The sequence below is a fragment of the Mycobacterium sp. genome (genome assembly GCF_035274705.1).
GTDB lineage: Bacteria > Actinomycetota > Actinomycetes > Mycobacteriales > Mycobacteriaceae > Mycobacterium.
The window spans coordinates 1-57131 of sequence record NZ_DATENY010000020.1; the positions used below are offsets into that span (position 1 = coordinate 1).

54 protein-coding genes and 2 pseudogenes (1 of these 56 running past the window's edge) are annotated in these 57131 nt (G+C 66.2%); 34 read left to right on the forward strand and 22 right to left on the reverse strand.

What is annotated here, in order from left to right:
• Nucleotides 1-283 (reverse strand): annotated as a pseudogene (locus VJV41_RS05245) (hypothetical protein); the annotation flags it as partial.
• A gap of 138 nt (nt 284-421) precedes the next feature.
• Between VJV41_RS05245 and VJV41_RS05250 the strand changes: the two are divergent.
• Nucleotides 422-1648, forward strand: coding sequence for a mannosyltransferase (locus tag VJV41_RS05250; RefSeq protein ID WP_325331939.1), 1227 nt, complete (start codon nt 422-424; stop codon nt 1646-1648).
• Here VJV41_RS05250 and VJV41_RS05255 read toward each other — a convergent pair.
• Nucleotides 1593-1877: a 4a-hydroxytetrahydrobiopterin dehydratase gene (locus VJV41_RS05255; protein ID WP_325331813.1), complete on the reverse strand. Its 285-nt coding sequence runs from the start codon at nt 1875-1877 to the stop codon at nt 1593-1595. The two genes, VJV41_RS05250 and VJV41_RS05255, sit on opposite strands and share 56 nt — an antisense overlap.
• Nucleotides 1878-1962: 85 nt before the next feature.
• On the opposite strand from VJV41_RS05255, the gene VJV41_RS05260 reads away from it, so the two are divergent.
• From VJV41_RS05260 to VJV41_RS05285, 6 genes and pseudogenes are all read left to right on the forward strand, one after another.
• Nucleotides 1963-2427 carry a hypothetical protein gene (locus VJV41_RS05260; RefSeq protein WP_325331815.1) on the forward strand — a complete coding sequence of 155 codons (465 nt, stop codon included), beginning with the start codon at nt 1963-1965 and terminating at the stop codon, nt 2425-2427.
• A gap of 23 nt (nt 2428-2450) precedes the next feature.
• Nucleotides 2451-2834 (forward strand): annotated as a pseudogene (locus tag VJV41_RS05265) ((deoxy)nucleoside triphosphate pyrophosphohydrolase); the annotation flags it as partial.
• Nucleotides 2835-2939: 105 nt separating this feature from the next.
• A complete protein-coding gene (locus VJV41_RS05270) occupies nt 2940-3413 on the forward strand; it encodes a GNAT family N-acetyltransferase (protein ID WP_325331941.1) in 474 nt (157 codons plus the stop codon).
• Between the two features lie 65 nt (nt 3414-3478).
• Entirely contained in the window at nt 3479-4555 is a 1077-nt protein-coding gene (locus VJV41_RS05275; RefSeq protein WP_325331817.1) for a hypothetical protein, read from the forward strand.
• 138 nt (nt 4556-4693) lie between these two features.
• Nucleotides 4694-6583, forward strand: a complete 1890-nt coding sequence (gene typA / locus VJV41_RS05280; protein WP_325331819.1) for a translational GTPase TypA — start codon at nt 4694-4696, stop codon at nt 6581-6583.
• 22 nt (nt 6584-6605) lie between these two features.
• Nucleotides 6606-8474: an ABC transporter family substrate-binding protein gene (locus tag VJV41_RS05285; protein WP_325331821.1), complete on the forward strand. Its 1869-nt coding sequence runs from the start codon at nt 6606-6608 to the stop codon at nt 8472-8474.
• Between the two features lie 59 nt (nt 8475-8533).
• Here VJV41_RS05285 and VJV41_RS05290 read toward each other — a convergent pair whose 3' ends face one another.
• Complete coding sequence (locus tag VJV41_RS05290) at nt 8534-9922, reverse strand: hypothetical protein (RefSeq protein ID WP_325331822.1); 1389 nt, start codon at nt 9920-9922, stop codon at nt 8534-8536.
• 338 nt (nt 9923-10260) lie between these two features.
• A complete protein-coding gene (locus VJV41_RS05295; protein ID WP_325331824.1) occupies nt 10261-11502 on the reverse strand; it encodes a chloride channel protein in 1242 nt (413 codons plus the stop codon).
• Between the two features lie 50 nt (nt 11503-11552).
• On the opposite strand from VJV41_RS05295, the gene mshB reads away from it, so the two are divergent.
• The 4 genes from mshB (at nt 11553) to VJV41_RS05315 (ending at nt 16149) form a co-directional block, all read left to right on the forward strand.
• Nucleotides 11553-12428 (forward strand): N-acetyl-1-D-myo-inositol-2-amino-2-deoxy-alpha-D-glucopyranoside deacetylase, encoded by an 876-nt coding sequence (gene mshB / locus VJV41_RS05300; RefSeq protein ID WP_325331826.1) that lies wholly within the window; start codon nt 11553-11555, stop codon nt 12426-12428.
• A 113-nt stretch (nt 12429-12541) separates the two neighbouring features.
• A complete protein-coding gene (locus tag VJV41_RS05305; protein WP_325331828.1) occupies nt 12542-12970 on the forward strand; it encodes a hypothetical protein in 429 nt (142 codons plus the stop codon).
• 92 nt (nt 12971-13062) lie between these two features.
• Nucleotides 13063-15642, forward strand: a complete 2580-nt coding sequence (locus tag VJV41_RS05310) for a bifunctional FO biosynthesis protein CofGH (RefSeq protein WP_325331830.1) — start codon at nt 13063-13065, stop codon at nt 15640-15642.
• Between the two features lie 45 nt (nt 15643-15687).
• The gene (locus VJV41_RS05315) at nt 15688-16149 is read left to right on the forward strand and encodes a DUF2231 domain-containing protein (RefSeq protein WP_325331832.1); all 462 of its coding nucleotides are present in this window, start codon (nt 15688-15690) and stop codon (nt 16147-16149) included.
• 20 nt (nt 16150-16169) lie between these two features.
• Here VJV41_RS05315 and VJV41_RS05320 read toward each other — a convergent pair whose 3' ends face one another.
• Nucleotides 16170-16715, reverse strand: a complete 546-nt coding sequence (locus VJV41_RS05320; RefSeq protein ID WP_325331834.1) for a YceI family protein — start codon at nt 16713-16715, stop codon at nt 16170-16172.
• A 391-nt stretch (nt 16716-17106) separates the two neighbouring features.
• Between VJV41_RS05320 and fdxA the strand changes: the two genes are divergently transcribed.
• Both fdxA and dapC read left to right on the forward strand, forming a co-directional pair.
• Entirely contained in the window at nt 17107-17433 is a 327-nt protein-coding gene (gene fdxA / locus VJV41_RS05325) for a ferredoxin (RefSeq protein ID WP_325331836.1), read from the forward strand.
• Nucleotides 17434-17513: 80 nt separating this feature from the next.
• Nucleotides 17514-18581 carry a succinyldiaminopimelate transaminase gene (gene dapC / locus VJV41_RS05330; RefSeq protein ID WP_325331838.1) on the forward strand — a complete coding sequence of 356 codons (1068 nt, stop codon included), beginning with the start codon at nt 17514-17516 and terminating at the stop codon, nt 18579-18581.
• A gap of 232 nt (nt 18582-18813) precedes the next feature.
• On the opposite strand, the gene VJV41_RS05335 is transcribed toward dapC, so the two are convergent.
• Nucleotides 18814-20403, reverse strand: coding sequence for a PucR family transcriptional regulator (locus VJV41_RS05335; protein WP_325331840.1), 1590 nt, complete (start codon nt 20401-20403; stop codon nt 18814-18816).
• Nucleotides 20404-20496: 93 nt separating this feature from the next.
• On the opposite strand from VJV41_RS05335, the gene pruA reads away from it, so the two are divergent.
• Both pruA and VJV41_RS05345 read left to right on the forward strand, forming a co-directional pair.
• The gene (gene pruA, locus VJV41_RS05340) at nt 20497-22125 is read left to right on the forward strand and encodes an L-glutamate gamma-semialdehyde dehydrogenase (RefSeq protein ID WP_325331842.1); all 1629 of its coding nucleotides are present in this window, start codon (nt 20497-20499) and stop codon (nt 22123-22125) included.
• 2 nt (nt 22126-22127) lie between these two features.
• On the forward strand, nt 22128-23093 hold the full coding sequence (locus VJV41_RS05345; protein WP_325331844.1) for a proline dehydrogenase family protein: 966 nt from the start codon (nt 22128-22130) through the stop codon (nt 23091-23093).
• Here VJV41_RS05345 and VJV41_RS05350 read toward each other — a convergent pair.
• From VJV41_RS05350 to VJV41_RS05360, 3 genes are all read right to left on the reverse strand, one after another.
• Nucleotides 23090-23593 (reverse strand): hypothetical protein, encoded by a 504-nt coding sequence (locus VJV41_RS05350; protein ID WP_325331846.1) that lies wholly within the window; start codon nt 23591-23593, stop codon nt 23090-23092. The two genes, VJV41_RS05345 and VJV41_RS05350, sit on opposite strands and share 4 nt — an antisense overlap.
• Nucleotides 23594-23903: 310 nt before the next feature.
• Nucleotides 23904-24356, reverse strand: coding sequence for a pyridoxamine 5'-phosphate oxidase family protein (locus tag VJV41_RS05355; RefSeq protein WP_325331848.1), 453 nt, complete (start codon nt 24354-24356; stop codon nt 23904-23906).
• A gap of 64 nt (nt 24357-24420) precedes the next feature.
• Nucleotides 24421-24939 carry an NUDIX domain-containing protein gene (locus VJV41_RS05360; protein WP_414684885.1) on the reverse strand — a complete coding sequence of 173 codons (519 nt, stop codon included), beginning with the start codon at nt 24937-24939 and terminating at the stop codon, nt 24421-24423.
• Nucleotides 24940-24990: 51 nt separating this feature from the next.
• Here VJV41_RS05360 and VJV41_RS05365 point away from each other — a divergent pair, with 51 nt between their 5' ends.
• From VJV41_RS05365 to VJV41_RS05375, 3 genes are read left to right on the forward strand one after another with little or no spacing between them, the layout of a single operon-like run.
• On the forward strand, nt 24991-26409 hold the full coding sequence (locus VJV41_RS05365; protein ID WP_325331943.1) for an acyl-CoA synthetase: 1419 nt from the start codon (nt 24991-24993) through the stop codon (nt 26407-26409).
• A gap of 49 nt (nt 26410-26458) precedes the next feature.
• Nucleotides 26459-26809: a VOC family protein gene (locus VJV41_RS05370; RefSeq protein WP_325331852.1), complete on the forward strand. Its 351-nt coding sequence runs from the start codon at nt 26459-26461 to the stop codon at nt 26807-26809.
• 23 nt (nt 26810-26832) lie between these two features.
• The gene (locus VJV41_RS05375) at nt 26833-27459 is read left to right on the forward strand and encodes a M15 family metallopeptidase (RefSeq protein WP_325331854.1); all 627 of its coding nucleotides are present in this window, start codon (nt 26833-26835) and stop codon (nt 27457-27459) included.
• 28 nt (nt 27460-27487) lie between these two features.
• Here the strand turns inward: VJV41_RS05375 and dapD are convergent, their stop codons facing one another.
• Nucleotides 27488-28432 (reverse strand): 2,3,4,5-tetrahydropyridine-2,6-dicarboxylate N-succinyltransferase, encoded by a 945-nt coding sequence (dapD, locus tag VJV41_RS05380; protein ID WP_325331856.1) that lies wholly within the window; start codon nt 28430-28432, stop codon nt 27488-27490.
• A gap of 116 nt (nt 28433-28548) precedes the next feature.
• Between dapD and dapE the strand changes: the two genes are divergently transcribed.
• The 4 genes from dapE (at nt 28549) to VJV41_RS05400 (ending at nt 33226) form a co-directional block, all read left to right on the forward strand.
• Nucleotides 28549-29613 (forward strand): succinyl-diaminopimelate desuccinylase, encoded by a 1065-nt coding sequence (gene dapE / locus VJV41_RS05385; protein ID WP_325331858.1) that lies wholly within the window; start codon nt 28549-28551, stop codon nt 29611-29613.
• 79 nt (nt 29614-29692) lie between these two features.
• Nucleotides 29693-31288 carry an ABC-F family ATP-binding cassette domain-containing protein gene (locus tag VJV41_RS05390; protein WP_325331860.1) on the forward strand — a complete coding sequence of 532 codons (1596 nt, stop codon included), beginning with the start codon at nt 29693-29695 and terminating at the stop codon, nt 31286-31288.
• 66 nt (nt 31289-31354) lie between these two features.
• A complete protein-coding gene (locus VJV41_RS05395; RefSeq protein ID WP_325331862.1) occupies nt 31355-32485 on the forward strand; it encodes a hypothetical protein in 1131 nt (376 codons plus the stop codon).
• A gap of 18 nt (nt 32486-32503) precedes the next feature.
• The gene (locus tag VJV41_RS05400) at nt 32504-33226 is read left to right on the forward strand and encodes a hypothetical protein (protein ID WP_325331864.1); all 723 of its coding nucleotides are present in this window, start codon (nt 32504-32506) and stop codon (nt 33224-33226) included.
• Here the strand turns inward: VJV41_RS05400 and VJV41_RS05405 are convergent, their stop codons facing one another.
• Both VJV41_RS05405 and VJV41_RS05410 read right to left on the reverse strand, forming a co-directional pair.
• Complete coding sequence (locus tag VJV41_RS05405) at nt 33227-34030, reverse strand: ESX-1 secretion-associated protein (protein ID WP_325331866.1); 804 nt, start codon at nt 34028-34030, stop codon at nt 33227-33229.
• A 76-nt stretch (nt 34031-34106) separates the two neighbouring features.
• Complete coding sequence (locus VJV41_RS05410) at nt 34107-36185, reverse strand: AAA family ATPase (RefSeq protein ID WP_325331868.1); 2079 nt, start codon at nt 36183-36185, stop codon at nt 34107-34109.
• A 28-nt stretch (nt 36186-36213) separates the two neighbouring features.
• On the opposite strand from VJV41_RS05410, the gene VJV41_RS05415 reads away from it, so the two are divergent.
• The 7 genes from VJV41_RS05415 (at nt 36214) to VJV41_RS05445 (ending at nt 41784) form a co-directional block, all read left to right on the forward strand.
• The gene (locus VJV41_RS05415; RefSeq protein WP_325331870.1) at nt 36214-36774 is read left to right on the forward strand and encodes a TIGR00730 family Rossman fold protein; all 561 of its coding nucleotides are present in this window, start codon (nt 36214-36216) and stop codon (nt 36772-36774) included.
• Between the two features lie 51 nt (nt 36775-36825).
• Nucleotides 36826-38607 carry a long-chain-acyl-CoA synthetase FadD6 gene (fadD6, locus tag VJV41_RS05420; RefSeq protein WP_325331872.1) on the forward strand — a complete coding sequence of 594 codons (1782 nt, stop codon included), beginning with the start codon at nt 36826-36828 and terminating at the stop codon, nt 38605-38607.
• Nucleotides 38608-38702: 95 nt separating this feature from the next.
• The gene (folP, locus tag VJV41_RS05425; protein ID WP_414684884.1) at nt 38703-39578 is read left to right on the forward strand and encodes a dihydropteroate synthase; all 876 of its coding nucleotides are present in this window, start codon (nt 38703-38705) and stop codon (nt 39576-39578) included.
• Nucleotides 39575-40519 (forward strand): glucosyl-3-phosphoglycerate synthase, encoded by a 945-nt coding sequence (locus VJV41_RS05430; RefSeq protein WP_325331874.1) that lies wholly within the window; start codon nt 39575-39577, stop codon nt 40517-40519. The genes folP and VJV41_RS05430 overlap by 4 nt, the downstream gene beginning before the upstream one ends.
• A 33-nt stretch (nt 40520-40552) precedes the next feature.
• Complete coding sequence (locus VJV41_RS05435; RefSeq protein WP_325331876.1) at nt 40553-40927, forward strand: DivIVA domain-containing protein; 375 nt, start codon at nt 40553-40555, stop codon at nt 40925-40927.
• Nucleotides 40924-41502, forward strand: a complete 579-nt coding sequence (locus VJV41_RS05440) for a DNA-3-methyladenine glycosylase I (protein ID WP_325331878.1) — start codon at nt 40924-40926, stop codon at nt 41500-41502. The genes VJV41_RS05435 and VJV41_RS05440 overlap by 4 nt, the downstream gene beginning before the upstream one ends.
• Before the next feature lie 114 nt (nt 41503-41616).
• Entirely contained in the window at nt 41617-41784 is a 168-nt protein-coding gene (locus VJV41_RS05445; RefSeq protein ID WP_003931055.1) for a DUF3117 domain-containing protein, read from the forward strand.
• Nucleotides 41785-41833: 49 nt separating this feature from the next.
• On the opposite strand, the gene glgA is transcribed toward VJV41_RS05445, so the two are convergent.
• Complete coding sequence (gene glgA / locus VJV41_RS05450; protein WP_325331906.1) at nt 41834-42997, reverse strand: glycogen synthase; 1164 nt, start codon at nt 42995-42997, stop codon at nt 41834-41836.
• 126 nt (nt 42998-43123) lie between these two features.
• On the opposite strand from glgA, the gene glgC reads away from it, so the two are divergent.
• Complete coding sequence (gene glgC, locus VJV41_RS05455) at nt 43124-44338, forward strand: glucose-1-phosphate adenylyltransferase (RefSeq protein ID WP_325331908.1); 1215 nt, start codon at nt 43124-43126, stop codon at nt 44336-44338.
• 194 nt (nt 44339-44532) lie between these two features.
• Here the strand turns inward: glgC and VJV41_RS05460 are convergent, their stop codons facing one another.
• Nucleotides 44533-45444, reverse strand: coding sequence for a LysR family transcriptional regulator (locus VJV41_RS05460; RefSeq protein WP_325331910.1), 912 nt, complete (start codon nt 45442-45444; stop codon nt 44533-44535).
• Nucleotides 45445-45627: 183 nt separating this feature from the next.
• Between VJV41_RS05460 and VJV41_RS05465 the strand changes: the two genes are divergently transcribed.
• Both VJV41_RS05465 and VJV41_RS05470 read left to right on the forward strand, forming a co-directional pair.
• Nucleotides 45628-45870, forward strand: a complete 243-nt coding sequence (locus tag VJV41_RS05465) for a 2OG-Fe dioxygenase family protein (protein WP_325331947.1) — start codon at nt 45628-45630, stop codon at nt 45868-45870.
• 56 nt (nt 45871-45926) lie between these two features.
• Nucleotides 45927-46844 (forward strand): DMT family transporter, encoded by a 918-nt coding sequence (locus VJV41_RS05470; protein ID WP_325331912.1) that lies wholly within the window; start codon nt 45927-45929, stop codon nt 46842-46844.
• Between the two features lie 124 nt (nt 46845-46968).
• Here the strand turns inward: VJV41_RS05470 and VJV41_RS05475 are convergent, their stop codons facing one another.
• Nucleotides 46969-47820, reverse strand: a complete 852-nt coding sequence (locus tag VJV41_RS05475) for a sigma-70 family RNA polymerase sigma factor (protein WP_325331914.1) — start codon at nt 47818-47820, stop codon at nt 46969-46971.
• A gap of 92 nt (nt 47821-47912) precedes the next feature.
• On the opposite strand from VJV41_RS05475, the gene VJV41_RS05480 reads away from it, so the two are divergent.
• A complete protein-coding gene (locus VJV41_RS05480; protein ID WP_325331916.1) occupies nt 47913-48314 on the forward strand; it encodes a hypothetical protein in 402 nt (133 codons plus the stop codon).
• Here the strand turns inward: VJV41_RS05480 and VJV41_RS05485 are convergent.
• From VJV41_RS05485 to VJV41_RS05505, 5 genes are read right to left on the reverse strand one after another with little or no spacing between them, the layout of a single operon-like run.
• Entirely contained in the window at nt 48287-48961 is a 675-nt protein-coding gene (locus VJV41_RS05485; protein ID WP_325331918.1) for an isoprenylcysteine carboxylmethyltransferase family protein, read from the reverse strand. The two genes, VJV41_RS05480 and VJV41_RS05485, sit on opposite strands and share 28 nt — an antisense overlap.
• Before the next feature lie 10 nt (nt 48962-48971).
• Nucleotides 48972-49622: a methyltransferase family protein gene (locus tag VJV41_RS05490; RefSeq protein WP_414684886.1), complete on the reverse strand. Its 651-nt coding sequence runs from the start codon at nt 49620-49622 to the stop codon at nt 48972-48974.
• Nucleotides 49623-49661: 39 nt separating this feature from the next.
• Nucleotides 49662-51284 (reverse strand): ABC transporter, encoded by a 1623-nt coding sequence (locus VJV41_RS05495; RefSeq protein WP_325331922.1) that lies wholly within the window; start codon nt 51282-51284, stop codon nt 49662-49664.
• On the reverse strand, nt 51284-52222 hold the full coding sequence (locus VJV41_RS05500) for an ABC transporter ATP-binding protein (protein ID WP_325331924.1): 939 nt from the start codon (nt 52220-52222) through the stop codon (nt 51284-51286). Before VJV41_RS05500 ends, VJV41_RS05495 begins: the two co-directional genes overlap by 1 nt.
• The gene (locus VJV41_RS05505; RefSeq protein WP_325331926.1) at nt 52185-52877 is read right to left on the reverse strand and encodes a TetR/AcrR family transcriptional regulator; all 693 of its coding nucleotides are present in this window, start codon (nt 52875-52877) and stop codon (nt 52185-52187) included. Before VJV41_RS05505 ends, VJV41_RS05500 begins: the two co-directional genes overlap by 38 nt.
• A 207-nt stretch (nt 52878-53084) precedes the next feature.
• On the opposite strand from VJV41_RS05505, the gene VJV41_RS05510 reads away from it, so the two are divergent.
• Nucleotides 53085-54302, forward strand: coding sequence for an acyl-CoA dehydrogenase family protein (locus VJV41_RS05510; protein WP_325331928.1), 1218 nt, complete (start codon nt 53085-53087; stop codon nt 54300-54302).
• An 81-nt stretch (nt 54303-54383) separates the two neighbouring features.
• Here the strand turns inward: VJV41_RS05510 and VJV41_RS05515 are convergent, their stop codons facing one another.
• On the reverse strand, nt 54384-56867 hold the full coding sequence (locus tag VJV41_RS05515; RefSeq protein ID WP_325331930.1) for an FtsX-like permease family protein: 2484 nt from the start codon (nt 56865-56867) through the stop codon (nt 54384-54386).
• Nucleotides 56864-57131 carry the 3' end of an ABC transporter ATP-binding protein gene (locus tag VJV41_RS05520; protein ID WP_414684887.1) on the reverse strand. It continues 425 nt past the right edge of the window, so 268 of the gene's 693 nt are visible here — the last part of the coding sequence; the start codon falls outside the window, past its right edge; the stop codon is at nt 56864-56866. The genes VJV41_RS05515 and VJV41_RS05520 overlap by 4 nt, the downstream gene beginning before the upstream one ends.

Genomic DNA, 57131 nt, shown 5'->3' on the forward strand with positions numbered 1-57131 from the left:
GTGGCAGGTTGACCGACGCGCTCGCGGCGGGCGGAGCGGTGGCCGGCGCTGCGGCGGCAGGCTGAACCATGCCCAGCACCGAGGTGAGGCCCTGCATGAGCTGCGTCGCGGCAGCCGGATTGGATGCGAGCTGCTGGAGGAACGGCAGGCCCGGCACGGCCGGGGAGGGGGCGGGTGCTGCCACTGGGTCGGCGGCTGCGGTGGCGCTGAGCGCCAAGGCGACACCCGTCGCGCCCGCGGCCGTGATCATGCTGGTGGCAAGCATTTTTCTGGTGAACTGCATGGTTTTTCCAATCCGTTGATGGCACGCCTGAACCCGAAGCTAGCCCTGTTACTGGTGTTACTTCTGTGACACGTGTGGCGGTTATTTAAACGTTACGGAGGTGAAGGCATACGGTGACCGCTCGCTAGAGTCGGACGGATAAACCCCACGGAATCCGCCACAGTCGCCGCCTCGCCGCGGACCCTCGCCCGATGGGCGCCGGCGCTGTTGGCGATCAGCATCGCCGCGCGGCTGGCGTGGACCTACCTCGTGCCTAACGGCGCGAACTTCGTCGACCTCCACGTCTACGTCGGCGGTGCAGGCGCGCTCGATCACCCCGGCACGTTGTATGACTACGTCTACGCCGACCAGACGCCCGACTTCCCGCTGCCCTTCACCTACCCGCCGTTCGCGGCCGTCGTGTTCTACCCACTTCATTTGCTGCCGTTCGGCTTTCTCGCATTCGCCTGGCAGCTGGGCATCATCGCCGCGCTCTACGGCGTGGTGCGCATCAGCCAGCGCCTGCTCGGCAACGGAGACCGACGCGTCGCGATGCTGTGGACCGCCGTCGGGATCTGGATCGAACCGCTGCGCAGCACCTTCGACTACGGGCAGATCAACGTTCTGTTGGTCCTGGCCGTGTTGTACGCGGTCTGCAGCACACGATGGTGGTTGTCCGGGTTACTCGTCGGGCTCGCCGCCGGCGTGAAGTTGACGCCTGCGGTGTCGGGGTTGTACTTCGCCGGTGCGCGACGCTGGGGCGCCGCGGTGTTCTCGGCGGTGGTGTTTTTCGGCACGGTGGCGGTCTCTGCGCTCGTCGTCGGTCGCCAAACCCGTTACTACTTCACCGAATTGCTCGGCGACGCCCACCGGGTGGGGCCGATCGGAACGTCGTTCAACCAGTCGTGGCGTGGCGGTATCTCACGGATTCTCGGGCACGACGCGGGCTACGGGCCGCTCGTGCTGGCGGGGATCGCCGTCACCGCCGTGCTGGCTTTACTGGCGTGGCGCGCGATCGGTGGCGCCGAGGACCGGCTCGGCGCGATCGTGGTCGTGCAACTGTTCGGGCTGCTGCTGTCGCCGATCTCGTGGACCCATCACTGGGTGTGGCTGATCCCGCTGATGATCTGGCTGCTGCACGGGCCGCTGCATGAGCGGTTGGGCGCGCGCCTGCTCGGCTGGGGCTGGCTGGCCCTGACCCTGATCGGGGTGCCGTGGCTGCTGAGCTTCGCGCAGCCGACCATCTGGGTGATTCCCCGGCCGTGGTACCTGGCCTGGGCCGGGCTGATCTACATCGTCGCGACGCTGGCGACGCTGGCGTGGATCGCCTCTACCGGTCGACGATCTGGTTTATCTCCCGCGCCATCCCGAGATCGTTCTCGGTGATGCCGCCGGCGGAGTGGGTGACCAGCGCGAAAGTAACTGTCCGCCAGCGGATATCGATATCGGGATGGTGATCTTTCTCCTCGGCTTTTTCGGCCACGCGGCGCACGGCGTCGATGCCGTCGAGGAATGAGGGAAACTTGATCGAGCGGCGCAGGGCGCCTTCGGCGCGCTCCCAGCCATTGAGGTCGGGCAGTGCGGCGTCTACTTGTTCGTCCGTTAACACAGCCATGACGCCCAACGTACCGCTGCAGGCTCGGTCGGCGGCATGGGTCGCCTAACAGGCACCCGACAGCGTCGTCGCGCAATATTGATGAGTGCGCGCTTCCATAGACGAAGGACCGACGTCGCCGCAGTCCCCAGCGGCGACCGCTTCCGACGCGCGTGCCGCGGCCGGTGCGCTTGGGCCCGCCGGTTTGCGGCCGACCGTCGCGCATCGGCGGTTCTCCGCTCAGGCTGCGGTCGGGGGAGGCGTCTTCGTCGTCCTTCTCATCGCCCTCGCGGTATCGGTCATCTGGGTATCCGATGATTCGAAACACCCACGCACACAAATGAATCCGTCTCAACCGGCGTCGACTTCTGCGCCTGCGCCCAGTCCAACCTTGGCCGGGCCTATGCCGCTACCCTCCACCACGACTCAGCAGCCGCGTCCTGTCGACACCACGGCGGCGCCGACGGAGGCGATGTCGCCCTCGCAGGTGACCGCAGAGACGATGACGCCACCGCCGCCGCGGCACCCACTGCTGCACGAGTTGTTTCCCCATCTGTTTCCCGGCGGATAGCGCGGCGTATACCGTCGGCGGCAGTGTCGAATCAGGTCGTCGTTGCGGGTGCATTGATTTCAGGCTCCTCACTGCTCGTAGCGCAGCGCGACCGGCCACCCGAGCTGGCCGGTCTGTGGGAGCTGCCGGGCGGCAAGGTCGCGGCGGGCGAAACCGACGCGACGGCGTTGGCGCGCGAATTGCGCGAAGAGCTCGGCGTTGATGTCGTGGTCGGTTCGCGCATCGGCGCCGACGTCGCACTCAATGCGACCACGACATTGCGCGCCTACCGCGTCACGCAGACCGGCGGCGCGCTTCACCCCAACGATCACCGCGAGCTGCGGTGGATCACCGCGGGTCAGCTCGCGGACCTACCGTGGGTGCCCGCCGATCGGACCTGGGTTCGCGAACTGACGCGCGCGCTGCGGGCGACGGATGTGACTGTGCGCCCGGCGGTCGAATCCGATCGCGATGCGATCGCAACGGTCATCGCGCACGCCTACCGCCACGAGTTCTCGACGCTGTCGCGCAGTATGCGAAAGATCGCGGCCGCGCTCGCCGACGGCGTCGAGGTCCGCCGGTTCTTCGTCGCCGATCGCGACGGCGACGTCATCGGGGCCATCGCCTGCACGGACCGCACCGGACGTGCGATTTGCATCCGCGCCGCGGACTGGCGTCGCCACCTCGGCATCGTTCGAGGAACGCTGGCCGCCCGAATTCTGGTCCCGCCCTTTATGTCTCGCCTCGATTATCCCAACGGCACCGGGTACGTCGAATTCGTCGCCGTGGCTGAGAGGGTGCGACGTCGGGGCATCGCCACCAAACTCGTCGAGGGCGTCATCGCACAGACCGCCTACACCGAGTACATGCTCGAAGTGACCGACGTCAACACCGCGGCCCGCGACTGCTACCGCAGGATCGGCTTCGTCGACGCCAAGAGCGAAAAGGAACGGTTCGCCAGGTTCAAGGGCTTCGGCGCGCGTATCTACATGCGCTACCCCGGATAGCGACGCGGCGGAGTTCGGCCGGCGTTTGCCCCTCCGGCGATCGGCACACATTATTCCTCCGAGCCATGCGTGTGCTGCGCTTCATCTGGCGGGGTGTACTGGCGTTCGATCGGGTCGGATCGCGGATCCCGCAATTGATCCAGATTTGGCTGATCGAGTTCTTCTTCGCGCTGCCGCTGGCGTTCTTCATCGCCAAGATCATCGACATCCGTGGCGCGTTCGGCGTGCCCGGTACCGGCGAGTCGATTCCGGGAGTGTTCTGGGGCGCGCTGGTGGTCTCGCTGGTGTGCGGTTTCTTCTTTGTTCGCAGCCTTATCCGGCCGAGAGTGGTTGAAGGCACGTGGACGCCGATGGTCGGCGCCCACGTCGGCGACTACACGGTGATGGTGGGCAACCCGCAGTGGACTACGCACTACAAGTATTTGAGCAGCCACCCGTCGTACTCGCTGTTGCTTCTTCTTACCGCCCCGATCCCAGCCGTCATGGTGGCGATGACGACCAATCACGGCGACAGCACGTTCTACTGGCGGGTGGCCGGCACTGCCGGGCTGATCATTCTGGCGCTGATGGCGTTGGCGCGCGTATTGGCTTGGTACGTCTTCCGATTCGGCCGTCGTCAACTCGACACCGAGGCCGAAGCCGAAGGCATGTCGCAACGCAAGCTCGGCTGGGAGATCGCCTGGAAACCCGTGCTGATGCTAATGGTGATGATCTATGCCATCGTCTGTATCCCGCTGGGCTGGATGTGGTTTCAGGAGAAGCGGACCGTCGCCGCGCTGCCGGAGGTCACCGTCGACGACACCAAGCACGCCGGCGAGTACCGGCGCATCGAAGGCACGCTCGGCTCCGAGGTGGTGTACTGGGCGCCGCGCGGCACCGGCCGCGGCGGTAACAACTACGCGGGCGCCGGTGTGGTTGTCGAGCTTCCGTCCGGCGGCGACGCGCTGCTACTCGCCGAGTCGATGTCGGTGCCCGACTTCGTCGGAATGATGAAAGACGTCTGCAACGGCCAACTCAAGGCGCAGGGCAAGGTGATCGATTCGATCACCGAGGACCAGCAGAAGTACTACGGCTTCGATGAAAGCGATTTTCCCGAGGCGCAGTCCGACGGCCGCGTGATGATGCTGTTGTCGTACCCGTAGCTCGACCGGCGAACGTTCCGTACCGCTCGACATTCCGGCGAATATTCGAGTGGTACGGAACGTTCGGCGACTAGGGCTTCAAGTGACGGGCGTCTCTCGTTTTCGTGATTGGTCGACTGCACTGCGACAATCACCGACGTGGAGTTCCGGAATGTCGCCATCGTGGCACACGTCGACCATGGGAAGACGACCCTGGTCGATGCGATGCTGCGGCAATCGGGTGCGCTGACCCATCGCGGCGACGACGTAGTCGAGCGCCTGATGGACTCCGGGGATCTCGAGCGCGAAAAGGGCATCACGATCCTGGCGAAGAACACCGCAGTGCACCGCCAACACCCCGACGGCAGCATGACGGTCATCAACGTCATCGACACCCCCGGCCACGCCGACTTCGGCGGCGAGGTCGAGCGCGGCCTGTCGATGGTCGACGGCGTGCTGCTGCTGGTGGACGCATCCGAGGGGCCACTGCCGCAGACCCGCTTCGTGCTGCGCAAGGCGCTGGCCGCGCATCTGCCGGTCATCCTGGTCGTCAACAAGACGGACCGGCCCGACGCCCGCATCGCTGAGGTCGTCTCGGACAGTCACGACCTGCTGCTCGACGTGGCGTCAGACCTCGACGAGGAGGCCCAGAAGGCCGCCGAGGACGCGCTTGGACTGCCGACGCTGTACGCGTCGGGCCGCGCAGGCATCGCCAGCACCACCGAGCCGGCCAACGGCGAGAATCCCGACGGCGAGAACCTCGACCCACTGTTCGACGTGCTGCTGGAGCACATCCCGCCGCCGCAGGGTGACCCGGAGGCCCCGCTGCAGGCGCTGGTGACCAACCTCGATGCGTCGGCGTTCCTCGGCAGGCTCGCGCTGATCCGCATCTACAAGGGCCGGATACGCAAAGGCCAACAGGTCGCCTGGATGCGCGAGGTCGACGGCCATCCGGTCATCACCAACGCCAAGATCACCGAACTGCTGGTCACCGAAGGCGTGGACCGAACATCCACCGACGAGGCCATCGCCGGCGACATCGTCGCGGTGGCGGGCCTGCCCGAGATCATGATCGGCGACACGCTGGCCGATACCGAGCACGCGCATGCGCTGCCGCGCATCACCGTCGACGAGCCGGCTATCTCGGTGACCATCGGCACCAACACCTCGCCATTGGCGGGCAAGGTGTCAGGGCACAAGCTGACCGCGCGGATGGTGAAGTCGCGGCTTGACACCGAGCTCGTCGGCAACGTGTCGATCAAGGTTGTCGATACCGGCCGTCCCGACGCTTGGGAGGTGCAGGGCCGCGGCGAGCTGGCGTTGGCCGTGCTCGTCGAGCAGATGCGCCGCGAGGGCTTCGAGCTGACCGTCGGAAAGCCGCAGGTGGTCACCAGGACCATCGACGGCAAGCTGCACGAACCGTTCGAGGCGATGACGATCGACTGTCCGGAGGAGTTCGTCGGCGCCATCACCCAGCTGATGGCCGGCCGCAAGGGCCGCATGGAGGAAATGACCAACCACGCCGCCGGCTGGGTTCGGATGGACTTCATCGTGCCCAGCCGTGGGCTGATCGGGTTTCGCACCGACTTCTTGACGCTCACCCGCGGCACCGGCATCGCCAACGCCGTGTTCGACGGCTACCGGCCGTGGGCGGGCGAGATCCGGGCCAGGCACACCGGCTCGCTGGTCTCCGACCGGTCGGGCTCCATCACACCGTTCGCCATGATCCAGCTCGCCGATCGCGGCCAGTTCTTCGTAGAGCCCGGCCAGGACACCTACGAGGGGCAGGTCGTCGGCATCAATCCCCGGGCCGAGGATCTCGACGTCAACGTCACCCGCGAGAAGAAGCTGACGAACATGCGGTCGTCGACGGCCGATGTGATGGAGACGCTGGCCCGTCCCCTCGAGCTGGGCCTCGAGCAGGCGATGGAGTTCTGCGCTGAGGATGAGTGCGTTGAAGTCACTCCCGAGGTGGTCCGGGTGCGCAAGGTCGAACTGGACGCAACCAGCCGGGCCCGCAGCCGCTCAAGGGCCAAGGCCCGCGGATAGCCCTGCCGATACCCTGAACAGCGTGCCGGGCCCCCTACGCATCATCGCCGCGATATCCGCGCTGATCTTGCCGGTCTCCGGCTGCACCGTCAGCCCGCCGCCTGCGCCGCAGAGCACGGACACGACGGAGACGACGACACCGCCACCTCCGCGGGCGACCCAGATCATCATGGCCATCGACTCGATTGGCCCCGGGTTCAACCCGCATCTGCTCTCCGACCAGTCTCCGGTGAACGCGGCGATCAGCTCGCTGGTGTTGCCGAGTTCGTTTCGGCCGGTTCCCGACCCCGCCTCGCCGACCGGTTCGCGCTGGGAACTCGACACCACGCTGCTGGATTCGGCCGAGGTCACCAGCCAGAACCCGTTCACGGTCACCTACAAGATCCGCCCCGAGGCGCAGTGGACGGACAATGCGCCGATCGCTGCCGACGACTTCTGGTACCTGTGGCGGCAGATGGTCGGTCAGCCCGGGGTCGTCGACCCTGCCGGCTACGACCTGATCACCGGCGTGCAGTCCGTCGAGGGCGGCAAAACCGCGGTCGTCACGTTCTCCCAGCCCTATCCCGCATGGCGCGAGCTGTTCAACGACATCCTGCCCGCGCACATCGTCAAGGACGTCCCAGGCGGCTTCGCGGCCGGACTGGCTCGTGCGCTACCGGTCACCGGCGGCCAGTTCCGCGTCGAAACCATCGACCCGCAGCGCGACGAGATCCTGCTGACGCGCAACGACCGCTACTGGAGCGCCCCGGCCAAACCCGACCAGGTGCTGTTCCGTCGCGGCGGAGCGCCAGCCGCGCTGGCCGACTCGATCCGCAACGGCGACACCCAGGTCGCGCAGGTGCACGGTGGCGCGGCCGCGTTCGCGCAACTATCCGCGATTCCTGACGTGCGGACGGCGCGCATCGTCACGCCCCGCGTCATGCAGTTGACGTTGCGAGCCCAGCAGCCGCAGTTGGCGGATTCGCAAGTGCGCAAAGCGATTCTGGGCCTGCTCGACGTCGACCTGCTGGCCTCGGTGGGAGCCGGCGACGACAACACCGTGACGCTCGCGCAGGCCCAAGTGCGCTCGCCGTCCGACCCGGGTTACGTGCCCACCGCGCCTGCGGCGATGGGCCGCGATGCCGCGCTCGGGTTACTCGCCGACGCCGGCTACCAGATTGCGCCCATCGAGACGATGCCACCTCCCACACCGGGTGTGCCGCCGCCGAACAACAACCGCGGCCAGATCACCAAGGACGGAATGCCACTGTCGCTGCGGCTGGGTGTGGCCGCCAACGATCCGACAGCCGTCGCCGTCGCCAATACCGCTGCCGACCAACTGCGCAACGTCGGCATCGCGGCTTCGGTGTCGGCGCTGGATCCGGTGGCGCTGTACGGCGATGCGCTGGTCAACAATCGCGTCGACGCCGTGGTCGGCTGGCATCAAGCGGGCGGCGACCTCGCCACCGCGCTGTCGTCTCGCTACGGCTGCCCGGCGCTCGAGGCGACGGCCGTGTCGACGGCCACGCCCGGAACGCCGCCGCCGTCGCCTTCGCCTTCGCCGACAAGCAATGGGCCGGTGCCGCCACGGCCGACCACGACGGCGACGCCGACGACCCCGAGCCCGGCGCCGGAATCCGGCGCGCTGGTCCAAGCGCCGAGCAATATCACCGGCATCTGCGATCGGAGCATCCAGCCGAAGATCGACGCCGCGCTGGACGGCTCGGAGAACATCGGCGAGGTGATCAACGCCGTCGAACCCCGGCTCTGGAACATGTCGACTGTGCTGCCGATCCTGCAGGACACGACGATCGTGGCCGCCGGGCCCAGCGTGCAGAACGTCAACCTGTCCGGGGCCGTACCGGTCGGCATCGTCGGCGATGCCGGCAAGTGGGTCAAGACGCCGCAATAGTCCGCTACGCAAATCGGCCCCCTCCCGTGTGGAGGGGGGCCGATTCGTTTGATGCTCAGCTACTCGTTGCCCGAATCGCTGGACTTGCTGGCAGTACCGGACTTGCTGTCCGCACCGGTCTTGCTATCGGCACCGGTCTTGCTGTCTGGCTTCGTCGTATCGGGCTTGGTGTCTGTGCCCGTTTTGGTTTCGGTACCCGTCTTGGTGTCGGACCCGGACTTGCCAGTGTTGTTGTCTGCCTTGGCCGCATCGTTGTCGGCCTTGGTTTCGGTTGCACTGGTGCCGGCCGGCTTGGTCGTGGTGTCCGTCGCCTTGGCCTCGTCCGCCTTGGTCGTGGCGGTCTTGACCTCAGCCGTAGTGGTCGCGGCGGCCGATTCCTCGGTGGTAGCCGTCGACGGCGTTGCGGCGGTGGCCTCCGTGCTGCTGACGGTCGTCGCGTCAGCACTCGCAGCAGCCTCAGTGCTGTCCGTAGCCGCGGCCGTCTTTTCCGCGGTGGCGGTTTCATCGGCGGCGGTCTTCGTAGACGGTACGTTCAGCGTCACCATCGTGGTGGCCGCCTTCATCGTCGTCGCGGCGAGCGGCGCCGGCGTGATCGCCTGGACGATCATGTCTCTGATGTTCACCAAGAGGCTGAGCGTGCCGGAGCCCGGCGTGAGCAATCCACCCGTCTGGCTCGGTTGGTAACCGTTGATGAAGCCGTCGAGCATCACTGCGGGCGCGCTGAGAACGGCGTTGACAAGACCGCCCAAATCACCCGCGGAAATGGCGTTGACCATTGATTGGACGGCTGCGCCAGCGGATTGTAGGAGCGCGAGCGGCGGGCTTATCAGCCCGATACCGGCGACAAGTACGATATTCGGTAGTTGGTTAACAACGGCAACGAAATTGTTCAGCGGCTGCAGCAATGGAGTGAAGAACGGAAATGCCACCTGGATGACACCGCTCGCGATCGTCTCGGCCGCGGCCTGGACCTGGCCGTGCGAAAGCTGGGTCAAAGCCGTTTGAAGTATGGCTGGCAGACCGTTTGGATTGGACGACGAAAACACCTCGTTGAACGCCGTGTTGAGGCCCTGAGCCAAGGTCAGTTGGTTCACGATGAACTGCTGCAAGAGCGGCGCGACACCGTTCGCGAACGCTTGGCCGACAAGGGCTCCCGTGTTGTTGAGCGTGTTGTTGAGCAACGCCGCATACGCGTCGAGGGGACTAGCCGCTGCGGCGAGGTCGACAGCGGCGGAAATCACCCTCGGGACTTCTATGTGCGTCGGTGGGGCCGCTATCGGCGCCGCGGCGATCACACTTGCACCGACAAGGGCGATACCCGCGTTGAGATAGGGGCGGACAGCAACCTGCATGACATCTCCTTTTGACATAGCTGTGACTTCAGTCGGCCATAATTTACTCGCAAGTAAAGTCAAAATAGAACACGTTCTACCGAAATAATTCGGCACGCAATTCTGCGACAATCTCTCAACGATTAGCCGACCAAATAACGGTTAGCCCCTTTCGGCAACGCAGAAAATTCGAAGGCTTACGTCGCGGCGAGAACGGCGTCTGAGGGAATCGCTTAACACGTGTTAATTAGCTGAGCTCGCAACTCGCTACTGACCATCGTGTCAATTAACGCCAAACGTCGTCGGACCGAACTTTGCCGCGACCGTGCGCCAGCTAGGCTTTCGGCAGCAACGGATTCAGTAGGTAGTTAGCGACGCCCGTCAGCGCGGCAATGCAGCGCTCACGTCTGGCGGCGACCCGCTTGCGTTTGCGATCGCAAGCACAGAGATGGCCGTCAACCTCGAGCAGGTTGGCTGGCTTGGCTTCGCTCGCGAAGTATCCGCAGCCCGTGTGAGGCGTAGGCGGCGATTGCGAACACCGCGAGCAGCCAGTAGGGCGGACGGGCCAGTTCCCAGACGAACAGTGCCGCAAACAACGGCGCCCGCTGGGTTATCGCCAGCACTCCCGCCGCGCACGTCAACGACACGGCCGACACGTGAATGCTCGTCCCGGCCAAGTGGTTGAGCGCCAGCGTCGCCACTGATCCCGCCGCGGCGCCGGTGGCCAGCGCCGGAGTGAGCATGCCGCCAAGGGCGCCCGCACGAAGGAAGATCGCGGTGAGAAGCGGCTTCAACAGCAGGATGACGGCCGCTGCGCCAAGCGTCAGGCCGCTGTTCAAGCTCACCGTCAGAATGCTTCTGCCGTTGCCCGGCAATTCCGGCCACCAGATCGAGCAGATTCCGGTGAGCAACCCGGCGGCCGCAATCGATGGGATCAGCACCCACGACCGCAGCTGCACCCGTGGTCGCGCGGCGGCCATCACGCGATCGAATGCGAGACCCACCGCGGCGGCCAGAGGCGCGATCGCCAACGCCAGGAACGCGAACAGATAGGACAGCTTCGCTTCAGGCCATGTCAGCGCGTGTTGAAGATGGGTCACAGGGGATGCCACGGCGACGGCGAGGCTCGACGTGATCAGCGCGACGCCGACTGCGCGGGGATGCCAGGTGCCGAGCAGGATGCGCGCGGCGAACAACGCACCGCCCAGCGGCACGCTGTAGACAGCGGCAAGGCCCGCGCCTGCGGCGCACGCCAGCAGGATCTCGCGGTCGCGCGGCGTGAACGACCACCGCGAAGTGCCGAAATCGCTCAGCGCAGCGGCTAACTGGCGCGGTGCGCCTTCGCGGCCCAGGGAGGCGCCGGATCCGACCAGCAACACCTGCAGGGCGGCGTCGATCGACAACGGCCAACGGGGCAGCGGGTCAGGGCTCTTGATCGCCGCGGACAACGGCGGGACCTCGGTGCGCCGGCGAAGAATCCACCAACCGCAGCCTGCGATCGCCCCGCCGATCATCGGGCCGAGCGCTCGACGGACAGGGCTGCTTCCCCCGACGCCGGTGAGCAGCGTGCCGAATGTGTAGTGATAGGTGAGGTGTTCGACACTGTGCAGCAGCAAGGTTGTCGCGCCGCCGGCGACGCCCGCCAGCAGGCCGATGATGACGATCGCGCATCCGAACTCAACGGTGCGCCGTGTCACGAGCTGAATCTAATTCACTTCAGCGCCGATGAACGGGCAAGCTTGTGCGAATGGAGACGCCGCGCCTGTTGTTCGTGCACGCACATCCTGACGACGAGACGCTGACGACGGGCGCGACGATCGCGCACTACGTCGCCAGGGGCGCGCAAGTCCGCGTTGTCACATGCACGCTCGGTGAAGAGGGTGAAGTGATCGGCGAGCGTTGGGCGCATCTCGTCGTCGACGCGGCTGATCAGCTCGGCGGTTACCGCATCGGCGAACTGACTCGTGCGCTCAACGCACTCGGCGTCGATGAGCCCGTCTTTCTCGGCGTCGCCGGTCGCTGGCGCGACTCCGGCATGGACGGCACATCGCCGCGACATCGGCAGAGGTTCGTCGACGCCGATCCGCGCGAAGCTGTCGGAGCGCTGGTCGCCATCATTCGCGAGCTGCGCCCACATGTCGTCGTCACCTATGACGCCCATGGTGGTTACGGACATCCCGACCACATCCATGCGCACGAGGTGACAAAGGCGGCCGTCGCGGCATCCGCTGGGGATGACTATCCCGGCGAACCGTGGAACGTGCAGAAGGTCTATTGGACGGTGATGTCGAAGTCCGCGATGGGCGAGGGTCTGCGGGCCCTGGGCGACGTGCCGCCGGCGTGGATCCGGGTGTCGGTCGACGACGTGCCGTTCGGGTATCCCGACGAGGCGATCGACGCCGTGATGGAAGTCCCCGACCAGTTGCCGGCCAAGGTCGCCTCGTTGCGTGCGCATGCCACCCAGGTCACCGTCGCCCCCGACGGGCGTTCTTGCGCATTGTCGAACAACATCGCGTTGCCGATCGGGCCGGTTGAGCACTACGTCCTTGCCGCCGGAATGCCAGGAGAACGCGACGCCCGAGGCTGGGAAACCGACCTGCTCGCCGGGCTGAACCTGGAATAGCGCACGCGGCGCGCGGTAAGCTCCCCGACAACCCAGCGTGTGAAAGGGATGGCGATGGACCCGGACATGGATCCCAACCTGCAGCACTGGCAGGACCGCGCAGACAACCTGCAATGGGTGATCGGGTCGCTGGTCTCGCTGCTCGACAGCATCCCGACCTGATACCAAACCCCAAGCCGACGCGGCTGCGGCCCGTCGTGCTGACGTTGCTCGCCGTCGATGGCGTGCTCTCGGCCGTCGCGGCCGCGTTCTTCCTACCCGTCCGAATCGGATCGGTGCCGTTTCCGATCAGCGCGCTGGTGAGCGGTCTGATCAACGCGATGCTGGTCTGGGCCGCTCTTCAGTGGACGGCGGCACCTCGCGTGGCTGCACTGCCGTTGTGGTGTTGGCTGCTGACCGTCGCGGGGCTGACGCTGGGCGGACCGGGCGACGACATCGTCTTCGGCGGCGTAGGAATCATGGAGTACGCACCGCTGCTGCTGATCGTGCTGGGTGCTTTGCCTCCCGCCGTCGTGCTGTGGCGCCAGGTGCGTACGGCCTGACCGCCTCGGACTACTGTGGCCGATATGTCACGCAGTGGTTTCAGAATGTGAGACGTGCGGATGATTCTCAACGACGCGACGGTTACACGGGAGTGGCTCTGAACCCCCAGCGCGGCGCCGACCTGCCCAGCCCGGTGATCCCACCGAAGTCCGATGCGCCTAGTCCTGCCGCCTTGCGGCGGGTCTTGCGTCGGGCCCGTGACGGGGTCGCGCTCAATGTCGACGAAGCAGCGATCGCGCTGACCGCGCGCGGAGACGATCTCGCGGATCTGTGTGCGAGCGCGGCGCGGGTGCGCGATGCCGGTCTGGAGTCGGCCGGCCGCCGGGGGCCGAACGGACGATTGCCAGTCAGCTATTCGCGCAAGGTGTTCATCCCCGTCACCCACCTGTGCCGCGACTCCTGTCACTACTGCACATTCGTCACGGTGCCGGGCCGGCTGCGCGCCCAGGGCATGGGCATGTACATGGAGCCCGACGAGATCCTCGACGTCGCCCGTCGCGGCGCCGAATTAGGTTGCAAGGAAGCGTTGTTCACACTCGGCGACCGGCCGGAGGACCGGTGGGACGAGGCGCGGCAATGGCTCGACGAGCGCGGCTACGACTCGACGCTGGACTACGTGCGAGCGATGGCGATCCGGGTGCTCGAGGAAACCGGTCTGCTGCCGCATCTGAACCCCGGGGTCATGTCGTGGTCGGAGCTGTCGCGCTTGAAGCCAGTGGCGCCGTCGATGGGGATGATGCTGGAGACCACATCACGGCGGTTGTTCGAGACGAAGGGCCTGGCGCACTACGGCAGCCCGGACAAGGATCCTGAGGTCCGGCTGCGGGTTTTGACGGACGCGGGCCGGCTCTCGATCCCGTTCACCACTGGGCTGCTGGTCGGCATCGGCGAGACGCTTGACGAGCGGGCCGAGACCATTCACGCGATTCGCCGCTCGCACAAGGAGTTCGGGCACGTTCAGGAAGTGATCGTGCAGAACTTCCGCGCCAAGGACCACACGGCGATGGCATCGACGCCGGATGCCGGGTTCGAGGACTTCCTGGCGACCGTCGCGGTCACCCGGCTGGTGATGGGTCCGAAGATGCGGGTGCAGGCGCCGCCGAATCTGGTGTCGCGCAGCGAGTGTCTGGCACTGATCAGTGCGGGCGTCGACGACTGGGGCGGGGTGTCGCCTCTGACCCCCGATCACGTCAACCCGGAGCGGCCGTGGCCGGCGCTGGACGAACTTGCCGACGTCACGGCCGAGGCCGGCTACGACTTGGTGCAGCGGCTTACCGCCCAGCCGAAGTATGTGCAGGCCGGCGCGGCGTGGATCGATCCGCGGGTGCGTGGACACGTCGACGAGTTGGCCGACCCTGATAGCGGTTTCGCGTTGGACGTCAATCCGGTGGGCCGGCCGTGGCAGGAGCCCGACGAGGCGACCGAATCGTTGGGCCGTACCGATTTGCACACGGCGATCGATTCGGAGGGCCGGCTCACCGAGACGCGCAGCGATTTGGGTAGCGCGTTCGGTGACTGGGAGTCGATCCGCGAAAAGGTCCACGAACTGGCGGCACGGGCGCCGGAGCGCGTCGACACCGACGTGTTGGCGGCGCTGCGTTCGGCCGAGCGCGATCCGGCCGGCTGCAGCGACGACGAGTATCTGGCGCTGGCCACCGCCGACGGACCGGCATTGGACGCCGTTGCGGCGCTGGCGGATTCGCTGCGCCGCGACGCCGTCGGAGACGACGTCACCTTCGTCGTCAACCGCAACATCAACTTCACGAACATCTGCTACACCGGCTGCCGGTTCTGCGCGTTCGCCCAGCGCAAGGGCGACGCCGACGCCTACAGCCTGTCGACCGACGAGGTCGCCGACCGGGCCTGGGAGGCCCACGTCGCCGGGGCGACCGAGGTATGCATGCAGGGTGGCATCGATCCGGAATTGCCGGTGACCGGCTATGCGGATCTGGTGCGGGCAGTCAAGGCGCGGGTGCCCTCGATGCATGTGCATGCGTTTTCGCCGATGGAGATCGCCAACGGAGTCACCAAGGGCGACTTGAGTATTCGGGAATGGTTGACCAGCCTGCGCGAGGCGGGACTGGACACCATCCCGGGTACCGCCGCGGAGATCCTCGACGACGAGGTGCGCTGGGTGCTGACCAAGGGCAAGCTGCCGACGTCGATGTGGATCGAGGTCGTCACCACCGCCCACGAGGTCGGGTTACGGTCGAGCTCGACGATGATGTACGGCCATGTCGATCAGCCTCACCACTGGGTCGGGCACTTGAACGTGTTGCGCAGCATCCAGGACCAGACCGGCGGCTTCACCGAATTCGTGCCGCTGCCGTTCGTGCACCAGAGCAGCCCGCTTTATCTGGCGGGTGGCGCGAGGCCGGGTCCGACGCATCGTGACAACCGTGCCGTGCATGCGTTGGCGCGGATCATGTTGCACGGCAGGATCTCTCACATCCAGACGAGCTGGGTCAAGCTCGGTGTCGAGCGTACGCAGGTGATGCTGCGGGGCGGCGCCAACGATCTCGGCGGAACGCTGATGGAGGAGACCATCTCGCGGATGGCCGGTTCGGAGTTCGGCTCGGCCAAGTCCGTCGAGGAACTCGCCGCGATCGCCGCGGGCATCGGCCGTCCTGCCCGTCAGCGCACGACCACCTATGCGTCGCTAGCCGCTTAGGCGATTGACAGGCGATTCCCAGCAAGTCCCGAATAGTGTGCGTCCATGACGACAATCGCGGGACTTCCCGCGCACGCCCTACTGGTTCACGCAATCGTCGTGCTTGTGCCGCTGGTCGCGCTGCTGGCAATCCTGTGCGCATTGTGGCCCGCGGCCCGTCGACGGCTGGTGTGGCTCGTGCTTGTGCTCGCGGCAGTCAACTTCGTCCTCACGCCGTTCACCACTGAAGCCGGCGAGTGGCTCTACGACCAGAGAAAACAACACAGCCCGATACTTCAAGAGCACGCCGAGCGCGGGGAATGGATGATCTACTTCTCGGCCGCGCTGCTGGTGGTCGCCATCGCTTTGGCGATCCTGCACTTTCTTGAAAGCAGGTCCGACAAACGGAGAACCATTGCGACGGTCATCGTGGCAGTCGTCGCGCTTGCGGTTGGTGTGTCGTCGATCGTGGGCGTGTACCGGATCGGGGATGCCGGCGCACAGTCGGTGTGGGGCCGGGGCGGCTGACACCCCGACCCCCCACGACGTCAGGCTTGCTTGAGCGCCTCGATATCGAGCGTGATGGTGACCTTGTCGCCGACGACCGCTCCACCGGTTTCGAGCGGCATATCGATCTCGATGCCGAAGTCCTTGCGGTTCAACACGACTGAGGCCTCGAAACCCGCGACCTCACCGTGGCCCATACCGGGGTTCACGCCGTTGAACTCGAGCTCGAGGCTGATCGGCTTGGTGATGCCCTTCAGCGTGAACTCGCCGTCGATCACGTAGCCGTCACCGTTGGGACGCACACCCGTCGACGCGAAGGTGGCGGTGGGGTACTTGTCGACATCGAAGAAATCCGCCGACTTGACATGCGCGTCGCGCTGCTCGTTGTTGGTGTTGACCGAGTCGACCGCGATCTCGGCGGTCACTGACGGTGTGCCGTCCTCGGCGACGACGATCGCGCCGCTGAACGTCTGGAAGGTGCCTCGCACCTTGCTCACCACGAGGTGGCGTACGGAAAAACTGATCGACGAGTGAACCGGGTCGATGGCCCAGGTTCCCGTACGGAGCTGCGCGGTAGCAGTCGTCATGCTGATGTCCTCTCCTCATCGGGTGTCGGGTTGTCCGACGCCTCCACCATCAAAGCGGACTACGGTCCGCAACTATTCCCTGACGCCACGAGTGACCGCAAAATGCCACGGCACCGCGGCGTGTCGCGTGCAGACGCGGTCGCTCGCGGGATCGGCCGGATCAGCACCAATTCACGACAATCTCGAAGGGCTGTGTCACTAGGCGTGCTGTATGTGCTACGTCTAGTATCAGTAACCACGCGCCACCCTTAACCGGAAGGCGTGACAGTTAGGGCACACTGAGACAGGCGTCCAAGTACCGGCAGCGGATACTTGCTGCGACTTCATAGCGGGCCCGACCAGACTGGCAGCCCCACTGGACAGGAGATCGAGGAGACTTGAGGAGTTCCCAGTGACGTACACGATTGCCGAACCCTGCGTCGACATCAAAGACAAGGCGTGTATCGAGGAGTGCCCTGTCGATTGCATCTACGAGGGCGCACGCATGCTGTACATCCATCCGGACGAGTGCGTCGACTGCGGCGCATGCGAGCCGGTCTGCCCTGTCGAGGCCATCTATTACGAGGACGATGTGCCCGATCAGTGGAGCGGGTACACGCAGATCAACGCCGACTTCTTCGCCGAACTCGGATCGCCCGGCGGCGCGTCGAAGGTCGGGATGACGGAGAACGACCCGCAGTCGGTCAAGGACCTGCCTCCTCAGGGCGAGGACTCATAACGGCTCGCCCACAGCTTCGCAGGCGCACGTCCGCTGAGCGCAGCGAAGCGGCTAGACAACCCCGAGCGGCGTCGCTTCCGGTGTTCCCCTGGGACACCCTGGCCGACGTCACCGCGCTGGCGCGTTCGCACCCTGACGGGATCGTCGACCTGTCGGTGGGAACACCGGTAGATCCGGTGGCGCCGCTGATCCGCGAGGCACTTGCCGCGGCCAGTGCCGCGCCGGGATACCCGACGACGGCAGGGACACCTGCGCTGCGCGCATCGGCCGCGGCGGCACTGCATCGCCGATATGGCGTTACGGGGTTGGCGGATGACGCGGTCCTGCCGGTGATCGGCACCAAGGAACTGATCGCGTGGCTGCCGACGCTGCTTGGTCTCGGCCCCGACGACCTCGTCGTCGTGCCCGAGCTCGCTTATCCCACATACGAAGTCGGGGCTCAGCTCGCTGGCACCCGGATCGTGCGCGCCGACTCGCTGACCCAGCTCGGCCCGCAATCGCCCGCGCTGATCTACCTCAACTCGCCCAGCAATCCGACGGGCAAGGTGCTGGGCGTCGAACACCTGCGCAAGGTTGTCGGTTGGGCGCGCGATCGTGGCGCGCTGGTGGCATCCGACGAGTGCTATCTAGGTCTTGGCTGGGACGCGCAACCGTATTCGGTGCTGCATCCGGACGTGTGCGACGGCGACCACACTGGGCTGCTGGCGGTGCATTCGCTGTCGAAGACGTCGTCGCTGGCGGGCTATCGCGCGGGTTTCGTCGCGGGCGATCCAGCCGTGGTCGCCGAGCTGCTCGCGGTGCGCAAGCACGCCGGGATGATGGTGCCGACGCCGGTGCAAGCGGCCATGGTCGCGGCACTGGACGATGACGCACACGAACGCGAGCAGCGCGAGTGGTATGCGCGACGGCGGGCTCAGCTGCTGCCGGCGCTGCAGTCGGCCGGGTTGACGGTCGACAACTCTGAGGCCGGGCTCTACATCTGGGCGACCCGCGGCGAGCCGTGCCGCGACACCGTCGCGTGGATGGCGCAGCGGGGGATCCTGGTCGCGCCCGGTGAGTTCTACGGCCCGCGCGGGGCAAAGCATGTCCGGGTCGCATTGACCGCCACAGACGAGCGGATAGCCGCGGCCGTCCAGCGGCTGACGTGACGCCGAGTGTTGGCTTATGCCACGCGAAATCGGCTGCGGCGTAGCACAAGCCAACACTCGAGCCGCCAAGAGCTGAGCAATCCGAGCGACATCGCCGTCGTCATCGTCTTACCAACGGGAGCTGCAGTGGTCAGGTCTTGATGCTGCGCCTGTCCGATGTGGACAGCGCGAGCAGACGCAAAACTGCCCAATTTCCAGCCAAAATGGGCAGTTTTATGACTGCTCGCGCAAGCTAAGCCTCCGTCGCGCGCAAACCCAACGCCAGCACCAGACGGTCGTCGGGGTCGTCCAGCGACGTAGACATCAGCTTCTCGATGCGGCGAACCCGATACCGCACCGTGTTCGGGTGCACGTGCAGCCGCTGTGCGACGGCCGCGATGTCGCCGAACCCGTCGAGATACGCCTGCAATGTGTCGGCGAGCATGGGGTCCTGTTCACGCAACTGCCGCACTCGCGGATCGACCAACCGCGGCTGCCCGGCGACCTGCGACACGATCTCGTCGAGCAGCACCGTCGTGCGCGCCTCGTCGAGTGACGTCACCTGCCCGATCGCGCCGGGATGGCGCTCGGCACTGTCGAATACGCGGTCCACCTCGGCACGCGCTCCCGCAGCGCCGGCCAGACCCGCGAGCTGGGCGGCGATCACCGCGCGCAGCGTCACCCCGAGTTCCCGCCGCAACGCCGCGACCATGCCGCGCACCCATGACGTCACCGACGACGCCCCACCGGTCTTCGGCAGCAGCACATACACGCGCTCGCCCGTCGTCGCGATCTGGGCGTCGGCCCGAAACGCACTGGCGCTCAATGCAATCACGTCGGCAGGTACCGCCATCTCAACGCCGACAAAGCCGATCAACGCCGCGCGGCCGTCGGCGGTGATGCCGAGTTCACGGGCGACGGCGCCGATGTCGACGTCCTCGCCGGCCAAGCCCAGCAGCTCCTGCACGCGGACAGTATGCGTCGACGGCGTGGCCGCGAGCCGCGACATGATGCGCGCCGCGAGCACCGCGCCGCCGCGCAGGACTTCTTCGACGTCATCGGCCAGCGGCGCCGAACCTTGTTGCAGCCATATCGTTCCCGCGAAACCGGGCCTGCGGCGGGCATCGGTCGCCGGCAGATGGATGCCGACCGCCAAGCGCGGACGCAGCCCCAACTCGGGGCGCTCGGCGACGCGGACGACGTCATTGCTCGCGCGCAACGCGTCGAAGATGCCCCACTGGCCGATCCATTCGAGATGCTCCGGCGGCCCCGCGCGACCGAGGATGCTCAGCCGGCGCAGTTCGTCGGCCTCGTCGCTGGACGCCGAGTAGGCCAGGACGTGCGAGTCCGCGTCTTCGATGCTGATCATGCCGTGCGTGCGGTCGGCGATGGACTGTGCGAGGCCGAACAGATCCGTGCCGGAGTCGTAGAGCGGATCGCCGCGGTCGCCGTGGTGCTCGAAGGCGTGGTTGACGAGCTTGTAGAGCAGTTCCCACCGCGCCCGCGGCTCGACGGCCACCACTGCGGTGCCGAGCGCGACTGCACGTTTGACCGCGGCGGCCGACGGCTCCTTGACGAAGATGGCGGCGGGCACCCGGCCGGTCCCGGCGAACTGCTGCTCGAGCCACCCCACCGCTTGCGCGTCCGACACACCGAGCAGGAAGAACAGGTCGGCGGATCCCGGCCCCACGGCCAGCCCGAGGCGCACATCGTCGGCATCTACCAGCGCCACCGAGCCGACCGGCATGTCCAACCCGCGCGGCGCCTCGACGAGCGTCACCATCGTTCGGTCCAAGGCGAGCAACAACTGCCCGAGACCAAGCCCGGCCGTCTGCACCGCCATTGCACGCTCCTTTGTCCGATTCGACTATAGATGCCGAATGGAGTTGTCGGATCAGCCATGTGTTGCGCGTCGCAATCAGGGCATTCTTGCTGCATGGACGCCATCACCGACGTGCCCTTTCCGGCCAACGAGCCGATCCATGAATACGCACCTGGTTCGGGTGAACGCACCCGGCTGACCGAACAACTCAAGGCGCTCTCCGCTGACGCCATCGACCTACCGCACGTCATCGGCGGCACCCACCGCATGGGCGGCGGCCAGCGCATCGACGTCGTCCAGCCGCATCGCCACTCCGCGCGGCTGGGCACAATGACCAACGCCGAGCACGCCGATGCATCCGCCGCGATCGAAGCGGCGATGGCCGCCAAGGCCGACTGGGAGGCCACGCCGTTCGACGAACGCGCGGCGGTCTTCCTGCGGGCAGCCGACCTGCTGGCAGGTCCGTGGCGAGAGAAGCTTGCCGCGGCCACCATGCTCGGTCAGTCCAAGACCGCCTATCAGGCCGAGATCGACGCGCCGTGTGAGCTCGTCGACTTCTGGCGGTTCAACGTCGAGTTCGCACGCCAGATCCTGGCGCAGCAACCGATCAGCAGCCGCGGTATGTGGAACCGCACCGATTACCGGCCGTTGGAGGGCTTCGTCTACGCGATCACGCCCTTCAACTTCACCGCGATCGCCGGGAACCTGCCGACCGCGCCCGCGCTGATGGGCAACACCGTGGTGTGGAAGCCGTCGCCGACCCAGACGTTCGCCGCGTACCTGACCATGCAGCTGTTGGAGGCCGCCGGCCTGCCGCCCGGTGTGATCAACCTGCTGAACGGCGACGGGATCGCGGTTTCCGATGTGGCCCTTGCGGATCCGCGGTTGGCCGGGATTCACTTCACCGGGTCGACGGGAACGTTCCAGCATCTGTGGCGCGAGGTCGGCAACAACATCGACCGCTATCACACGTATCCACGACTGGTCGGGGAGACCGGCGGCAAGGATTTCGTCGTGGCGCATTCGTCAGCGCGTCCGGATGTGTTGCGCACGGCACTGATTCGCGGCGCCTTCGACTACCAAGGACAGAAATGCTCGGCGGCGTCGCGCGCGTTCATCCCGCGCTCGGTGTGGCAGCGGATGGGCGACGACTTCCTGTCGGCCACCGAGGCGTTGCGCTACGGCGACGTGACCGATCTGACGAACTACGGCGGCGCACTGATCGACGAGCGCTCGTTCGCGAAGAACGTGAAGGCGATCGAGCGCGCCAAGAGCGCTGCCAATGTGACAATTGCGGTCGGCGGCGAATACGACGACAGCGAAGGCTATTTCGTCCGGCCGACGGTGCTGCTGTCCGACGACCCGACCGACGAGTCGTTCTGCACCGAGTACTTCGGGCCGATCCTTTCGGTGCATGTGTACCCCGATGGCGATTACGACCGGATCCTCGGCGTTGTCGACACCGGTGCCAAGTACGCGCTGACTGGTGCGGTGATCGCCGACGATCGTGCGGCCGTGCTGAAGGCACAGCAGCGGCTGCGGCATGCGGCGGGCAATTTCTACGTCAACGACAAGCCCACCGGCGCGGTGGTCGGTCAGCAGCCGTTCGGCGGTTCGCGGGCATCCGGCACCAACGACAAGGCGGGCTCGGCACTGAACATGCTGCGCTGGACGTCGGCCCGGTCGATCAAGGAGACGTTCGTCCCGCCCACCGATCACAACTACCCCCACATGGAGGTCTGACGATGGCCGAGGTGTTTCACCGGGTGGTCCGCCCGGTCATCCTGGCCGCCGGCCGGTCGGACCGGTTGCGGCGAACCGCCGAACGGATGCCAGTCACCCGCAGTGTGGTGCACCGGTTCGTGCCGGGTGAGACGGTCGGCGACGCGATGAATTCCGTTGAGCAGTTGCGGAACTCGGGCCGCCTGGTCAGCATCGACTATCTGGGCGAGGACGTCACCGACGTCGATATGGCCAACGCCACCGTCGATGCGTACCTGACGCTGCTCGACGCCCTGGGAACGCGGAGCGAACCCGCCGGAGAGGTCCGGCCTTTGGAGGTGTCGCTGAAGCTGTCGGCGCTCGGCCAGGCGTTGCCGCGCGACGGGGAGAAGATCGCGCTGGAGAACGCCCACACGATTTGCGAGCGGGCTCAGCGGCTCGGCGTGTGGGTGACGGCGGACGCCGAAGACCACACGACGACGGACTCGACGCTGTCGATCGTTCGTGACTTGCGTACTGAGTTCGATTGGCTCGGTACGGTTTTGCAGGCCTACCTCAAGCGCACGGAGGCGGATTGCCGCGAGTTCGCCGCGTCGGGCGCGCGGATCCGGCTGTGCAAGGGCGCATACGACGAACCCGCGTCGGTCGCGTACCGCGCCGGCGACGACGTCATCGACTCATACCTCCGCTGCTTGCGGGTGCTGATGGCGGGCAGCGGGTATCCGATGGTGGCCTCGCACGATCCCGAGATCATCGAGGCCGTTCCGGCGATGGCCCGCGAGAATAGCCGCAGCGTGGACGATTTCGAATACCAGATGCTGTACGGAATTCGTGATGCCGAACAGCGCAGGCTGGCCGACGAGGGCAATGACGTCCGCGTCTATGTTCCGTTCGGCACCCAGTGGTACGGCTACTTCGTTCGTCGGCTGGCCGAGCGTCCCGCGAATCTGACGTTCTTCTTGCGCGCACTGGCCGAGCGGAGGCACTAAGCGGGATACGCGGCGACGGGCATGACGACAAAGCCGCGACATGTCCCGCCGAGGATGTCTGTGCGCCATGTCCCGGCCAGCGAACCGCCCTGGGCAGGTGTGTAGTACACCTGCGATCGCGCCGGTGCCCACTCGGCGGGCAGACCGTCGCCGCGGAAGCACTGCCATTGCCAGTTGTATGCGAACACCCACCGCGAGCCGTCCCAGGTGTACCGCGTCGGCTGCGGGATGGTGGGGTTGCTCGGCGCCGGGCCGTCAACGACCGTTGCTACGCAGAGACCGCTCGAACAATCGGTGGCCAACGTGTACTGGGAGCTGAAGTCCGATTCCGGTTGAAGTTTGGCCATGCTGCTGCCGTTCTTCTGCGATGCATAGGTGACGAGCGTGTATCGGCCATTCCACTGCGGACCTGCTGCTTCGGCAGTCGCGGTGATGGAGATGCAGGCAGCAGTAACCGAAGTCGCGGCCAACGACGCGCTCCATATCCGACGGGCAAACATTAACCGCAGGCTAATTGGCCCAACCGTCAAATCAACCTATGGGTGCGGCATGTCTTGGCTACGAACGGATTACGGATTCGCATCGGTTGAAGGAAACGAGTTCGCGGATGAATTCCACATCACTCATCGCTCTTGCAGCCCTTACACTCGGCGGTGCCCCGGGATGACACGAGGACGTAGCCGGCGCCGGCGAACAGTGCGGGCATCATCGCCATCATCCCGTATATCGCGGTCATCGTGTCACCCCTCTCGAAAGCTCGTCTTGTTGTCTAGTGTTTTCAACGATGTAGACCGTTACACGGTTCAAAACTCATCGCGTGAGGTCGAATTTCGTGGCGCCGTACGGCTCGGCGGTGCCGAACGCGAACACCGTGACGGGCGTGACCCGGTACACGTACCACGGCGGCGGGCCCGCCGACGGAGCGCTGTATTCGGCCGTCACGGCGTCACCGTCGACCCGCGCGGGCCAGCCATCTGCCGCGTACGCCTCTGCGACAGTGCGCAGTTCGTCGGCGTCGGTAACGCGTTCAGCGGTGCCTTCCATCACCAGGTCGAACGGATGCGTCGCGACGCTGACGACGCAGCGTGGATCGGCCGCGATGTTGCGCGACTTGCGGGTTCCCGGACCGGAAGTGAAATACCAGACGCCGTCGATCTGGATGAAGCCGACGGGCGTGGCATGCGGCATCCCGTTCGGGTTGATCGTCGTCAGCCATGCCGTGTGCCGGTTGGGCCCGCCGGTGTCGACAACGCCAAGGCCCAACTTGCGGCGTGGGAAGCGTCGGCGTGTTCGACTAGAGGCTTCTGCGAGCTCTCCGCTGACGCCGCTAACGCTCGCCGAGCATCATCAGCGCCCAGGCCGCGATCGACTGTGCATCGGTGATGACGCCGGCGCGGATCATCGTCTCGACCTGTTCGCGCGTGAACCACTCGCTGTGCATGTCCTGCTCCTCGTGCTCGCGCTCATGCTCACCTTCGGTGATGCCCGCCGCGAGAAAAACCCAGCCGCGCTGACTGCTCATTCCCGGCGCGACGTCGAGCTGTCCGAGCACCGTCATGGACGCCGCCCGCAGCCCGGTCTCCTCGCGCAGTTCGCGAGCAGCCAGCTCGCCCGCCTCGAGGTGCTCCTGCTCGGGTGCGGTTCCCTGCGGAAACTCCCAGCGCCGCAAGCCCAGCGGGTATCGGAACTGCTCGACGAGGTGGAATCGGTCGCCGTCACGGGGGATCACCAGGGCGTACGTCGGCTTGTCGACCACGGCGTAGATCCCGGTGCTGCCGTCGGGTCGGCGGATGTCGTCCTCACGCAGGGTCATCCAGTTGTTCCGATACACCTCGCGCGACGCCATCCGCTGGATGTGTTCCACGCGCCAAGTATGCCCAGCGGTAACCTCACGGTCGTGCTGTTGGCCTCGCTGAATCCGGCCGCCGTCGCCGCCGGCGCAGACATCGCGGATGCCGTGCGCATCGGCGGCGCGGTGCTCAGCCGCAGCGACCTCGTCGGCGCCGCGACGTCGGTGGCCGAGCGTGTCGCCGCCGCCGACCGGGTCGCCGTGCTGGCCACCCCAACCGCGACGACGGTGCTGGCCGTCACGGGCGCACTGATCGCCGGCGTGCCCGTTGTCCCTGTGCCCGCGGACGTCGGCGCCGCCGAGCGCCGTCACATCCTCACCGACTCCGGCGCCCAGGCGTGGCTGGGGGAGAAGCCCGACGACACCGAGGGGTTGTCGCATATTCCCGTGCGCCTGCACGCGCGGTCGTGGCACCGCTACGCCGAGCCGCCGCCGGAGTCGACGGCGCTGATCATCTACACCTCGGGCACCACCGGTCCGCCCAAGGGCGTAGTGGTCAGCCGGCGGGCCATCGCCGCCGATATCGACATGCTCGCCGAGGCCTGGCAATGGACACCCGACGACACCCTGGTGCACGGGCTACCGCTGTACCACGTGCACGGCCTGGTATTGGGCCTGCTCGGGCCGCTGCGCATCGGAAACCGCTTCGTGCACACCGGAAAACCGTCACCGGCTTTGTATGCTTCGGCCGGCGGTTCGATGTACTTCGGGGTGCCCACCGTGTGGTCACGCATCGTCGACGACGGCGACGCGGCGCGGGCACTCGCCGATGCACGCCTGCTGGTGTCCGGCAGTGCGCCGCTTCCCGTGCCGGTGTTCGACAGGCTCGCCGAACTGACGGGACACCAACCGGTGGAACGGTACGGCAGTACCGAATCGCTGATCACGCTCAGCACCCGCGCCGACGGCGAGCGGCGAGCCGGCTGGGTGGGCCTGCCATTGGCCGGCGTCGAGACCCGTCTGGTCGACGAGGACGGCGCCGAGGTTCCTCATGACGGGGAAACTATTGGGCGACTGCAGGTTCGGAGCCCAACGATGTTCGACGGCTATCTCAACCGGCCGGATGCCAGCGCCGAGGCCTTGGACGGGGACTGGTACCGCACCGGCGACGTCGCGGTCATCGACGGCGACGGCATGCACCGCATCGTCGGCCGCGAGTCTGTGGATCTGATCAAGACCGGCGGGTTCCGGGTGGGCGCAGGCGAGATCGAGGCCGTGCTTCTCGGGCATCCCGGCGTGACGGAAGTGGCCGTCGTCGGCGTGCCGGACGACGACCTCGGCCAGCGCATCGTTGCCTTCGTCGTGGGCGACGCAGAACCCGACGCGTTGATCGACTATGTGGCCCAGCAACTTTCGGTGCACAAGCGACCGCGGCAGGTGCGGCTGGTCGACAGCTTGCCGCGCAACGCGATGGGCAAGGTGCTCAAGAAGGAGTTGGCCGGATGGGCCGAAGACGAACGCGAGTGAGGATCGCAGCGACGAACGAGCGAGGACCGGTGGGAGCGAGAGTCGAGAAATGAGCCTCACGTTCGAGGAGATCTGCATCGACGCCCACGACCCGAACGCGCTTGGTGCGTGGTGGGCGACGGTGCTGGGCTGGCGAACCTATGTCGACAAGGACGGCGATGTGGTGCTGGAAGCGCCGCCAGGCGGCGGTCCCAACTGGTTGTTCGTCGTCGTGCCCGACGACAAGGTGGTCAAGAATCGCATCCATTTGGACTTCCGTCCCGATAACCAGCAGGCCGAGGTGGATCGGGTAGTCGGCCTGGGCGCTCGGCACGTGGACGTCGGCCAGGGTGAGCAGACCTGGGTGGTGCTGGCCGACCCCGAGGGCAACGAGTTCTGCATCCTGGCCTCGAAAGCCTGATGACCCAACTACCGCGAGCGTGCGTGTCTGTACCCCGACACGCCGCAATTGGTGTGCACTTTGCGCACGTTCGTCGGCGGATCAGTGCATTGGTTGCGGCGACCGCGCTCGTCAGCGGGTGCGCCACGGCGGTGCCGATTGAGCCTGTATCCACCACTCAGTCGGTCGCGCCCACACCCGACGCACAGCTGTCGATCGGCCCAGCCGCCACAGATACGTTTGGCGGCTGGATTCCTGAAGGCCAGACACTCAGCCCGTTCGACGTGTCGAATCCGGTCCTGGCCCAACTTGATCCGGCTCTCCTCCAAGCTATCCAGGATGCGACGCGCAAAGCGGCGTCGGAAGGCATCGACATCAGGATCACGTCGGGTTGGCGCTCCCCGGGCTTTCAGCAGCGGCTGTTCGATGATGCCGTCGCCAAGTTCGGAAGCGTTGACGTCGCAAGGCAATTCGTCGCCGCACCCGAGGTTTCCAAACACGTTCTCGGCCAGGCCGTCGATGTCGCACCCGTGGATGCCGATCAATGGCTGATCCGCAACGGCGTCCAGTTCGGCCTGTGTCAGATCTACGCGAACGAGATCTGGCATTTCGAGTTGGCGGTCGACGAGCACGGCAACTGCCCGCCGCTGAAGCCGAACGCGGCAGGTTGATCGGCGGCGGACGTTCGCGCGGAGGGGACTAGTTGTGGTGCAGGGCCTCGTTGAGCGTGATGCCGCTGCCGTCGCGCGCGACCACCTCGACCGCGCCGGTCAACGAATTACGGCGGAACAGTAGGTTATTCGCTCCGGAGAGTTCACGCGCCTTGACGGTCTGGCCGTCGGCCGTCTGCACCTTCGTTCCGGCGGTCACGTACAGCCCCGCCTCCACGACGCAGTCGTCGCCGAGCGAGATGCCAAGTCCAGCATTGGCGCCGAGCAGGCAGCGCTTACCCACCGAAATCACCTGCGTGCCACCACCGGACAGCGTGCCCATGATGGACGCGCCGCCGCCGACATCGGAACCGTCGTCGACGACGACGCCCGCCGAGATCCGGCCCTCGACCATCGAGCTGCCCAGCGTGCCGGCGTTGAAGTTCACGAAGCCCTCGTGCATGACGGTGGTGCCAGACGCGAGGTGCGCGCCGAGCCGCACGCGATCGGCATCGGCGACGCGCACGCCGGACGGCACGACGTAGTCGACCATCCGTGGGAACTTGTCGATGCCGTAGACCGTCACCGGTCCGCGCCGGCGCAGCCGCGCCCGCACTACCTCGAAGCCCTCCACCGCACACGGGCCGTAGTTCGTCCACACCACGTTGGTCAGCACGCCGAAGAAGCCGTCGGCGTTCAAGCCGTGCGGCGGGACCAGCCGATGCGACAACAGGTGCAACCGCAGATAGGCGTCGTACGCGTCGGTGGCCTTGTCCTCCAGCGACGCGATCGTCGTGCGCACGGCGACGGTCTCAACGTCACGGTCGTGGTCGTGGCCGGTCAGATCGGCCAGCTCGGGCGGGAGCTCGGCGAGCGACAGCCGCACGGTGCCCGACGGGCCGTCGGCGTCCAGTTCGGGAGCGGGAAACCACGTGTCGAGGACGGATCCGTCGGCGGCGATGGTCGCCAGCCCGACGCCAGAAGCAGAAGTCACGGTCCAAAAGGCTACTTTCCCCGGCCGAGCAGACGTAAAGGTGCCCCGAAACGCCGCAAAATGGGCACTTTTGCGTCTGCTCGCCGGAGAAGAGGGACCGGCTAGCCTAAGGAATCGTGCTCGACTTACGTGGCGATCCGATCGCGCTGACCGCGGCGCTGGTGGACATCCCCAGCGAGTCGCGGCACGAGCAGCGCATAACTGCGGAGATAGAGGCTGCCCTGCGCGCGCAGGCAGACGGGTTCGAGGTCGTGCGCAACGGCAACGCCGTGCTGGCCCGCACCAATCTGGGTCGGCCGTCGCGCGTCCTGCTGGCCGGTCACACCGACACCGTGCCCGCCGCCGACAATCTGCCCAGCCGCCTCGAAGGCGACGAACTTCACGGCTGCGGCACCTCGGACATGAAATCCGGCGATGCGGTCTTTCTGCACCTGGCCGCGACGATCGCCGAACCCACGCACGACATCACGCTGGTGATGTACGACTGCGAGGAAATCGAATCCGCCGCCAACGGGTTGGGCCGCATCGAACGTGAGATGCCCGACTGGTTGCACGCCGATGTCGCCATCCTGGGCGAGCCGTCCGGCGGCTACATCGAAGCGGGCTGTCAGGGCACCTTGCGTGTCGTCGTCAGCGCTAACGGCACCCGAGCCCACTCCGCACGATCATGGTTGGGCGACAATGCAATTCACAAACTCGGCGACGTGCTCGCCCGCTTGAAGGCCTACCAGCCGCGCAACGTCGACATCGACGGCTGCACCTATCGCGAAGGGCTGTCGGCGGTGCGCATCGACGGCGGGGTGGCCGGCAACGTCATCCCCGACGCCGCATCGGTGACGGTCAACTTCCGCTTCGCCCCCGACCGCAGCGTGGACCAAGCCCTCGAGCATGTCCATGAGGTGCTCGACGGGCTCGACGTGCAGATCGACATGACCGACTCCGCGGCGGGCGCGCTGCCCGGACTGACCAAACCCGCGGCCGCCGCGCTCGTGCAGGCCGCCGGTGGCCAGGTGCGCGCCAAGTACGGATGGACAGACGTCGCACGCTTCGCGGCACTGGGCATCCCGGCGGTCAACTACGGCCCAGGCGACCCGAACCTCGCCCACCGCGCCGATGAGCGCGTGGAGACGGCCAAGATCACCGCCGCGACCGACATGCTGCGGCGATATTTAACCGGTTGACGGCGTACCTACGCTGGAAACCATGCTGTGAGACCCCGGAGCCGCGTTCCCGTCGTCTGAGCCCCGAGAGATCTCTCGCATGTCTTCCATCGTTTGTTCGAACCTGTCATTTGCCTGGCCCGATGACACCCCGTTGTTCGACGATCTGTCCTTCAGCGTCGGCGAGGGCCGCACCGGCCTCGTCGCGCCCAATGGCGCCGGAAAGAGCACGCTGCTCAAGCTGATTGCCGGCGATTGCCGTCCCACCGCGGGATCGGTCAGCGTCGACGGCGCGATCGGTTACCTGCCTCAGACGCTTCCGTTCGTTGCCGAACTAACCGTCGCCGAAGTACTCGGTGTCGCCGCGGCCATCGAAGCCCTCGAATTGCTCACCTACGGCGACGCCGGCGAGGACGTATTCACCGCGATCGGCGACGACTGGGACATCGAGGAACGTACGCGCGTGCAACTGGATCGGCTCGGCCTCGGCCACATCACCCTTGACCGGCGGCTCGGCACGCTGTCCGGCGGCGAAGTGGTGTCACTCGGGCTGGCCGGGCAGCTCCTCAAACGGCCCGATGTGCTTCTGCTCGACGAGCCGACAAACAACCTCGACGCAGACGCGCGTCGCAAGCTGTACGACGCGCTCGACGACTTCACCGGATGCCTGCTGCTGGTCAGTCACGACCGCGTTCTACTCGACAGGATGGACTGCATCGCCGAACTGCACCGCGGCGAAATCCGCTTCTATGGCGGCAATTTCACGGCCTACGAGGAGGCTGTCGACGACGCCCAGCGCGTCGCGCAGAGCAACATCCGCAATGCAGAGCAACAGCTGAAACGCGAGAAGCGACAACGCCAACAGGCGCGCGAACGAGCCGCGAGGCGTTCGGCCACCGCCGCTCGAAACGTCAAGAACGCCGGTCTGCCGAAGATCGTCGCGGGCGCGCTCAAACGCAGCGCCCAGGAGTCGGCGGGCCGTGGGGACGACGTCCACGCCGCGCGGGTGGCCGACGCGAAGACACGGCTCGACGACGCGGAGCGCGCACTTCGCGACGATGACGTGATCGTGCTCGAGCTACCGGACACACATGTGCCGGCCGGGCGGACGCTGTTCGCCGCAGAGGGATTGACGGTCGACGGTCTCTTCGGGGGGATCGACCTGACCGTGCGCGGTCCCGAACGCATTGCGCTCACCGGACCGAACGGCGCGGGCAAGTCCACGCTGCTGCGCATCATCAATGGAGAGCTGACACCAGAGAAGGGCGCGACCCAGCGCTTCGACGGTCGAGTCGCACATCTGTCGCAGCGACTCGACCTGCTCGACGACCGCCGCACCGTGGTCGAAAGCCTCACCGTGTTCGCACCGAGTCTGTCCGAGACCCGCCGCATGCACCTGCTGGCCCGATTCCTGTTCAGTGGCAGCCGAATTCACCTGCCGATCGCCGCGCTGTCCGGTGGCGAACGGCTACGCGCCACGCTCGCATGCGTGCTCTACGCCGAACCGGCGCCTCAATTGCTGCTGCTCGACGAGCCGACCAACAATCTGGATCTCGTCAGCGTCGGCCAGCTCGAGTCCGCATTGAATGCCTACGAGGGCGCGTTCGTCGTCGTCAGCCACGACGAGCGGTTCCTCGCCGAGATCGGGATCCAGCGTCGGCTCCGGCTATCGGACGGCCGGTTGGAGTCGCAATAGCCGGCCCTGATCGGCGATGCGATTGGCGGACCGACAGCTATCGCCAGCACGGTAAATTTGTCTGTCATGGCCATACCTCCCGATTCGAGCCCGTTCGGGTCGCAGACGGTGACGGGCCCTGGCTGGCCGAATGTCGACGAGGAGACGTTGGCCGCCGCAGCGGCGACGTATGAGGCGCTGGCCGCGAAAATCACCGGATCGATCGTGCCCCAGCAGCAAGGCCAGCTGATGAAGCTGTCCGATGTGTGGGAGGGTGCCGGATCGCTGGCGGCCACCGGCGAGGCCACCACGATCATCGGCGGCCACGAGGCCAACGCCGCACACGCGGCCGCGATCGCGGGGAAGCTGCGCGCCATGGAGGCCACCGTGGTCAAGGCCAAGATGCTGGCGAACACGATCGCGCAGGAGGTCCAGCACGAGTGCGAGGCACTCTCGGCGATGCCGTTCAGCAACGCTCAAGAGCTGGTGCAGAGCCGCATCAAGATGGGACTGTCCCAGAACATCGCCAACGTGACGGCCCACACGACTGAACTTGCCAACACCCTCGCCGTGCCCCCGAGCATCCCGTTTGCCGGTGCGGCCCCTTCTGTGCCCGGCGGGAAAGAAGCAAAAGACACCTCGGAGGAGGCCGCGAAGCAAGCCGGCGGCGGATCCCAGCAGGCCATGCAGATGATGAGCCAGATGGGATCCATGGCGGCGCAAATCCCCATGCAGCTCGGCCAGGCGGTGATGGCTGTGCCTCAGCAGATGGGCCAGCAGCTGCAGCAGTTGTCTCAGCCGCTGCAACAGCTGATGTCGACGTTCGGTTCTGGAGGCAAGGCGGATTCACTCGGTGCCGCCGGCCTGCCGTTCTCCTCGTTCTCCAACCATCCGCTGGCGGGTGGCTCGGGTGCGGGCGGTGGCTCGGGCATGGTGAAGGCGGCGTCGCTGCCCGGCTCCGGAGGAACCCCGCTGCAGACATCACAGATGGCGAATCTGGTGGGCACCAAGTCCGTGAGTACCGCGCCGCAGGAGGGCGCCGCGGCCGGGTCCACCACAACCGGCGGGGTCGCCCCGATGGCCGCGGGTGGTGGCATGGGCGGCGGCATGGCGCCGCACATGGGACAGCGCGGCGAGAGCGGCGGCACCGCAGCGAGCTTGGGCGTGCCCGCGCCGCTCGACTACGACGTCGATGAAGGTGACGACGATGACTGGTGACAGCAGGGGAGAAGCGCGATGAGCATGCCGCTGAGGAAGCCTGAAGGCCTGAGCTGGAACGCGGCCTCCATCGAGCTTCCTGAGATACCGACGATTCAGCCGGGCCAGGACGCGTTGAGCACGACCATCGCGGCCGTGCTTCCAACACTGGCCGCTGAGTTGACGGCCAACGTCGCGACGCTGTCAGCGAAAGAGAACATGTTCTCCGGAAAGCTGGGCGTTGCGCAGGCGGCTTACCAGAACTCCGACGACTCCGGTTCGCAGTCCGTCGGCCAAATCGTCGGCATGCTCGGACAGATGGGCCAGCAGGCCGGGCAGATGGGGCAGATGGCGGGTGCGCCGATGCAGGCCCTGGGCGGGCAGACCAGCATGTTCGGTTCGTTGATGCAGCAGGCCATGCAAGGGGCTCAAGGCGGTGGGGCAGGGGGCCAGTCGTCAGGCAGTGCGGCGGGCGGCGGTGCAGCGGGCGGTGCGCCCGGCGGTGCTAGCGGTGCGGCCGGCGTGGTCGGCCAACCGCAGCCGCGCGAGGACGGCGTCCCGGATCAGGCCGCGAACCAAGACACGCCCACCGAGCGCGACGAGCGCGAGTCGCCGCATCGCGAGGAACGCGAGCCGCTGCATCGCGCCGAGACGGACATGGCAGGACCCTCTGCCACTGGCGACGGCAAGCACGCCGCCGCTCCGGTGGCGCCGCCGGCACATCCGCGCGACAGCGGCGAGGATCTCGGCCGCCGGTTGTAGCTAGTCGGCCGGACGTGTCTGGGCCCGCTCGGCGCGGGGCGGTGCCGGCGCAGGCCCAGTCTGCGCAGAAGCGCCCGGGGCAGCCCCTTCAGCGTGCTCCCGCGGAACCCGCTCCCGCTGTTCTGGACGTTCCTCGGGTTTCTCCGACGTCGGCTCCTTCGGGCGCTCGTCCGAACGTTCGCCCGCAGGGCGCTCGGCCCCGGCCTTCGCGGCGGACGACTGTCCCGCCTGCGCGGCCTGCTGGACGCCCTGCATGATCTGCTGCGGTATCTGCCCAAGCCCTTGGGCGATCGCTCCCAACGGCTGCACTACCGCTTGAGCCATCTGTGCTGCCTGTTGCCCGACCTGACCGAAAACCTGACCCATTGATTCGGCGCCGCTGCCCGCGCTGGTGCCCGCCGGGCTCGCCGCACTGGCAGGCGTGCCGGCAGAGCCAGCGGGCGAACCGGGACCGCCTGGGCTGCCCGGTTGGCCGCCCTGCTTGCCTTCGAGTGCCTCGGCCGCCGCCTTCAGCTTCTCGGCGCCCTGCTGGTCGCCCTGCTCGTACATCTGCGCGGCCTTCTGCAGGAGCTCCGAGATCGTGCTGCCGGACGTCGCGGTCGTCTGCAACGTGCCCTGCCGCGCGCCGAGCACATTGCTCAAGGCGGTACTGACCGCGGAGGCTATCGCCCCGTGACTGGTCTGCACGCCCGCCGCTTCGGGTGCCGCTGCGCCCATCACCTGCGATAGGCCCGCCACCACCTCGTCGTGGATTTGCGCGATGGACCGCACGCCGTCTAGGTGAACGTATAGCGGATCGGACATGTCACTTCCCCTGGGTTAGCTGTCGCGCCTCAATCCTATGGCCGCACTGGCAATGGTCCGCGCACGAACTTTGCGGTCAGTTCTCGGCCTGCGCCAACGCGTCGGCCGCGGACCGCTTCATCCCGATCGCGTCGAACCCCGTCGCCACGTCGCGCAGCGCCGCAGCGTCGTGCCGCACTACGGCCTGCGCGTGTTCAAGCGCCAATTGCCCAAAAGCGCAATCGATTTCGCCGCTCAAGCGAGCGATGCCGTCGGCCGCTCGAAGGTCGCCGAGGCGGGCCGCATCGTGCAGTGCGCGCAACGCGACGGCCAACTGCCCGCCGCGTTCGGCGCTGCGCGCGGCGTCGCGGGCGGCCGCGACAGCCCCGTGCGGATCTCGACGTGCCGACATCGTCCACGCTCGCGCGAGCGCAAGCTCGGGCGCGAACATCATCGACTTCAATCCGTGTCGAGATTCGGCCCGCGACAAAACCTTTCCCGCTTCGACCGTTTCTCCGAGCTGACCCAGTGCCTGCGCCAGCAGCATCAATGCCAGCGGGCCCCACGAATAGCCGGTGGGCGCCAATGCTGCTGCGGCGCCGCGCAACAGGCCGACGGCCGCGTCGAGCTCGCCTTTGGCGATCAAGACATCGGCCACCAGCACCTCACCGATTGCGCGGCCCGGCTGTTGCAGCTGAGCGAAGTCCGTCAGCTGCTGCCCGAGAGCTTGCGCCCTCTCCGGCTCGCCGGCCATCAGCAGCGCCGTCGTCTGACCAAACCCGCTGGTGAACCGCAGCAAGCCCGGCTGCCCCGCGGAGATCGCCTGCTCGGCCAGCGCGTCGACGTCGGCGAACCGGCCCATTCGCGCCGAGCTCAACGCTGCGGCCGCAGCCGCCCACCCGACCGCGGTTTCGTCGGCCGACGGCGATGACAGCACCTCGTCGGCGATCTCCAAGGCCCGGCCCACGTTGCCGGCGTTCATCGCGAACATGGCCGACAAAGCATCCAGCGTGGTTTGCGCGCCTGGCGACGACACCCGATTGCGGGTCGCCTGCAGAAATGCGGTGGCCCGCTCCGGCTCGGACAGCATCCAGAACTGGTTGGCCGCCCGCGGCAGCGCCCACGCCATCAGCTCCGTCTCCGACAGCGAAGCGGGATCCACCTCGGCCAGAACCTCGTCGGCGTCCCGGCCGCGGCCTTGCCACGCCAATGCATAGGCCAGCGTCAGCCGTGCGGCCAAACCGCCACCCCGCTCGACCGCAGCGCGGCCCAGCCGTTCACTGAGCGCCAAATCGCCCAGCCGCAGTCCCTCTTCGGCCGCCATGACGATGTCTGACACCGGTTGCGGCCGGTCGCTGTCCAATGCCAGTACCGCCAACCGCAGCTGGTCGATCACGTCACGCGGGGCCGACGCGGCCAGTCGCTCCACCAGTTCCGTGCGCAACCGGCGCAGCTCGGGCCCGCCCAGCGCGTCGCGAACCGCGTCGACGAACAGCGGATGCGCGGGCCGCGCCCTGTCGCCCTCCACGACGATCACGCCCGACGACTCGGCTTCCGTAACGGCCTCGCGACCGGTCACGGCAGACAGGTCGGCGAGCGGGAGGGGATCCTCGACGGCCAGGTACTCGAGCACCCGATGCGCGGATCTCCCCAGCGCCGAGACGAACTCCTCGACCAGCGTCGCCAGCCGGCTGTTGTCGTGGCCCGGCGGCTCGATGTCGATCCGGGTCAGCAGCTCGCCACGCCACAGTGCCGATATCTCGTCGGGGGTAGGGCATCCCGCCGCGACCGTCACGATGAGGTTCGCCGCCCCGCTGACGGCCAGTTGATAGACCAGCGAGGCGGACAGTGTGTCCAACAAGTGGGCGTCATCGACCACCAGAAGGCGGCCGTCCCCCAACGATTCGCGGGCCGCCCGCAACACCGCGGCGGTCCTTCCGGTCTTCGGCACGTCGAGGAGATGGCCGAACGCGGCGAATGGAACTGCAGGCGCCGTCGCGGTCGCCCAATCGACGCGGCTGAACGTGGCGCCGAAACGTTCCGCCGCGATCCCCGCGATCGTCGTCTTGCCCACCCCCGCGGGACCGATCAGCACTGCCCCGGCGCGGTCGCGCAAGCCTGATTCGACCAGTTCCAGTACCGGTTCGGGCGGCGCGGTCACCCAGTCGACAGGCACCGCCGGAGTCTATGGCTAGGTTGTGTGCGTGTCCCCGAAACCCGACCGCGGCTGGGCGGTGTGTGTGTACTGCGCGTCAGGCCCAACACATCCCGAGCTGCTGGAGTTGGCCAGCCGTGTCGGCGAAGCCATCGCCGACCGGGGCTGGACGCTGGTGTCCGGCGGCGGCAACGTCTCGGCCATGGGCGCGTTGGCGACCTCTGCCCGCGCTCGCGGCGGACGCACCGTCGGCGTGATCCCGAAGGCGTTGGTGCATCGCGAGGTCGCCGATACCGAAGCCGACGAGCTCGTCGTCACCGACACGATGCGCGAGCGCAAGCAGGTGATGGAAGATCGCGCCGACGCGTTCATCGCGCTGCCGGGCGGGATCGGCACCCTCGAGGAGTTCTTCGAGGCCTGGACAGCGGGCTATTTGGGTATGCATGACAAGCCGGTGGTGATGCTCGACCCGATGGGGCATTACGACGGCCTGCTGGCGTGGCTGTACGGGCTGATCGACAGCGGGTATGTCGCCCAGGGCGCACTGGACCGGCTGGTCGTGGTGGACGACGTCGATGCCGCGATGGCGGTCTGCTCTCCGATCGTGTGATGGTGATCACTAGGGTGTTGCGACAAGCGAACAGCGGAGGGACACAACGGCATGAGTGACCAGAACTCGGGTACTCGCAGCAGCGTTGGGCTGCTCGACATCGCCACTCATGTGCCGGGCTTGCTGATGGATGCGCCGACGATCCTGCGCGGCGTCATCACTGGGTTCGGAGCGCGCCCGTCGGCCAAGACGTCGATCGGCAAGGTGTTCCAGGACCGCGCGGCCCAGTACGCCGACAAGGTGTTCATCAAGTTCGGCGACGAGCAGATCACCTACCGCGAGGCCAATGAGACGGCCAACCGCTACGCGGCCGTGCTGGCCGCTCGCGGCGTCGGGCACGGTGACGTCGTTGGCATCATGCTGCGCAACTCGCCGGAGTCCGTGCTGCTGATGCTGGCCACGGTCAAGTGCGGGGCGATCGCCGGGATGCTCAATTTCCACCAGCGCGGCGACGTGCTCAAGCACAGCTTCGGGCTGCTGGGCGCGAAGGCCGTCATCGCCGAGACAGACTTCATCGAACCGGTAAGCGACAGCGGCGCCGATACGACTGGTTTGATGACCGTCGACGAGTTGAAGCGCCTGGCGGCCACGGCGCCTACCGGCAATCCGGCGACGACGGCGGCGGTCCTGGCCAAGGACAAGGCGTTCTACATCTTCACGTCGGGCACCACCGGCATGCCCAAGGCCAGTGTGATGACGCACTACCGCTGGCTGCGGGCGTTGGCGGGATTCGGCGGGCTCGGCATGCGTCTGAACAGTCACGACACGCTGTACTGCTGCCTGCCGCTCTATCACAACAATGCGTTGACGGTCGCGTTGTCGGCGGTGCTGAACTCCGGCGCGACGCTGGCGCTGGGCAAGTCGTTTTCGGCGTCGAGGTTCTGGGACGAGGTGATCAGATACGACGCCACGGCCTTCATCTACATCGGCGAGATCTGCGCGTATCTGCTCAACCAGCCGCCCAAGGACACCGACCGCAAGAACAAGGTGAGGGTGATCGCCGGCAACGGGCTGCGGCCGTCGATCTGGGACGAGTTCACCGAGCGCTTCGGCATCGAGAGGGTTTGCGAGTTCTACGCCGCCAGTGAAGGCAACACCGCGTTCGTCAACGTGCTGAACCTCGACAAGACCACCGGGATCTGCCCGACGCCGGTGGCCTTCGTGGAATACGACGGCGACACCGGCGATCCTGTGCGTGACGAGAACGGCCGAGTCCGCAAGGTGCGCAACGGCGAGCCTGGGCTACTGCTGTCCAAAGTGAGCAACTTCCAGCCGTTCGACGGTTACACCGACAAGAAGTCCACCGAAAAGAAGTTGGTGCGCAACGCTTTTCGCGACGGGGATGTGTGGTTCAACACCGGCGACCTGATGCGCTCACAAGGCTTCGGTCATGCGGCGTTCACCGACCGGCTCGGAGACACGTTCCGGTGGAAAGGCGAAAACGTCGCCACCACCGAGGTCGAGGCGGCCGTCTCCACCGACCCTCAGGTCGAGGAGGCGACGGTCTTCGGTGTCGAGGTGCCCGGGACCGGCGGGCGCGCGGGCATGGCGGCGATCCAGCTCAAGGAAGGTGACGAGTTCGACGGCAATGCCCTGGCCAAGGCTGTCTACGAGCGGCTGCCCGGCTACGCCGTGCCGTTGTTCGTGCGCGTCGTCAAGGAGCTGGCGCACACGTCGACGTTCAAGAGCCAGAAGGTGGACCTGCGCAAGGAGGGGTACACCACCGACGGCGAGGATCCGATCTACGTGTTGTCAGGCCGCGACGAGGGCTATGTGCCGTTCTACGACGAGTACCCCGACGAAGTGAAGACCGGCAAGCGGCCCAAGAACTAGCGACTTCCGCCGCCGAACGTTCCTTACCGCTCGAATCCGCCGGCAAATTTTCGGGCGGTAAGGAACGTTCGCGCGAGGTCCGTAGCCTGGAAGGCGTGCAGTCGACCTTCTGCGGCCGCCCGGTGGCCGGTGATCGGGCGCTGATCATGGCGATCGTGAACCGGACACCGGACTCCTTCTACGACCGCGGCGCCACGTTCACCGATGAGGCCGCGAAGTCGGCGGCCCACCGGGTGATCGAGGAGGGCGCCGACGTTGTCGATGTCGGCGGCGTGAAGGCAGGCCCCGGGGATTCCGTCGATGTCGACGACGAGATCGCGCGCGTCGTGCCATTCATCGAATGGCTGCGCGCCACCTACCCTGACCAGCTGATCAGCGTCGACACCTGGCGCGCTGCGGTGGCCAAGCAGGCCTGCGCCGCGGGCGCCGACCTGATCAACGACACCTGGGGCGGCCACGACCCCGGCCTACCCGAAGTCGCCGCCGAATTCGGAGCCGGCCTGGTGTGCTCGCACACCGGCGGCGCGACGCCGCGGACACGACCGTTTCGGGTCAACTACGGCATCACCGAGCGCGGCGTCGTCGATGACGTGATCGCCGAAGTGACCGCCGCCGCCGAGCGCGCCGTGGCCGTCGGCGTCTCCAGAGACGCGGTCCTAATTGACCCGACACACGATTTCGGCAAGAACACTTATCACGGTCTTAGTTTGTTGCGCCACGTAAAAGACCTTGTAAACACTGGATGGCCCGTCCTGATGGCGCTGAGCAACAAAGATTTCGTCGGGGAAACTCTGGGTGTGGGTCTGACCGAACGCCTGGAGGGCACCTTGGCGGCGACGGCCATCGTCGCGGCGGAGGGAGCCGCGATGTTCCGCGTGCATGAAGTCGGGCCCACGCGACGCGTGCTGGAAATGGTCGCGTCGATCCAGGGCGTGCGTCCACCGACGCGCACGGTGAGGGGACTGGCATGACACTGACACCAGAGCTGCCCGGTACGGACGTCGTCACCGGGAGATGGCTGACCGACCACAGCTGGAACCGGCCCTCGTGGACGGTCGCAGAGCTCGTGGCCGCCAAGGCGGGACGCACCATCTCCGTCGTCCTGCCCGCGCTCAACGAAGAAGAAACCGTGGGCAGCGTCGTCGAGACGATCACCCCGCTGCTGGGCGGTCTTGTCGACGAGGTGATCGTGCTGGACTCCGGCTCCACCGACGACACCGAGATCCGCGCGCTCGCCGCGGGTGCCCGGGTGATCAGCCGTGAGGTCGCGTTGCCGGAGGTCGAGCCGCAACCCGGCAAGGGTGAAGTGCTGTGGCGCTCGCTGGCCGCCGCCACGGGCGACATCATCGTGTTCGTCGACTCCGATCTGATCGACCCCGATCCGATGTTCGTTCCCAAACTCGTCGGGCCCTTGCTGACGACTGACGGCGTACACCTGGTCAAGGGTTTCTACCGGCGGCCGCTGAAGATCAGCGGCAGCGAGGACGCCAACGGCGGCGGGCGGGTCACCGAACTCGTCGCGCGGCCGCTATTGGCCTCGCTGCGGCCGGAGCTGAGCTGCATCCTGCAGCCGCTGGGCGGCGAATACGCCGGCACTCGCGAATTGCTGACGTCGGTGCCGTTCGCACCGGCCTACGGCGTCGAGATCGGACTGCTCGTCGATACCTACGACCGGCTGGGCCTGGACGCGATCGCCCAGGTCAACCTCGGCGTGCGGACCCACCGCAACCGGCCGCTGACCGAGCTGGCGTCCATGAGCCGCCAAGTGATCGCAACCCTGCTGTCGCGCTGCGGCGTCCCCGACTCCGGGGTGGGGCTGACGCAGTTCTTCGCCGACGGCGACGACTACACCCCGCGTTCATCGTCCGTCTCCCTGCAGGACCGTCCGCCGATGAACACGCTGCGCGGTTAGCCCCTTGTCGGGGCCGTCGGGCAATATCGAGGCGTGACCCTGGTTCTGCTGTACCTGGTTGTGCTGATCCTCGTGGCCGTGGTGCTGTTCGCCCTGGGCAGCGTGCTCTTCGGCCGCGGCGAACCGTTGCCGCCGCTGCCGCGCGCCACCACTGCCACCGTGTTGCCGGCCTCCGGCGTCACCGGCGACGACGTCGAGGCGGTCAAATTCACCCAGACACTGCGCGGCTACAACACCAGCGAAGTGGACTGGGTGCTCGACCGGCTGGGCCAGGAGCTTGATCTGCTGCGCGGTCAGCTCGGCGCGGTGCGGGCTGCTCACGGCCTTGACGACGACGCCGACGTTGCCGTCCAGCCCGTCGAGGGTGGGGCGCACGCGCTGGCGTCGGAGGACAACGACGACTCATGACCGGCGACGTGCGCGTCCGATGTGCATGGATTGACGAATCACGTTTGACGCCAGCAGATTTCACCCTCTACCGCGACTACCACGACACCGAGTGGGGCCGGCCGTTGCGCGACTCGGCAGCTCTTTTCGAGCGGATCAGCCTCGAGGCGTTTCAAAGCGGGCTGTCGTGGCTGATCATCCTGCGCAAACGGGAAAACTTCCGGCGCGCGTTCGGTGGCTTCGATGTCGAACGTGTTGCCCGCTATACCGATAAAGACATAGCGCGGCTGATGGCCGACACCGGGATCGTGCGTAACCGCGCGAAGGTCGAGGCCACCATCGCCAACGCTCGCGCCGCAACTGATCTCGACGTCGATTTGTCCGAGCTGTTGTGGTCGTTCGCCCCGCCGCCGAAGGCGCGGCCCGCCGACGTGTCCCAGGTCCCGGCGGTGACTCCGGAATCGACCGCGATGGCCAAGGAACTGAAGCGGCGCGGCTTCCGATTCGTCGGTCCGACGACGGCATACGCGTTGATGCAGGCGACCGGAATGGTCGACGATCACACCGCGGACTGTTGGGTTCCGGCGATCAGCTAGTCGCCGTCACGACGGTCATCGCCGGGTCTTTGCACACCGAACGGCGCGGATAGGGAACAATAGGCAGAAGATCACTAGCCCGACGCGGGCCAGCTCATGTGGAGGGAGCACTCGATGGCGGCCATGAAGCCCCGGACCGGAGACGGTCCACTGGAAGCAACCAAGGAGGGGCGCGGCATCGTGATGCGAGTACCACTAGAAGGCGGTGGGCGACTCGTCGTCGAACTCACCCCCGAAGAAGCGGCCGCACTCGGCGACGAACTCAAGGGCGTTACCAGCTAGCCCCTTCGGCGCGCATAACCGCGCTCAGCGCGTGTTTCCGCGCCGAATTCTATGAAGACACTTTTCGGTAGATCTCCAAGGTCTGCTCGGCAATGTGCGACCAGGAAAACTCCTGAATACAACGCTGCCGTCCGGCCTGACCGTATTGCCGCGCCTTCTCCGGCTCGGCCACCAGTGAATTGACGGTCTCGGCCAGTCGCCGCTCGAAGAACGCCGGATCGTTCGGGTCGTAGTGCACCAGCAGCCCCGTTTGATGGTCGGCTACCACCTCCGGGATGCCGCCGACATCGCTTGCCACTACGGCCGTCGCGCACGCCATCGCCTCGAGGTTGACGATGCCTAACGGCTCGTATACCGACGGGCATACGAAAACTGTTGCAGCCGAGAGTATTTCGCGAATCTTGCCGATCGGCAGCATCTCGCGCACCCAGAACACGCCTGTGCGTGCGCGGGCCAGTTCCTGCACCGCCGACGTCACTTCGGCCGCGATTTCGGGAGTATCCGGTGCGCCGGCGCACAGCACGAGCTGGATGTCGGGCGCGAAATAGTGGGCGGCGGCAACCAGATGCGCGACGCCCTTCTGCCGGGTGATCCGCCCGACGAACGCCACGATCGGACGCGACGGGTCCACACCGAGTTCTTCGAGCACGGAATCGCCGCGTTCGGGCTCGACCGGATACCAGACGTCGGTGTCGATCCCGTTGCGCACCACGTGCACTCGGTTCGGATCGAGCGCCGGGTAGGTCTTCAGCACGTCGTCACGCATGCCGGAGCTGACCGCGATCACCGCGTCAGCCGCCTCGACCGCCGTCTTCTCGACCCACGACGACACCCGATACCCACCGCCCAGCTGCTCGGCCTTCCACGGCCGCATCGGCTCGAGCGAATGTGCGGTCAGCACGTGCGGGATGTCGTACAGCAGCGCGGCGAGGTGCCCGGCCAGCCCGGCGTACCAGGTATGCGAATGCACGACGGTGGCCGCCGATGCGGTGTTGACCATGTTCAGATCCGCCGAGAGCGTCGACAGCGCCGCATTGGCGCCCTTGAGCGCCGGGTCCGGCTGCGCCACGATCACACCTGGCCGTGGTGCGCCCATACAGTGCACGTCGACCTCGCACAGATGCCGAAGTTGTGCGACAAGCTCGGTGACGTGGACGCCCGCGCCGCCGTAGACCTCAGGTGGATACTCCCGAGTCATCATCGCCACCCGCATGCCTACGACGGTAGTGTCCGTCGCCCGCCGCCGCAGCCCCGTTTTGAACCTCGGATACGCCAAATAGCTTGACGTACATGGCGCGAATGCCTGGCCCTTGTGCAAAGCTCCGGATAGGTTTGGATCATGCGGGAATTGCCACACGTGCTTGGCATCGTCCTGGCCGGCGGGGAGGGCAAACGGCTTTATCCGTTGACGGCGGACCGAGCCAAACCCGCGGTGCCGTTCGGCGGTGCGTACAGGCTCATCGACTTCGTCCTGTCCAATCTCGTCAACGCCCGGTACTTGAGAATCTGCGTGCTGACCCAATACAAGTCGCATTCGCTGGACCGTCATATTTCGCAGAACTGGCGGCTATCGGGGCTTGCCGGCGAGTACATCACGCCGGTGCCCGCCCAGCAGCGGCTCGGCCCGCGGTGGTACACCGGCTCGGCCGACGCCATCTACCAGTCGCTGAATCTGATCTACGACGAGGACCCCGACTACATCGTGGTGTTCGGCGCCGACCACGTGTACCGCATGGACCCCGAGCAGATGGTCCAGTTCCACATCGAAAGTGGCGCAGGCGCGACCGTCGCCGGTATCCGGGTGCCGCGCGCCGAGGCCACCGCGTTCGGCTGCATCGACTCCGACGAGTCGGGCCGCATCCGCGGCTTCATCGAAAAACCCGCCGACCCGCCGGGCACGCCGGACGACCCCGAGCAGACATTCGTCTCGATGGGCAACTACATCTTCACCACGAAGGTTCTGATCGACGCCATCCGCGCCGACGCCGACGATGATCACTCGGACCACGACATGGGCGGCGACATCATCCCGCGGCTGGTCTCCGACGGGATGGCGGCGGTCTACGACTTCAGCAACAACGAGGTGCCCGGCGCCACCGAACGCGATCACGGCTACTGGCGTGATGTCGGGACGCTGGATGCGTTCTACGACGCGCACATGGACCTGGTGTCCGTGCACCCGGTGTTCAACTTGTACAACAAACGCTGGCCGATCCGCGGTGAGGCGGAGATGCTGGCGCCGGCGAAGTTCGTCAACGGTGGCTCGGCCCAGGAATCGGTGGTCGGTGCGGGCAGCATCATTTCTGCTGCATCCGTTCGCAATTCGGTGCTGTCATCGAATGTGGTGGTCGACGACGGCGCGATCGTCGAGGGCAGTGTGATCATGCCCGGCACCCGAGTTGGCCGCGGCGCTGTGGTGCGCCACGCGATCCTGGACAAGAACGTCGTAGTGGGCCCCGGCGAGATGGTCGGTGTCGACCTGGAGAAGGACCGCGAGCGGTTTGCGATCAGCGCCGGGGGAGTGGTCGCGGTCGGCAAGGGCGTCTGGATCTAGGCCGAGCAGACGCAAAAGTCCCCGGATTCTCGGCGTGTCGGGTCCTTATGCGTCTGCTCGCGCCCGTCGTCGGCGCCGCACGATCCGCACGACGGCCCACACCAACGCAACCACGGCGACCAACACCAGTCCTCCTGGTGTGATCACGGACTCCACCAAGCCCGGGACCGCTCAGTGGGTGGTTCGGCTGACGGTCATTGTGGTCTGGTGTTTTGTTCGATGGTTTCTTGGGCCACCGTTTTGAGGATGTCGATAACGGCGGCGATGGCGGGTCGGGTGGTGGCTCCGACGCGGGTGATGGCTTCAATTCGGCGGGCGATGCGCACGCCGCTGAGCGGCTTACGCGTCACGTCCCGCGTGGTGAGTACGTAACGCGGTAGCAGTGCGACTCCGACCCCTGCCATGACGAGCTCTTCGACCACACGGAAGTCATTGACTCTTTGTACGATTCGTGGCTGGACGCCGGAGGTGGCGGCAAGTGAACGCAGTACGTCATCGACCATGAGACCCCATTCGACGCCGATCCATGGTTCGTCGGCGAGTTCGCGCAGGGGCACTCGCTTGCGGGTTGCGAGGCGATGATGCGGTGGTAGCAGTATTTCAAGGGGTTCACGGAGCAGGACTGTTGTTTCTAGGCGAGCGCCCAAGGCTGCGGTATCGCGTTCGTCGCGGTGCACGACTACGACGTCGAAGTCGGCGAGTTGGGTTGCGGCGCTGGCGGCCGGCTGGTCGATGTCGCGTCCGACCACTTCAACGCCGCAGGCGGCGGCCCGTGTGATGACTTTTGCCAGCAACATAGCAGCGCCGGAGGGAAACATGGCAACGCGCACGGTGCCGCAGGGCGTGGTGCGGTAGACATCCATATCTGCCTGGGCTCGGTCGAGGGCGGCCAGCACCTCATCGGTTCTAGCCACGAGGATGCGGCCGGCGTCGGTGAGCCGTACTCGGCGCCCCTCTGGTTCAAGAAGGGAGACACCGGCCTCGCGTTGGAGGATCTTCAGTTGCTGAGATACCGCGGAGGGGGTCAGGGACATCGCCTGGGCGGCGGCGTGGACTGTGCCGCGTTCGGCGAGCTCCCGAAGCAGGCGTAGGCGCGCCACGTCCATGTAGGAATTCTAACCATTAGATGAAGAAAGTATTGCTTGTCTAATGTGTTCGCGAGTGGTGATCATTGGAGTCGCCGTGAGCGTCGAGGCTGCGGTAGTCGCCGGGGAATCGGGCTATCGCGACGTCAATCGCGTATGTCGCTGTCCTCGTTCAGGTTTGGCGGCTTGGAATCACTCACAGAAATGGGAATCATCATCTCAGCTCACCGATTCCGGTCGTTCGATGAGATCGACCAACGCAGCGTTTACACCGACAGCGGTGACGAACTCACCGCACTGACCCTGAGACAACGTGGTGAACTCCTCCTCGGCGACGATCGCGCCACCTTGCACTCCGTGACGCCTATCCAGCCCGCCGTCGGCTTTGACAACGGGCATCGCGATGTTCTCGTCATCGCCTATACAGCCGCACCAGATTCCCTGTGAGCACTCTCAACCGCGCCGGCTCAGGCGCGGTAGACGGCACGTCACATGCAGCCATCATGTCCCACCGAACCGTCGACTTGGCCTTGCTCGCAGTCGCGATTGTGTGGGGGTCAAGCTACCTAGCGGCCAAGGAAGTCGTCACTGCCGACAGCGTCTTTGCCTTCTTGGTCGTCAGGTTCACCCTGGCCGCTGCGGGATTGGCGCTCATCCTGGCTGTCAGGCTGCATCACCTCAGTCGCTCGGAAGTCGTCCTTGGCACATTGTTCGGGTTGGTCTTGAGCATCATCTTTGCGCTGGAGACGTTTGGCGTGACGATGACGTCGGCCTCCAACGCTGGATTGATCATCTCCCTGACGATCGTCATGACTCCTTTACTGGAGCAGTGGTTACGACACACGCACCTGCCACCAATGTTCTACGGAGCGGCCGTGATCGCGGTCGCCGGCGTCGGCTTGCTAACCCAAAGTGGCGGGTTCGCTGCCCCTTGCCTTGGCGATCTGCTGATGCTGTTGGCTGCTGCCGCGCGAGCGGTCCACGTCACAGTGATTGCGCACCTGTCTGAGCGCCGCACACTCGATTCGGCACGTGTGACGTTGGTCCAACTCGTCACCGGCCTGGTGGTGTTTCTTATCCTGTCGCTGTTCACCGGACGAGGTGTAGGCGAAGTGGCCAAGCACATGAGCATCCACTCATGGCTGATCACCATCTACCTAGCGCTGGTGTGCACAGTGTTTGCGTTCTTCATCCAGATCTGGGCCGTTCGGCGCACGTCCTCCGCCCGGGTAAGCCTGCTACTGGGAACCGAACCACTATGGGCCGCAACCATTGGCATTCTCGTCGCCGGTGATCCCCTCACCGTCATCAGCGCCGCTGGGGCCGGGCTAATCCTGATAGGCACGAACTGGGGCCGGGTAATCGACTCACGCTGCTTGATCGTCACCCAGACGACGTCGAGCTCGAACAAAAGAACCTGATCGACCCCCTACGTAGCGCGTGATGTTCGGCGTTTCTAAATCGGTGAGTTGGGTGTTCGCATCGGTGGGGTAGACGAAGATTCGGTCGCCGCTGACGGGGCGGCCATCGACCCCACCATAGGCGTCAGTCGAGCACCGCGAGATCGAACCCGCGCAGCGCTGCCGGATCGGCGACGATGTCGATCTCAGTGATCCTTTCGTCGGCAATCTTGAAGCGCAGCACAATCGACAGCCGTCCGTTGGGGGCGACGACGATTCCGACCGCGTCGTCGACAAGCGCGGGCTCGGCGAAGCGTGCGTTGGCCGAGAACATCTGTGCGTTGACCGCCACCACTTGCGCACCACGGATGGTCCTCGGCGCTCCAGCCGCGGCGGCGTCGACGTGCAGCACGACATCGTCGTCCAGCACCGCCAGCAGCGAATCGAAGTCGCCGTCGCGCGCCGCGGCGAGAAACGCGTCGACGAGCCGGCGCTGCTGGACGAAATCGCCTGCCGGATCCGGATTTTTACCGCGCACCCGGCGACGGGCGCGAGACGCCAGCTGTGCAGCCGTGTTTTCTGAGCGGCCGACGATCGGGGCGATCTCGGAGTACGGCAGATTGAACATGTCGTGCAGGACGAACGCCAACCGCTCCGCCGGAGACAGGTTCTGCAGGATGACGAGCAGCGCCACGCCGATCGAGTCGGCAAGCTCCGCCTCGGCCTCCGGGTCGACCGCGTCGGGCGCGGCGATAGGCGCAGCCTGGTCGAGTGGATCTTCGGATCGTGTGCTGCGGGCGCGCAACATATCCAGACAGATGCGCGCGACGACGGTGGTCAGCCAGCCACGCTCATTGCGGACGTCGCTGGCTTCGGCGCGGTCCATCCGCAGCCACGCCTCCTGCACGGCGTCGTCTGCTTCGGTCAGCGACCCGAGCATGCGGTACGCGACCGCACGCAGATGCCCACGGTGCTGCTCGAACGACTCTGCTTGCACCCGCGCACCCCCTTTCCCGTCATACTCCGCTCTTTCGCCGCGTCATCTCTATGACGGATGAATGTGTGTCGTTATGACAGGAAGGCGATGACATGAGGATGCTGCGAGCGGTTTTCGTCGTGCACGGACTGATAACCCTGGCCGGCGCCTTCGTGCTGACCGCATTTCCGACCGCTATCCCGTCGTCGGTGGGTATCACCATCGAGCGATCGGACTACCTGTTGGTCTACCTGGTCGCCGCGGCCGAACTGGCCGTCGCGGTGCTGTCATTCGGTGCCATCCGCATCACTGACCTGGCCGCCCTGCGGCTGATCGTGACGACCTTCGTGACACTGCACCTGGCCAGCGGCGTGCTCGACATCGTCTACATGAGCATGACGAAGGCCGGCGGCGTGTTGATCGCCAACACCGTCCTGCGCTTCACCGTCGTGGCGGTGTTCCTGGTCGTGTGGCAGGCGGCCCGGCGTCACCACACACCAGGCACCAACCGATAGCGCACCTTCTGCGTGTACTCGCTGTACCCGTCGAGTTCCTGCCGGAGCATCTTTTCCTCGTCGTCGATGCGGAGGGCGAGCACCGCCACGCCCGGCACGATAGCGACCAGCCCCCAATACGAATCGAGAGCAAGTGGCATGCCCACCATCATGATCAGTGCGCCGACGTACATCGGGTGCCGCACAACGCCGTACAGCCCCGTCGAGATCACAGGCTGCTGCGCCTCGACCGTGATGGTCGCGGCGGCGTAGTTGTTCTGGTTGACGACCACCATCGTCATGCCAAGGCCAACGGCGACCAGAACTTCGCCGACTATGACGAGTCCTGTTGGCACGTTCGACCAACCGAAACGGTGGTCGAGGGCACAGACGACCAGCACCGCGACCACGCTGGCGGTGATGCCCACCGTGGCAACCTTCTGTACGGTTCTGGTCTCCGCGATCGGTCCGGAATGCATGCGGCGCCGCAGGACCTCAGGCTTGCGTAGGCCCCAGTAGATGCTGGGGCCGGACGACACCGCGGTGAAGATGGCGATGAAAACCCATGCCTGCCAATAGTCGAACGTGCCCGCCGGCCAGAACAGCAACACGCCGAAGAACAGCAGCCCGAACAGGCCTGCCACAACGGCTTGAATCAAGAGCTTCACGATTCCTCCATCACCACACGTAGGGCACCAGCCGGTAATGCACTCGCTGTGCGTAATCGCAGTAGCCGGCGAGTTCTTGTGTCAGCACCTTCTCCTCGTCGAGGATCCTCACGGCGAGCACGGCGAGGCCCGGGACCACGAACAGCAGTGCCCAATACGAACCCAGCGCCAGCGGGATGCCGATCATCAGCACCACGTTTCCGAAGTACATCGGGTGACGCACGACCGCGTAGAGACCCGTCGACACCAACTCCTGCCCGGCCTCGACGGTGATGTTGGCCGACGCATAGCCGTTCTGGATCGTGGTGAGCATCGCGATACCGAGCCCTACCGCCACCAGCACATCACCGGCGATGGAGATCGCAGCGGGCACCGAGGACCAGCCGAAGCGAAAGTCCAACGCGCTCACCACAATTGTCGTACCCATCGACAGGAACGCCACCGAGATGATGAACTTCTGCAAGGGCCTCGTCTCGGCCGCCGGACCAGCCTGCATGCGGCGCTTGAGAGCCGCCGGGTTCTTAACCGCAAGATATATGCTCGGGATCGTGGTGGCCGCGGCGAACACCGCGATGAACGCCCATCCCCGCCAGTAGTCGAAGGTGCCGGCCGGCCAGAACACCAACAGCCCGAACGCCGCTAGGCCAACGAGCGCGGACATCGCCGATTGAAGTGCGATCTTCATATGTCCACTCCTTGTCTAGATTGCGTCGCGTCGGCGGTAGATCCACCCGGCAAGCAGTGCCAGTGCCGCAGCGGCGAGCACCATCACGACGAGCGCCGTGACGGGCACACTTGACGGCACCGTGGTCCGCCCGACCGGCGACAGGTCAATCAACCACCGGGGTAATCGCAAGAGCGCCCCGAGATATAGCGACACGACGACGAAAGTTACTGCGAGCCAACCGATCCACGTCCGCCGCAGTGCGACGGCCAGCGCGGCGATACCGGCCATGACCGCCATGGCAGGCACGTAGGCCAGGCCCGCCAGCGTCAGACGCGCGACTGTGTCCGGCTCGCCGAGCGTGATGCCCGCACCGAGCCCGTTTCCGAGGCCCGCACAGAACATCAGCACGACCGAGCCCACCAGTGCCGACGCCACTGCCGTTCCTAGCCACCACCAGCGTGACACCGCGCCGGCCAGTACCGGCTCGCCCAGTCCTGACTCCTCGTCGCTGAACACCCGCATCACCGCGCCGACGACGTAGGCGGTGGCTGCCACCGCGAGGAACTGCGTCATCGTGGTGTACACACCGTCGTTGCCCTGTGCCGCAAGTACCCGTGCAAGCAGGGGATTGTCCTTCGCCGCGTCCAGCAACGACTTCGTCATCGAACCGAAAGCCAAGCCCGCCAGGAACAACCCGACGCTCCAGCCGATCGTCTGGCCGCGCTGCAGCGTCAGGTGCAGGCCCATGACGTTGTGGATCGGATGCGCGTTCGGGCGCTCACCGCTCGACGGGATGGTGCCGTCGTCGTACTGGCGCCGGCTTTCCAGGACTGCGGCCAGCGCCATCAGCCCGACGGCCACCGCCACCAGCAGGGCGAACGGCCACCACCGCAAATCGACGAATGCGCGCATCTGCTGAGCCCACGCGATGGGGGAGAACCAGCTCAGCGCACTGCCGGAATTGTCGATGACGTCGCCGATTCCGCGGATCAGCGCGGCAAGCGCGAGCGCACCCATCGCCGCTCCCGTCGCGGCCCTGGCCTGCCGCCACAGCTGGGCGGTCACGGCGGCGACTGCACCGAACACCATGGCAACGCCGGTGATGCCAAGGCACATCGCCGCGGTGTCGACGACGGCGAATCCTGTCGAGGCCATCGCCAGTGTCATCGTGACCGCGAGAATCGCATTGACCCCACCGACGATGATCAGCGCGGCATAGGTGCGGGCATACCGGCCCACCACCGACGACAACACCAATTCCGCTGCGCCGCTTTCTTCCTCGGCACGCGTGTGGCGGATGACGGTGAGAATCGAAAGGATCGATGTCGCGACGATCAGCGTGAGCATCAGCTCGTTTGCCATCATCACGCCGAGGTCTGTCTCACGCACGCCGAAAGACGGTCCGCCCAAGATGATTCCGGCCGGCGTCTTCAGCAGGTTCACCCTGGCCTGGCGTTGGGGCTCTTCTGGGTAGGCCAGCTTGATCGCGTTCGGCGCGTACACCATCATCAGCGTGAGGATGGCGATCCATACGGACAGCCGGACGCGATCTCGCCGCAGCGCCAGCCTGATCAGGCTCCCGACGCCCGTCCACGGCGAGCCGGCGGGTGCGGCTTCGTGCCGACCGGCTTGGTGCGGCACGGTCGTGGTGGACATCAGTTCACCCCTTGATATTCGCGGAGGAACAGGTCTTCCAGCGACGCCGGAGTCACGGTGAGCTCCTCGATGCCCAGATCGGTGAGGTGCTCCATGGTGAAGTCCAGATCGTTGCGGTCCACCGAGAACCGGACATAGCCGTCCTCGCTGGAGAAGTCGTGGACATACGGCAGCTGGTCCAGTGTCTGGCTGTCTTCGCGAGTCCGGACGGAGACTGTGGTGCGCATCAAGTGACGCAGCTCGTCGAGCGTGCCGGACTTCACGGCTCGGCCGGAGCGGATGATTGTGACCTTGTCGCAGAGCTTCTCCACCTCGGCAAGGATGTGGCTGGATAACAGCACCGCCGCGCCGCTGCCGGCGACCTCCTCGACACAAATCTGAAATGCCTTCTCCATCAACGGGTCCAGTCCAGATGTCGGCTCGTCGAGGATGTAGAGCTCGGCGTTGGTCGAAAACGCGGCGACGATGGCCACCTTCTGCCGGTTTCCCTTCGAGTATGTGCGGGCCTTCTTGTGCGGGTCGAGTTCGAACCGCTCGATCAGCTCGTCGCGGCGACGCGTGTCGACGCCGTTGCCGCGCAGCCGGGCCAAGAAGTCGATGGCCTGCAGGCCGGTGAGATTCGGCCACAACGTCACATCGCCGGGCACGTAAGCGATGCGGCGATGCAATTGCACCGCATCGCGCCACGGATCACCGCCGAGCAGTCGTGCCGTTCCGCCGTCGGCGTGCAGCAGCCCGAGAAGCACGCGGATGGTCGTGGACTTGCCCGCGCCGTTCGGGCCGAGGAAGCCGGTGATGTCACCCGGCGCTACAGTCAGGTCGAGGCCGTCGAGTGCCTTGGTTCGCCCGAAAGACTTGGACAGGCCCCGGATTTCGACAGCGAGCTGCGACTGTGTGGTGTTAGCCCGCTGCAGGTACCCGTTTGTTTGAGCCGTCATCGCCCTCTCCTTCTCCTGTTAAGGGAATGCCCTTTTCACGTGCTTCGAGGAATGCTTCGTACATGGTGGAGTCCGTAAGCAGGCCCTCGGTGTACAGCTCAAGGGCGGGCAGCACCATCTGTTCGCCGTAATCGCGGAGCACGGCGCGGAGATCGGTTGGAGTGTCGTGCATTTGGATGAACAGGAAGAATCCGCCACCGCCGGTCAGGCCCAGGAACTTGGCGCGAGCGCGCGGATCGCGGCTGGGCTTGAGCAGGCCGTTTTGCACACCCTCTTCGAGGTACTCCTCGGCGTTGTCAATCATCCTCTGCCACAGCATCTTCGCCAGGTCGCTGCCGGACTGCATGCTGCGCACCAGGTAGGCCATCATCGGGGCATACGACTCGATCTCGGCCATCTGCGCGAACCATTCGGCGGGGTCTTTGGTCTGCATCGACGCCGATTTGCCGGTGCGGATCTCCTCGGCGATGCAGTCGTCGCAGGCCTTGCGCAGCCCTCCTTTGGAACCGAAGTGGTGGATCACCAACGCGGCGCTGACGCCTGCGGATTCAGCGATGCTCCGCAGCCCGACGTTGAACCCGTGCTGGCCCCATTGGTCGATCGCGGCATCGCGAATGCGGGCGATGGCCGTTCGATCATCTGGTGCTGAACGCATGTTTAGTACACTAAACACCCGTTTAGCGCGTAGTCAAGGACCCGTGCCGTCAGGAATCCGTAAAGATCGCGAAGTTCATTTGAGTGAACGGTTGTACCTGTTTTGTGTTGGAGTTAACAGCACAGATTCAGGCGGAAGGACTTCCATTTCTGCATTGTGCGCGTACAGTTGTTTACCGATTTACAATTTGTGAAAAGAGGGCTCAGCATGGAAGCCGGTTTCTCGTTGGAACTGCCGGAAGAGGTCGTGCACGTCCGCGACTGGGTGCACGAATTCGCCTCCGAAGTGATCCGGCCGGCCGCGGCGGAGTGGGACGAGCGCGAAGAGACACCATGGCCGATCATCGCCGAGGCCGCCAAGGTCGGGCTGTACACGCCTGAGCTCTTCGCGCAGATGGCCGCGGAGTCCAGCGGCATCGGCATACTCACCGTGTTCGAGGAGATGTTCTGGGGCGACGCCGGCATCGCGCTCTCCATTCTCGGCACTGGTCTGGCCGCGGCCGCACTCGCCGCCAGCGGCACGCCGGACCAGATCGGTGAATTCCTGCCCGAAATGTTCGGTAGCCCAGGCGATCCGCAGCTCGCGGCGTTCTGTTCGTCGGAACCCGGGGCGGGCTCAGACGTCGGCGCCGTGCGCACTCGGGCGCGCTATGACGAAGCCGCCGATGAGTGGGTGCTCAACGGCACCAAGACATGGGCGACCAACGGTGGTATCGCCAACGTGCACATCGTCGTGGCATCGGTCTATCCGGATCTGGGCGCGCGAGGTCAGGCCACGTTCATCGTCCCGTCGGGCACCAAAGGCCTCTCGCAAGGACAGAAGTTCAAGAAGCATGGAATCAGGGCCTCGCATACCGCCGAGGTCGTTCTCGACGATGTACGGCTGCCCGGCCACCTCATCCTCGGCGGCCGTGAGCGTTTCGAACAGCGGGTCGCGAAAACCCGTGAGGGGCACCGCACGTCGGGCCAGGCGGCGATGATGACGTTCGAGCGCACGCGCCCGGTGGTTGGCGCTATGGCACTCGGGGTTGCGCGTGCGGCCTACGAGTATGCCCTCGAATACGCCTGTCAGCGAGAGCAATTCGGCCGCAAGATCGGTGAATTTCAGGCGATCGCGTTCAAGCTCGCCGACATGAAGAGCCGTATCGACGCATCACGTCTGCTGGTGTGGCGGGCCGGGTGGATGCAGCGCAACAACAAGCCGTTCACCTCCGCCGAGGGCTCGATGGCCAAGCTCTACGCCAGTGAGACGGCGGTGTACGTCACCGACGAAGCGATCCAGATCCTTGGCGGAAACGGCTACACCCGCGACTACCCGGTCGAGCGCATGCACCGCGACGCCAAGATCTTCACGATCTTCGAAGGCACCAGCGAGATTCAGCGCCTCGTCATGGCAAGGGCCTTGACCGGCCTGGCGATTCGGTAACGACCCCCCTCGCGAGCAGTCGCAAAATGCCCCGACACGCCGGGAAAAAGGAGCACTTTGCGGCCGCTCGCGAGGGGAGGCTCAGTCCACGGCAACTGCTTCGACGATGTTGAGTCGGGCCGCGCGCACCGCGGGCGGAATCGATCCGAGCAGGGTCACCGCGAACGCCACCACCGCGAACGCGAGGGCTAGCACGCTCGGCGCGTAGGCCACGTCGATGCTGAGAACCCGGGTGAGCGCCGTCGTGCTGAGGTACTGGTTCGCCGATCCCAGCGCCACGCCGAGCACCGCGCCGGCCACGCCCACCCCTGCCGCTTCGGCCAGCACCGTCCGCAGCGCGAACCGACGCGACGAGCCCATCGCGCGCAGCACGCCCAACTCGCGCCGTCGCTCGAGCACCGACAACATCAACGTATTGAGCAGTGCCACGCTGGCGACGCCCACGACGATCCAGGCCAACACCGTGATGAGAGCGGTACCCTGCGCCATCGATGCCCCCACTGCGCGCGCCGCCTCGCTGCCGGGATACACATAGACGTCGGGTGGGACCGCGGCGCGGATCGCGTCCTCGACCGCCGTCACGTCTGCGTTCGCGGCGACGTCAACCGCCAGGATCGTCGATCCCGGCCGGTCGAACCACTCCCGCATCTGCGGCAGTCCAATCGACACCACGCCGCCGAGCAACGAGAAGAACGGGGCGACCTGCAGTACCCGGACCCGCCGCGCGCCAGTCGGTGTCGAAAGCACCAACTCGTCGCCCACTCGCAAGCCGTTGGCGCGGGCGATGTCTCGCGACACCACCACCCCATTGCCGGCCAGCAATTGGCGCCGCACATCGTCGCTCATGGCCGCTATCGGTGGCGCCACCGACCCTGGTGAAAGCCCCTGGATGAGGACACGCGTTCCGCCCAGCGTCGCATACGCCACCTGGCCCTCGACGACGCGGCTCACCCCGGGAATCGCCGCGATGGTCGCCTCCGAGCCCTTCGGTAACAGCGGCGCCGTGGGGAAGACTCCTGGCCCGGCGGAGCTGACGAAGAGGGCGACGTCGCCGAGTGAAGCGAAGCTGGCGTTCGTCGAGTCGATGGCGTTGTCGTTGGAACCCGTGCTCTGCACGGTGATCGCCACGGCGACAAAGACCGTCATCACCGTCGCCCAGACCCGCCGCGGCGCCCGCTCGATCGTGGCCGCCGCGAGAGCGCCCGGCGCGCCGAACCATCGGGCGACCGCCGCCGCGGCGGCAACGAGTTGGCTCGCGAAGGCGAAGCACAGCCCAAGCTCGCCGAGTGAGACCAACCCGATCGCCAGGACGGACGCCCGCCCCAGATCCTGCGAGGCGATCACGACCGCCGCCACGACCAGCCCTGTCCCGACGAGCCCTGCGGCCATCCGGACCGGCATGCCGACCGCGTCGGCCGCGGAGGCGCCCACCGGCGCGAGTGCCTCTACGGGCTGCACCTTGTAGACCTGGCGCGCGGCCAGCGCTGCGGCTCCCACGCTCACCACGACGCACGCCGTCACGCTGACCGGGATCGCGAACGGGGGCAGGATGTACTCGGTACGTGACTCGAAGCCCTGCAGCAACGCGGCCGGAAGGTTGCCGATGGCCCGTCGGCCGATCACCACCCCGAGCGTGGCGCCGATCAGGCCGGCCACCAACCCGATCAGGGCCGCCTCGATCAGCAGGTCGTGCACGATCTGACGGCGGTTGGCTCCGATCGCCCGCAGCATCGAGATCGTCGGGCGACGTTGGGTGATGCCCATGGTCATCGCGTTGAAGATCAGGAACCCCGCCACGACCAGGGCGCTGGACGCCGCCGCCAGCATCAACGTGCGCAGAATCGCTATCGCCCCACCAGATTTCGCCGATCGGAACGACGGCTCTGCGACGACGGCTCGGCCGTCGACCACCTTGGTCACCTCGGACTCGACGGTGGCGACGTCGGCGCCCGGGGCGGTGATCACCAGAATCGAGTCGATCATGCCGGGACGATCGGTCAGCCGTTGAATCAGGGGGAGCGGGCCGACGATGAAGTTCGCCGCGTTGACACGTTCGGCGTCGCGGCCGGCGAGTACCGCGGCCACGGTGACGGTGCCATTGCCCAGACCCACTCGCTCGCCGTCGGCGTAGCCGGTACCGGACCCGACCGCGACGCGACCGGGCTGCGTGACCAGCGGGCCGATCTGATCCTGGACGGCACGCTGAAGGTCGCTCAACATCGCACGCACGCCGTCGTCCACGCCGAGCAGAACCATGCGATTCGTCGGGGTGCCAGTCGCCATGCGGATCATCGGGACCGTCGCCTGGACGCCGGGTACCTTCGCGACGGCGTTGCGTAGTGACTCGTCGAAACCCGTATCGGTTACGCCCGATACCTCCAGATTGGCATTGCCGCCGATGCCGGACACCAGCCGGTCCGACGAACCAGTGACCGAACCGGCGATGCCGAAGACGGCGACCAACAACGTCGCCGACACCGCGACCACCACGAAGGACAGCGCCGCCCTTCCGGGATGGGTTCGCAGTTCGCGCAGATTGAATGCGTGTATGCGGTCGACGATCACGACGACTCGTCGACCGAGGGGAGGTCGGAGTTGATGCGTCCGTCGGCCAGCGTGATCACCCGGTCGGTCGAGCTGGCGGCCTCGAGGTTGTGCGTGACCATGACGACGGATCTGTCGCGTTCGTGGGCGATGTCGGTGAGCAACGCCATGATGGCCGCACCGGTCTTGCTGTCGAGGTTGCCGGTGGGCTCATCGGCCAGCACCAGCGGCGGGTCCATCATCAGTGCCCGCGCTACCGCGACGCGTTGCATCTGGCCACCTGAG

Excerpts from the sequence above, each read along its gene's own strand:
- VJV41_RS05255 (WP_325331813.1), bottom strand. The coding sequence starts at position 1,877 with ATGGCTGTGTTAACGGACGAACAAGTAGACGCCGCACTGCCCGACCTC.
- VJV41_RS05270 (WP_325331941.1), top strand. The coding sequence starts at position 2,940 with ATGCGAAAGATCGCGGCCGCGCTCGCCGACGGCGTCGAGGTCCGCCGG.
- VJV41_RS05275 (WP_325331817.1), top strand. The coding sequence starts at position 3,479 with ATGCGTGTGCTGCGCTTCATCTGGCGGGGTGTACTGGCGTTCGATCGG.
- mshB (WP_325331826.1), top strand. The coding sequence starts at position 11,553 with ATGGAGACGCCGCGCCTGTTGTTCGTGCACGCACATCCTGACGACGAG.
- VJV41_RS05305 (WP_325331828.1), top strand. The coding sequence starts at position 12,542 with ATGGGTGATCGGGTCGCTGGTCTCGCTGCTCGACAGCATCCCGACCTG.
- VJV41_RS05315 (WP_325331832.1), top strand. The coding sequence starts at position 15,688 with ATGACGACAATCGCGGGACTTCCCGCGCACGCCCTACTGGTTCACGCA.
- VJV41_RS05320 (WP_325331834.1), bottom strand. The coding sequence starts at position 16,715 with ATGACGACTGCTACCGCGCAGCTCCGTACGGGAACCTGGGCCATCGAC.
- VJV41_RS05335 (WP_325331840.1), bottom strand. The coding sequence starts at position 20,403 with ATGGCGGTGCAGACGGCCGGGCTTGGTCTCGGGCAGTTGTTGCTCGCC.
- pruA (WP_325331842.1), top strand. The coding sequence starts at position 20,497 with ATGGACGCCATCACCGACGTGCCCTTTCCGGCCAACGAGCCGATCCAT.
- VJV41_RS05345 (WP_325331844.1), top strand. The coding sequence starts at position 22,128 with ATGGCCGAGGTGTTTCACCGGGTGGTCCGCCCGGTCATCCTGGCCGCC.
- VJV41_RS05350 (WP_325331846.1), bottom strand. The coding sequence starts at position 23,593 with ATGTTTGCCCGTCGGATATGGAGCGCGTCGTTGGCCGCGACTTCGGTT.
- VJV41_RS05360 (WP_414684885.1), bottom strand. The coding sequence starts at position 24,939 with ATGGCGTCGCGCGAGGTGTATCGGAACAACTGGATGACCCTGCGTGAG.
- VJV41_RS05370 (WP_325331852.1), top strand. The coding sequence starts at position 26,459 with ATGAGCCTCACGTTCGAGGAGATCTGCATCGACGCCCACGACCCGAAC.
- VJV41_RS05390 (WP_325331860.1), top strand. The coding sequence starts at position 29,693 with ATGTCTTCCATCGTTTGTTCGAACCTGTCATTTGCCTGGCCCGATGAC.
- VJV41_RS05395 (WP_325331862.1), top strand. The coding sequence starts at position 31,355 with ATGGCCATACCTCCCGATTCGAGCCCGTTCGGGTCGCAGACGGTGACG.
- VJV41_RS05400 (WP_325331864.1), top strand. The coding sequence starts at position 32,504 with ATGAGCATGCCGCTGAGGAAGCCTGAAGGCCTGAGCTGGAACGCGGCC.
- VJV41_RS05405 (WP_325331866.1), bottom strand. The coding sequence starts at position 34,030 with ATGTCCGATCCGCTATACGTTCACCTAGACGGCGTGCGGTCCATCGCG.
- fadD6 (WP_325331872.1), top strand. The coding sequence starts at position 36,826 with ATGAGTGACCAGAACTCGGGTACTCGCAGCAGCGTTGGGCTGCTCGAC.
- VJV41_RS05430 (WP_325331874.1), top strand. The coding sequence starts at position 39,575 with ATGACACTGACACCAGAGCTGCCCGGTACGGACGTCGTCACCGGGAGA.
- VJV41_RS05440 (WP_325331878.1), top strand. The coding sequence starts at position 40,924 with ATGACCGGCGACGTGCGCGTCCGATGTGCATGGATTGACGAATCACGT.
- VJV41_RS05445 (WP_003931055.1), top strand. The coding sequence starts at position 41,617 with ATGGCGGCCATGAAGCCCCGGACCGGAGACGGTCCACTGGAAGCAACC.
- glgA (WP_325331906.1), bottom strand. The coding sequence starts at position 42,997 with ATGCGGGTGGCGATGATGACTCGGGAGTATCCACCTGAGGTCTACGGC.
- glgC (WP_325331908.1), top strand. The coding sequence starts at position 43,124 with ATGCGGGAATTGCCACACGTGCTTGGCATCGTCCTGGCCGGCGGGGAG.
- VJV41_RS05460 (WP_325331910.1), bottom strand. The coding sequence starts at position 45,444 with ATGGACGTGGCGCGCCTACGCCTGCTTCGGGAGCTCGCCGAACGCGGC.
- VJV41_RS05465 (WP_325331947.1), top strand. The coding sequence starts at position 45,628 with ATGGGAATCATCATCTCAGCTCACCGATTCCGGTCGTTCGATGAGATC.
- VJV41_RS05470 (WP_325331912.1), top strand. The coding sequence starts at position 45,927 with ATGTCCCACCGAACCGTCGACTTGGCCTTGCTCGCAGTCGCGATTGTG.
- VJV41_RS05480 (WP_325331916.1), top strand. The coding sequence starts at position 47,913 with ATGAGGATGCTGCGAGCGGTTTTCGTCGTGCACGGACTGATAACCCTG.
- VJV41_RS05490 (WP_414684886.1), bottom strand. The coding sequence starts at position 49,622 with ATGTCCGCGCTCGTTGGCCTAGCGGCGTTCGGGCTGTTGGTGTTCTGG.
- VJV41_RS05495 (WP_325331922.1), bottom strand. The coding sequence starts at position 51,284 with ATGTCCACCACGACCGTGCCGCACCAAGCCGGTCGGCACGAAGCCGCA.
- VJV41_RS05500 (WP_325331924.1), bottom strand. The coding sequence starts at position 52,222 with ATGACGGCTCAAACAAACGGGTACCTGCAGCGGGCTAACACCACACAG.
- VJV41_RS05505 (WP_325331926.1), bottom strand. The coding sequence starts at position 52,877 with ATGCGTTCAGCACCAGATGATCGAACGGCCATCGCCCGCATTCGCGAT.
- VJV41_RS05510 (WP_325331928.1), top strand. The coding sequence starts at position 53,085 with ATGGAAGCCGGTTTCTCGTTGGAACTGCCGGAAGAGGTCGTGCACGTC.